At 72.6% G+C, this 57,671-nt stretch carries 43 protein-coding genes and 3 pseudogenes (1 of these 46 cut by a window edge); 24 read left to right on the top strand and 22 right to left on the bottom strand.

What is annotated here, in order from left to right; translation table 11 throughout:
• A protein-coding gene (locus OV079_RS25565) for a porin (protein WP_267771499.1) crosses the window boundary here: on the top strand, positions 1-1,303 show its 3' portion. The gene continues 197 nt to the left of window position 1, outside the view; 1,303 of the gene's 1,500 nt are visible here — the last part of the coding sequence; its start codon lies beyond the left edge, outside the window; its stop codon occupies positions 1,301-1,303.
• Between the two features lie 260 nt (positions 1,304-1,563).
• Entirely contained in the window at positions 1,564-3,048 is a 1,485-nt protein-coding gene (locus tag OV079_RS25560) for a hypothetical protein (RefSeq protein ID WP_267771497.1), read from the top strand.
• 213 nt (positions 3,049-3,261) lie between these two features.
• On the opposite strand, the gene OV079_RS25555 is transcribed toward OV079_RS25560, so the two are convergent.
• Positions 3,262-3,846, bottom strand: a complete 585-nt coding sequence (locus OV079_RS25555; protein ID WP_267771495.1) for a hypothetical protein — start codon at positions 3,844-3,846, stop codon at positions 3,262-3,264.
• 881 nt (positions 3,847-4,727) lie between these two features.
• Between OV079_RS25555 and OV079_RS58550 the strand changes: the two are divergent.
• The 3 genes and pseudogenes from OV079_RS58550 to OV079_RS25545 form a co-directional block, all read left to right on the top strand.
• Positions 4,728-5,219, top strand: a pseudogene (locus tag OV079_RS58550) (AIR synthase related protein); the annotation flags it as partial.
• 22 nt (positions 5,220-5,241) lie between these two features.
• A complete protein-coding gene (locus OV079_RS25550; protein ID WP_267771493.1) occupies positions 5,242-7,224 on the top strand; it encodes an AIR synthase-related protein in 1,983 nt (660 codons plus the stop codon).
• Entirely contained in the window at positions 7,221-8,045 is an 825-nt protein-coding gene (locus OV079_RS25545; protein ID WP_267771492.1) for a phosphoribosylformylglycinamidine synthase subunit PurQ, read from the top strand. Before OV079_RS25550 ends, OV079_RS25545 begins: the two co-directional genes overlap by 4 nt.
• Positions 8,046-8,149: 104 nt before the next feature.
• On the opposite strand, the gene OV079_RS25540 is transcribed toward OV079_RS25545, so the two are convergent.
• The 3 genes from OV079_RS25540 to OV079_RS25530 form a co-directional block, all read right to left on the bottom strand.
• Positions 8,150-10,057, bottom strand: coding sequence for an IgGFc-binding protein (locus tag OV079_RS25540; protein ID WP_267771491.1), 1,908 nt, complete (start codon positions 10,055-10,057; stop codon positions 8,150-8,152).
• A gap of 45 nt (positions 10,058-10,102) precedes the next feature.
• Positions 10,103-10,534, bottom strand: a complete 432-nt coding sequence (locus OV079_RS25535; RefSeq protein WP_267771490.1) for a hypothetical protein — start codon at positions 10,532-10,534, stop codon at positions 10,103-10,105.
• Between the two features lie 385 nt (positions 10,535-10,919).
• The gene (locus OV079_RS25530; protein ID WP_267771488.1) at positions 10,920-12,404 is read right to left on the bottom strand and encodes an FG-GAP repeat domain-containing protein; all 1,485 of its coding nucleotides are present in this window, start codon (positions 12,402-12,404) and stop codon (positions 10,920-10,922) included.
• A 431-nt stretch (positions 12,405-12,835) separates the two neighbouring features.
• Here OV079_RS25530 and OV079_RS25525 point away from each other — a divergent pair, with 431 nt between their 5' ends.
• Both OV079_RS25525 and OV079_RS58545 read left to right on the top strand, forming a co-directional pair.
• Positions 12,836-13,933 (top strand): M15 family metallopeptidase, encoded by a 1,098-nt coding sequence (locus tag OV079_RS25525; protein WP_267771487.1) that lies wholly within the window; start codon positions 12,836-12,838, stop codon positions 13,931-13,933.
• A gap of 88 nt (positions 13,934-14,021) precedes the next feature.
• Positions 14,022-14,108, top strand: a pseudogene (locus OV079_RS58545) (MYXO-CTERM sorting domain-containing protein); the annotation flags it as partial.
• Positions 14,109-14,438: 330 nt separating this feature from the next.
• Here OV079_RS58545 and OV079_RS25520 read toward each other — a convergent pair.
• From OV079_RS25520 to OV079_RS25505, 4 genes are all read right to left on the bottom strand, one after another.
• The gene (locus OV079_RS25520; protein ID WP_267771485.1) at positions 14,439-14,993 is read right to left on the bottom strand and encodes a hypothetical protein; all 555 of its coding nucleotides are present in this window, start codon (positions 14,991-14,993) and stop codon (positions 14,439-14,441) included.
• A gap of 188 nt (positions 14,994-15,181) precedes the next feature.
• The gene (locus OV079_RS25515) at positions 15,182-15,499 is read right to left on the bottom strand and encodes a hypothetical protein (RefSeq protein WP_267771483.1); all 318 of its coding nucleotides are present in this window, start codon (positions 15,497-15,499) and stop codon (positions 15,182-15,184) included.
• A 57-nt stretch (positions 15,500-15,556) separates the two neighbouring features.
• Positions 15,557-17,314 (bottom strand): NAD(P)/FAD-dependent oxidoreductase, encoded by a 1,758-nt coding sequence (locus OV079_RS25510; RefSeq protein ID WP_267771481.1) that lies wholly within the window; start codon positions 17,312-17,314, stop codon positions 15,557-15,559.
• Positions 17,315-17,636: 322 nt separating this feature from the next.
• Positions 17,637-18,875 carry a vWA domain-containing protein gene (locus OV079_RS25505; protein WP_267771479.1) on the bottom strand — a complete coding sequence of 413 codons (1,239 nt, stop codon included), beginning with the start codon at positions 18,873-18,875 and terminating at the stop codon, positions 17,637-17,639.
• A 24-nt stretch (positions 18,876-18,899) separates the two neighbouring features.
• On the opposite strand from OV079_RS25505, the gene OV079_RS25500 reads away from it, so the two are divergent.
• Positions 18,900-19,199 carry a hypothetical protein gene (locus OV079_RS25500; protein ID WP_267771478.1) on the top strand — a complete coding sequence of 100 codons (300 nt, stop codon included), beginning with the start codon at positions 18,900-18,902 and terminating at the stop codon, positions 19,197-19,199.
• A gap of 458 nt (positions 19,200-19,657) precedes the next feature.
• On the opposite strand, the gene OV079_RS25495 is transcribed toward OV079_RS25500, so the two are convergent.
• The gene (locus OV079_RS25495) at positions 19,658-20,836 is read right to left on the bottom strand and encodes a hypothetical protein (RefSeq protein WP_267771477.1); all 1,179 of its coding nucleotides are present in this window, start codon (positions 20,834-20,836) and stop codon (positions 19,658-19,660) included.
• 690 nt (positions 20,837-21,526) lie between these two features.
• On the opposite strand from OV079_RS25495, the gene OV079_RS25490 reads away from it, so the two are divergent.
• Positions 21,527-22,663 (top strand): mechanosensitive ion channel family protein, encoded by a 1,137-nt coding sequence (locus OV079_RS25490; RefSeq protein ID WP_267771476.1) that lies wholly within the window; start codon positions 21,527-21,529, stop codon positions 22,661-22,663.
• Between the two features lie 605 nt (positions 22,664-23,268).
• Here OV079_RS25490 and OV079_RS25485 read toward each other — a convergent pair.
• Together OV079_RS25485 and OV079_RS25480 are read right to left on the bottom strand one after the other, a co-directional pair.
• A complete protein-coding gene (locus OV079_RS25485) occupies positions 23,269-23,394 on the bottom strand; it encodes a hypothetical protein (RefSeq protein WP_267771474.1) in 126 nt (41 codons plus the stop codon).
• The gene (locus OV079_RS25480) at positions 23,391-24,506 is read right to left on the bottom strand and encodes an LNS2 domain-containing protein (protein WP_267771472.1); all 1,116 of its coding nucleotides are present in this window, start codon (positions 24,504-24,506) and stop codon (positions 23,391-23,393) included. The genes OV079_RS25485 and OV079_RS25480 overlap by 4 nt, the downstream gene beginning before the upstream one ends.
• Before the next feature lie 412 nt (positions 24,507-24,918).
• Here OV079_RS25480 and OV079_RS25475 point away from each other — a divergent pair, with 412 nt between their 5' ends.
• Positions 24,919-25,389 (top strand): PDZ domain-containing protein, encoded by a 471-nt coding sequence (locus tag OV079_RS25475; protein ID WP_267771470.1) that lies wholly within the window; start codon positions 24,919-24,921, stop codon positions 25,387-25,389.
• A 73-nt stretch (positions 25,390-25,462) separates the two neighbouring features.
• Here the strand turns inward: OV079_RS25475 and OV079_RS25470 are convergent, their stop codons facing one another.
• Together OV079_RS25470 and OV079_RS25465 are read right to left on the bottom strand one after the other, a co-directional pair.
• Complete coding sequence (locus tag OV079_RS25470; protein ID WP_267771469.1) at positions 25,463-26,224, bottom strand: gamma-glutamyl-gamma-aminobutyrate hydrolase family protein; 762 nt, start codon at positions 26,222-26,224, stop codon at positions 25,463-25,465.
• A 78-nt stretch (positions 26,225-26,302) separates the two neighbouring features.
• On the bottom strand, positions 26,303-28,345 hold the full coding sequence (locus OV079_RS25465) for a M3 family metallopeptidase (RefSeq protein ID WP_267771468.1): 2,043 nt from the start codon (positions 28,343-28,345) through the stop codon (positions 26,303-26,305).
• A 126-nt stretch (positions 28,346-28,471) separates the two neighbouring features.
• On the opposite strand from OV079_RS25465, the gene OV079_RS25460 reads away from it, so the two are divergent.
• From OV079_RS25460 to OV079_RS25440, 5 genes are all read left to right on the top strand, one after another.
• Entirely contained in the window at positions 28,472-28,918 is a 447-nt protein-coding gene (locus OV079_RS25460) for a hypothetical protein (protein WP_267771467.1), read from the top strand.
• Positions 28,919-29,179: 261 nt separating this feature from the next.
• Positions 29,180-29,557, top strand: coding sequence for a hypothetical protein (locus tag OV079_RS25455; protein WP_267771466.1), 378 nt, complete (start codon positions 29,180-29,182; stop codon positions 29,555-29,557).
• Between the two features lie 39 nt (positions 29,558-29,596).
• The gene (locus OV079_RS25450; RefSeq protein ID WP_267771465.1) at positions 29,597-29,923 is read left to right on the top strand and encodes a DEAD/DEAH box helicase family protein; all 327 of its coding nucleotides are present in this window, start codon (positions 29,597-29,599) and stop codon (positions 29,921-29,923) included.
• Between the two features lie 26 nt (positions 29,924-29,949).
• A complete protein-coding gene (locus OV079_RS25445; protein WP_267771464.1) occupies positions 29,950-30,837 on the top strand; it encodes a helicase-related protein in 888 nt (295 codons plus the stop codon).
• Positions 30,738-31,907 carry a hypothetical protein gene (locus OV079_RS25440; RefSeq protein ID WP_267771461.1) on the top strand — a complete coding sequence of 390 codons (1,170 nt, stop codon included), beginning with the start codon at positions 30,738-30,740 and terminating at the stop codon, positions 31,905-31,907. The genes OV079_RS25445 and OV079_RS25440 overlap by 100 nt, the downstream gene beginning before the upstream one ends.
• A 57-nt stretch (positions 31,908-31,964) precedes the next feature.
• Here the strand turns inward: OV079_RS25440 and OV079_RS25435 are convergent, their stop codons facing one another.
• On the bottom strand, positions 31,965-33,119 hold the full coding sequence (locus OV079_RS25435; RefSeq protein ID WP_267771459.1) for a hypothetical protein: 1,155 nt from the start codon (positions 33,117-33,119) through the stop codon (positions 31,965-31,967).
• A gap of 699 nt (positions 33,120-33,818) precedes the next feature.
• Between OV079_RS25435 and OV079_RS25430 the strand changes: the two genes are divergently transcribed.
• The 3 genes from OV079_RS25430 to OV079_RS25420 all read left to right on the top strand — a co-directional run bounded on the left by OV079_RS25430 (position 33,819) and on the right by OV079_RS25420 (position 35,874).
• Entirely contained in the window at positions 33,819-34,580 is a 762-nt protein-coding gene (locus OV079_RS25430) for an alpha/beta hydrolase fold domain-containing protein (protein WP_267771457.1), read from the top strand.
• A complete protein-coding gene (locus OV079_RS54405; RefSeq protein ID WP_276602799.1) occupies positions 34,577-34,864 on the top strand; it encodes an alpha/beta hydrolase in 288 nt (95 codons plus the stop codon). Before OV079_RS25430 ends, OV079_RS54405 begins: the two co-directional genes overlap by 4 nt.
• 254 nt (positions 34,865-35,118) lie before the next feature.
• Complete coding sequence (locus OV079_RS25420; RefSeq protein ID WP_267771456.1) at positions 35,119-35,874, top strand: DUF1295 domain-containing protein; 756 nt, start codon at positions 35,119-35,121, stop codon at positions 35,872-35,874.
• Positions 35,875-36,089: 215 nt separating this feature from the next.
• On the opposite strand, the gene OV079_RS25415 is transcribed toward OV079_RS25420, so the two are convergent.
• The 3 genes and pseudogenes from OV079_RS25415 to OV079_RS25405 all read right to left on the bottom strand — a co-directional run bounded on the left by OV079_RS25415 (position 36,090) and on the right by OV079_RS25405 (position 41,823).
• The gene (locus OV079_RS25415; RefSeq protein WP_267771454.1) at positions 36,090-37,610 is read right to left on the bottom strand and encodes a hypothetical protein; all 1,521 of its coding nucleotides are present in this window, start codon (positions 37,608-37,610) and stop codon (positions 36,090-36,092) included.
• A gap of 679 nt (positions 37,611-38,289) precedes the next feature.
• Positions 38,290-39,546 (bottom strand): annotated as a pseudogene (locus tag OV079_RS58540) (serine/threonine-protein kinase); the annotation flags it as partial.
• A gap of 240 nt (positions 39,547-39,786) precedes the next feature.
• Complete coding sequence (locus tag OV079_RS25405; RefSeq protein ID WP_267771451.1) at positions 39,787-41,823, bottom strand: 4-alpha-glucanotransferase; 2,037 nt, start codon at positions 41,821-41,823, stop codon at positions 39,787-39,789.
• Between the two features lie 81 nt (positions 41,824-41,904).
• Between OV079_RS25405 and OV079_RS25400 the strand changes: the two genes are divergently transcribed.
• Positions 41,905-42,843 (top strand): bestrophin family protein, encoded by a 939-nt coding sequence (locus OV079_RS25400; RefSeq protein ID WP_267771450.1) that lies wholly within the window; start codon positions 41,905-41,907, stop codon positions 42,841-42,843.
• A 30-nt stretch (positions 42,844-42,873) separates the two neighbouring features.
• The gene (locus tag OV079_RS25395; RefSeq protein WP_267771448.1) at positions 42,874-43,662 is read left to right on the top strand and encodes an alpha/beta fold hydrolase; all 789 of its coding nucleotides are present in this window, start codon (positions 42,874-42,876) and stop codon (positions 43,660-43,662) included.
• Between the two features lie 72 nt (positions 43,663-43,734).
• Here the strand turns inward: OV079_RS25395 and OV079_RS25390 are convergent, their stop codons facing one another.
• Together OV079_RS25390 and OV079_RS25385 are read right to left on the bottom strand one after the other, a co-directional pair.
• The gene (locus tag OV079_RS25390; RefSeq protein WP_267771447.1) at positions 43,735-43,902 is read right to left on the bottom strand and encodes a hypothetical protein; all 168 of its coding nucleotides are present in this window, start codon (positions 43,900-43,902) and stop codon (positions 43,735-43,737) included.
• On the bottom strand, positions 43,899-45,155 hold the full coding sequence (locus OV079_RS25385) for a hypothetical protein (protein ID WP_267771445.1): 1,257 nt from the start codon (positions 45,153-45,155) through the stop codon (positions 43,899-43,901). The genes OV079_RS25390 and OV079_RS25385 overlap by 4 nt, the downstream gene beginning before the upstream one ends.
• 249 nt (positions 45,156-45,404) lie before the next feature.
• Here OV079_RS25385 and OV079_RS25380 point away from each other — a divergent pair, with 249 nt between their 5' ends.
• Positions 45,405-45,869, top strand: coding sequence for an MYXO-CTERM sorting domain-containing protein (locus OV079_RS25380; RefSeq protein WP_267771444.1), 465 nt, complete (start codon positions 45,405-45,407; stop codon positions 45,867-45,869).
• 307 nt (positions 45,870-46,176) lie between these two features.
• On the opposite strand, the gene OV079_RS25375 is transcribed toward OV079_RS25380, so the two are convergent.
• The 3 genes from OV079_RS25375 to OV079_RS25365 all read right to left on the bottom strand — a co-directional run bounded on the left by OV079_RS25375 (position 46,177) and on the right by OV079_RS25365 (position 49,720).
• On the bottom strand, positions 46,177-47,469 hold the full coding sequence (locus tag OV079_RS25375; RefSeq protein ID WP_267771443.1) for a DUF4215 domain-containing protein: 1,293 nt from the start codon (positions 47,467-47,469) through the stop codon (positions 46,177-46,179).
• Positions 47,470-47,755: 286 nt separating this feature from the next.
• Entirely contained in the window at positions 47,756-49,063 is a 1,308-nt protein-coding gene (locus tag OV079_RS25370; protein WP_267771442.1) for an NADH:flavin oxidoreductase, read from the bottom strand.
• A gap of 3 nt (positions 49,064-49,066) precedes the next feature.
• Positions 49,067-49,720 (bottom strand): TetR/AcrR family transcriptional regulator, encoded by a 654-nt coding sequence (locus OV079_RS25365; RefSeq protein WP_267709927.1) that lies wholly within the window; start codon positions 49,718-49,720, stop codon positions 49,067-49,069.
• A 116-nt stretch (positions 49,721-49,836) separates the two neighbouring features.
• On the opposite strand from OV079_RS25365, the gene OV079_RS25360 reads away from it, so the two are divergent.
• The 3 genes from OV079_RS25360 (at position 49,837) to OV079_RS25350 (ending at position 57,567) form a co-directional block, all read left to right on the top strand.
• On the top strand, positions 49,837-51,726 hold the full coding sequence (locus OV079_RS25360; protein ID WP_267771441.1) for an IgGFc-binding protein: 1,890 nt from the start codon (positions 49,837-49,839) through the stop codon (positions 51,724-51,726).
• Between the two features lie 856 nt (positions 51,727-52,582).
• Positions 52,583-55,120, top strand: a complete 2,538-nt coding sequence (locus OV079_RS25355) for a DEAD/DEAH box helicase (protein ID WP_267771440.1) — start codon at positions 52,583-52,585, stop codon at positions 55,118-55,120.
• A 1,496-nt stretch (positions 55,121-56,616) separates the two neighbouring features.
• Positions 56,617-57,567: a ribonuclease H-like domain-containing protein gene (locus tag OV079_RS25350; protein ID WP_267771439.1), complete on the top strand. Its 951-nt coding sequence runs from the start codon at positions 56,617-56,619 to the stop codon at positions 57,565-57,567.
• Positions 57,568-57,671 lie beyond the last annotated feature (104 nt).

Raw genomic sequence — 57,671 nt, 5'->3', positions numbered from 1 at the left:
GCCGGCTGCCGCCCCTGTGACGCCTGCCACGCCGCCCCCCGCGGACAAGGCGACCGCGCCTGCGCCTGCTCCTGCTGCGCCCAAGCCGTCGAAGTGGGCGCCGCGGTGGGAGGCCGCGCGGCTGGCCGAGGACCCGATCTCGCAGGACGGCCGCACCAAGTGGCGGCCCGGCGTCGGCGTCGAGGTCGCCAGCGCCAGCGGCCGCTTCTCGCTCGCCTTCAACGCCTTCATGCAGCTGCAAGCGAGCGTGCTGCACGTGCCCGGCCAGCCCGGCACCGACCAGAGCCCCGGCGCCGCCGACCACACCGACTTCACGCTGCAGTTCCGGCGCGCGCGCATGTGGATGAGCGGCAACGTGTTCACCAAGAACATCAAGTACCGCATCACCCTGACGTTCGCGCCGGTCGAGCTCGGGTTCAAGGACGGCGTCCCGCATCGCTCGCCGATCCTCGACTGGTTCTTCACCCTCGACCGCTTCCGCGACTTCACCCTCGTCGTCGGCCAGTACAAGGTCCCCTACAACCACCAGCGCATGAACAAGATCACGAGCCTGCAGTTCGTCGATCGGTCGCTGGCCAACAACGAGTTCACGTTCGATCGCGACATCGGCCTCGACCTGCGCTCGAAGGACATCGCCGGGCTCGGCAAGCTGCGCTACTACCTCGGCGTCTACCTCGGCGACGGCATCGCCAAGTACGGCCCGAGCAACTTCGGCCTGATGTACCTCGGTCGCTTCGAGGTGCTGCCGTTCGGCCAGTACGACGACCTCGAGGAGTCCGACCTCGACCGCAGCATGAAGCCGCGCATGCTCATCGGCGCCGCCTACGGCTTCATCGATCGCGACCCGCACGACACCCACGGCTTCGCCGGCGCCATTCCGGCCGACGGCGGCTTCACCAGCACGCACAACGCGACCGCCGATCTCAGCTTCCGGATCGCCGGCTTCTCGCTCGACAGCGCGTTCTTCTACCGCAATGGTTGGCGGATCCCCGGCAACGCGGTCGATCTCATGGGTCAGCCGATCACCCCCGTCGCCGCGCGCAACGGCATCGGTTACTTCGCGCAGGCGGGCTACCTGATCCCGTACACGCCGCTCGAGCTGGGCGTGCGCTACGGCGGCTCGCGCGGGATGGCGGGGCGTTACGGTACGAGCTTGCCCGATCAGACCGAGGTGGGCGGCGTGATGAACGTGTTCTTCGCCCGCCACTTCCTCAAGCTGCAGCTCGACTATCTGCGCCTTTACAGCTCGGCGATCACCGGGCCGATGGACCAGGTGCGCTTGCAGCTGCAGGCGACCTTCTGAGCACGCGCGTACGCGCGGACGGACGCGCGCTCGGATCCGTGTGAATGGGTCGCGCCGAGGTGGCCGGCGTCGCCGCCGCCCGTGGCGTCATTGCGCCGTAGCGCTACGCATAGCCGTGAGTTCTCTCGCCCATGTTCGCGGGCGTGGGGACGGAATGCCTCACGCAAGGCCGCCACGAATTTCCGTGGCGCTGCGCTGCGTGCATGTGCGATGGTGGCACGAAGGACTGCTCGCGCGGCACGGCCCGCCAGGGAGCTCACATGACCATTCAGCGTTCACACTTACAGCGCCTCACCGTCCTCTCCGCGCTCGGGCTCGCGCTCTCCGGTTGCGGCGACGACAGCAAGGGTGACACCGACAACAACGTCTCGACGAACCCGACGGGCATCGCCAGCGGCCTCACGTTGACCAGCGGCGACGAGACCGAGGGGATGACGACGGTGACGCCGCCGACGACGACGGGCATGAAGTTCGACCTGCCGCCGGACGACTCGTCGGCGGGCGGCTGCGGGACCGACATGGCGTGCAACCTGCTCGACGTGCTGTTCGTGATCGACAACTCGGGGACGATGGGCGAGGAGCAGACCAACCTCGCGGCCAACTTCCCGTACCTGATCGACAAGCTGCGCAATGTCAGGGACGAAAATGACATGCCGGTGAACGCGAACATCAACATCATGGTGACCACGACCGACTTCGGTCACCCGCTGTGTTCGCCGTTCGAGAAGCCCGACTACGACCCGGCCAAGGGCGCGCCGATCAACACCGCGTGCATCGATCGCCTGCCGCGCTTCACCGGCCTCGGCGCCAACCCGGCGAAGATCGAGCAGGCCTGCACCAACGGCTGCAAGGGCTCGGTGGTCCCCTCGGACCCGTTCATCAACTTCCAGCTCGACCAGAACAACATCCTCAACGCGGACCCGAACGGCGGCGACCCGGTCGCGCAGGCGCTGTCGTGCATCGGCCCGCAGGGCATCGACGGCTGCGGCATGGAGGCGCCGCTCGAGACGATGCTGCAGGCGCTCGACCCGAACAAGCCGTGGAACCAGGGCGCCAAGCCGTTCCTCCGCGACGGCGCGGTGCTGGCGATCATCGTCATGACCGACGAGGCCGAGTGCTCGGTCAAGGACTACAAGTACTTCGACCCGCAGCTCGCCAGCGACCCGATGTTCAACCAGTACTGGGAGGACGCGCCGGGCCAGCCGGGCGTCAAGGACGAGCCGACCAGCGCGGTGTGCTTCAACGCCGGCGTGTCGTGCGTCGACGCCAACGCCGACGGCGTCTACGAGAGCTGCATGTCCGAGGACAAGGGCGTGCTGCAGCCGCTGTCGCGCTACATCGGCTACCTCAAGACCAACCTGGTCGAGCAGCAGAAGAAGGACGTCATCATGCTCGGCATCCTCGGCGTGCCGAAGGTGACCGCGCACAACCCGGACCCGCCGTTCGAGCCGACCGCCGGCGGCGTGTTCGACCTCGTCTACCGCGTGTGGAACCAGGGCGACATCCTGCCCGGCGACACCGACAGCCCGGCGCAGAAGGAGTACGACTTCGGCATCGGGCCCGGCTGCACCGACCAGGCGACCGGTCAGGCGATCCCCAACACCCGCGTCATCGACGTGTGCCAGTCGCTCAACGAAGACGACAAGGTCCGCTGCTGCATCGAGTCGATCTGCGACGACGACTTCTCCGACGCGATCAACTGCCTCGCCGGCATCCTCCGCGAGACCCTCGAGCTGCCGGGCTGAGCCCGCGCCGCCGCCCTGTGCGGGCGTGACCAGGAGCCCCGCTCGCGGCGACGCGGCGGGGCTTCGTCGCGACCGGCGCCGGCCGTGCCGAGCGGTCGCGGTGTCCGATTGGGACGCGCCGCGAAAGCGCCAGTGTTTTTCCGAGCGGTGCGTGCCGTGAGACACATGGGAGCACCTGGCGCGGAGGACATGCTCCGCGGGCCAGGCGCCGGCTCAGGCGATCACGGCGGTGGGGTCGAGCTTGCGCAGGTAGCCGGCGCCGTGGCGCGTGATCTTGACGCGACGCTTGACCCCGGTGCCCTCGATGTGGATGTAGCCGCGGGTCCGGAGGTTGCGGAGGATCAGGCGCACCTGGTCGGAGGCGAGGCCGGTGGCCTGCACGAGCTCGGGCTCGCGGCGGCCGGTCTTCTGGCGCACGAGGGCGCGGAGCAGGCGGAGATCGCCGTCGGGCACGTCGGCGCGGCGGCGGATGACGGCCGTGCCGGCGTCGATGTCGAGCAGCGGGTTGCCGTCCTCGTCGTATTGCGGCTCGCTGGCTGCCTTGGCGGCGGCAGCGGCGGCAGCGGCGGCAGCAGCCGCGCCGAGCGGGTCGGCCGAACGCGGGCGGTCCTTGACCAGGTCGATGAGCTCCTGGACGGTGAAGTGGTCGAGCACCGGGGCGAGGGCCGGGTTCTGCCGCGTCACCTCGACCAGCTCGCCGAGCGTGACGGTGCTCGGGAGCTGCTTGATGACATCGACGAATACCTCGCGCAGGGACTCGGCCCACGCGTCACGGAGCGGCTCGTGCCGCTCTTCCACAAGGCCGGAAGGGCCGGGGGGCAGATTGTTCACAGATGAACCTCGGGGCGGTATGCGAAGCCCATAAAGGGCCATGCCGACGCCACACGATCACAACGAGCGAGCGACTCGTCACGGCGACGGTGTCGCCAGACCAGACACTCCAAGCGTCAGCCTTATGAGAACTCTTGCATGACGGGATCGCGGTTGTCAAGGCTCGACCTTGCGGAAACTCCGCTTTAGCCAGCCGAACGCGCGATTGACAGCGGAGTGGTCCTGCGCCAAGCAAGGCCCCGTGGCTTTGCGACCTACGGAGCATCCACGTGAGACGGTCCCCGAGCTCTGCACGTACCGGCTCGAGATCGCCGTGCGGCCGGACCTGAGCGACGCGCTGGCGACGGCGACCGGTGCGCAGCTCGCGGGCCTTTTCCCCAGCGGCCTGCGGACGCGCAAGGTCTACGTCCTCGATCTCGACATCGGTCCGGCCGAGGCCGAACGCGTGCTCGCGGCGCTCACCGATCCGGTCGCCGAGGTCGGTGCCGTCGGCGCCCTGGCCGACGACTTCGGCGCGCCCGCGGGCGCCGCCGGCGAGCCGTGGCTGCTCACGATCGGCTTTCGACCCGGCGTCACCGACAGCGTCGGCACCAGCGTCAAGCGAGCCGCCCGGGACTGCCTCGGCCGTCCGCTGCGCGGACAGGTCTACACGGCGACGACGTACGCGATTTGGGGCCTGGAGGCCGCCGAGGCCGAGCGAGCGGCGCGAGCTGCACAACCCGCTGATCGAGCGGGCCACGCTCGAGCGCTCGCCGCGGCCGCACGCGTTCAGCGTACCGCGGGCCGGCGGGGCCCACGACGCGGTGGTCGCCAGCGTGGCGCTGCGCGCGGCCGACGATCCGACGCTGATGCGGATCAGCACGCAGGGGATGCTCGCGCTGTCGCTCACGGAGATGCGCGCCATCCAGCGCCACTTCACGGCGATGGGCCGCGATCCCACCGACGCCGAGCTCGAGTGCCTGGCGCAGACGTGGAGCGAGCACTGCAAGCACAAGATCTTCGCCGCGCCGATCGAGTACACCGACCCGGACGGGCGCACGCGGACGATCGATCGCGGCCTGTTCCGCACGTACATCCGCGGCGCCACCGAGGCGGTCGCGGCGGCGCGCGCGGCGGACGACGGCGCGGCGCCGTTCCTCGTCTCGGTGTTCCACGACAACGCCGGGGTGGTCCGCTTCAGCGACGCCGATCACCTGGTCTACAAGGTCGAGACGCACAACTCGCCGTCGGCGCTCGACCCTTACGGCGGGGCGATGACCGGGATCGTCGGCGTCAATCGTGACAGCCTCGGCACCGGCCTCGGCGCCGACCTCCTCACCAACGTGTGGGGCTATTGCTTCGGCGAGCCCGACTTCGCCGGCCGTGCCGCCCGGCCTCATGCACCCGCGGAAGATCCGCGACGGCGTCCACCGCGGCGTGATCGACGGCGGCAACCAGTCCGGCATCCCCTACAGCCGCGGCTGGGAGCTGTTCGACGCCCGCTACGCCGGCAAGCCGCTGGTCTACTGCGGCACCGTGGCGGTCATGCCGATCACCTCGGCCGGGCGGCCGACCGCGGAGAAGGTCGTGCGCGCCGGCGACGTCGTCGTCATGCTCGGCGGCCGGATCGGCAAGGACGGCATCCACGGCGCCACGTTCTCGAGCGTCGAGCTCGACGAGTCGTCGCCGGTGCAGGCGGTCCAGATCGGCGACCCGATCACGCAGAAGATGGTCGCCGACTTCCTCACCGAGGCGCGCGAGCTCGGGCTCTACAGCGGCCTGACCGACAACGGCGCCGGCGGCCTGTCGTCGTCGATCGGCGAGATGGCCACGTTCACCGGCGGCGCCGACATCGACCTCGCCCTCGCCCCGCTCAAGTACCCGGGCCTGATGCCGTGGGAGGTCCTGATCTCCGAGGCCCAGGAGCGCATGACCCTGGCTGTCCCGAAGGACAGGCTCGAGGCGCTGCTCGAGCTGGCCCGCCGGCGCGAGGTCGAGGCCACCCCGCTCGGCGAGTTCACCAGCAGCGGCCGCCTGCGCGCCACCTGGGCCGGCAAGCCCGTGGTCGACCTCGAGCTCGAGTTCCTCCACGAGGGCACCCCGCGGGTGCCGCTGCGCGCCCGCTGGAGCCCGCCGGTCCGGCCCGCGAGCTCCGCCGAGGCGGTGGCGGCGGCGCTCGGGGAGCAGCGCCTGGCCGATGCGCCAGGTGCGATCGGACAGGACCTTTTGGACATGCTGGCGCGGCCGAACATGGCCTCGAACGAGCACCTGGCGCGCCGCTACGACCACGAGGTCAAGGGCCTGTCGGTGGTCAAGCCGTGGGTCGGGGCCCGCCAGGACGTGCCGTCGACGGCGACGGTGATGCGCGCGCGTCACCTGCGGCCCGAGGGCGTGGTCCTGGCCGAGGGCGTACACCCGCACTACGGCGACCTCGACACCGACGCGATGGCGCGCGCGTGCGTCGACGAGGCGGTGCGGCGGGCGCTGTGCGCGGGGGCGCGGATCGATCGGCTCGCGGCGCTCGACAACTTCTGCTGGCCCGACCCGGTGCAGAGCGAGAAGACGCCCGACGGCGAGCACAAGCTGGCCCAGCTGGTGCGTTGCTGCGAGGGCCTGCGGGCCGCCTGCGAGGCGTTCGGCGTGCCGCTCATCAGCGGCAAGGACTCGATGAAGAACGACGCCCACCTCGGCGGCGTGAAGATCTCGATCCCGCCGACCCTGCTGGTCTCGGTGATCGGCCAGATGCCCGACGTCCGCCGCGCCCTCGACCTCGCGCCGATCGCCGCCGGCGACCTGGTGTTCGTGCTCGGCCCGACCGGCCGTCACCTCGGCGGCAGCGAGCTGGCGCGCCAGCGCGGGCTCACCCTGCCCGGCGTGCCGACCACCGACCTCGCGGCCGCGGCCGCCCGCTACGCCGCCTTCGCGTCCGCGCGCGACGCAGGCCTCGTGCGCTCGGCCCACGTCGCCGGCCGCGGCGGCCTGGCGGTGGCGCTGGCCCACATGGCGATGGCCGGCGAGCTCGGCCTCGAGGTCGCGCTCGGCGACGCTCTGTTGCGACCTGTCCCGGAGGACATGCCCTTGACGCCAGCCGAGTTCCTGTTCAGCGAGAGCACCGGGCGCGTGGTGTTCACCTGCAAGCCGGCGGCCGCGGCCGAGCTGACGGCCCGCCTCGGCGCGCACGGGCTGCAGGCGCTGGGTCAGGTCGCGGCGGCGGGCCCGGACGGCGGCGGCTGGCTCCGCGTGCGCCGCGGCGAGCGGGCGCTGGTCGACGTGACCGCGGCGGCGCTGCGCGAGCGGTTCCGGCCGGCGGCGCTGCACGGACCGCCGGCGCCGCTTCCGGGGCAGACGCAGGAGGTGGCGCGATGAACCCGCTGGCGATCGAGGGCGCCGCCGAGGTGCGGGCGCTGGTCCTGACCGGCTACGGCCTCAACTGCGAGGCGGAGACCTGCGCGGCGCTGCAGATGGTCGGCGCCCGCGTGACCGCGCGCCACGTCGCCGACGCGATCGCCGACGGCGACGCGCTGGCCGGCCACCAGCTGGTGGTGTTCATCGGCGGCTTCAGCTTCGGCGACCACATCGCCAGCGGCCGGGTGTTCGCCAACCGCCTGCGCTTCAGCATGGGCGAGCGCCTGCTGCGGCACGTCGACGACGGCGGGCTGGTGCTCGGCATCTGCAACGGCTTCCAGACGATCGTCAAGCTGGGCCTTCTGCCCGGCCTCGACCCCGGCCTGGCCCAGCGCGTCTCGCTGGTGATGAACGACCGCCTCGGCTACTGGGACGCGTGGGTCCGCTTGGCGGTCGACCGCGACAGCCCGTGCGTGTTCACCCGCGACCTGCCGCCGACCATCGAGCTGCCGAGCCGCCACGGCGAGGGTAAGCTGGTCTTCGAGCAAGGTCCGTTGCGACAGGTCCTCGAGGACAGGCGGCTCGTCCCGGTGCGCTACGCCGACGAGACCGGGGCGGCGACCGAGCGCTGGCCGGACAACCCCGACGGCTCGCCCGGCGGGATCGCCGGCCTGTGCGACCCCAGCGGCCGCGTGTTCGGCCTGATGCCGCACCCCGAGGCCTACCTGTACCCCGAGAACCACCCGCGCTGGATCGCCCAGCGCGAGGCCGGCACGCTGCCGGAGCACGGCCTCGGCCTGCACCTGCTGGCCGGCGGGGTGCGGGCGATCGCCGCGCGCTGAGGCGGGTGCTGTGGTGACATGCCGTTCGGGACATGTCCCGGGCGGCATGTTCGTTTGGACATGGCGCCAGGGGCATGTCCTTTCGAGCTGCCCAGCGGTCGCGCTCACAGCGGCGCAAGGTTGAGGCCGCCCGGGTACCAGTAGCTGGTGTACTGGCCGTAGCCGTAGACCTGCACGCCGAAGGCGTGGCTGCCGGTCAGGCGGTGGTCGCCGTCGCCCGAGTCGTCGAGCGGGAGGCGGGCCACCGACCAGCCGGTCTTGCCGATCGCGGTCCAGCCGGGGACGGGCACCTGCGCGCCGTCGAGGGTCACCGTGGAGCCGGTGGGGGCGATCACGTTGACGTAGTTGCTCTCGTAGTTGGTAGGGGCGTGGATCGCGTAGGTGGTGCGGAACAGCTCGGGGGGCACCGCGATCGTCATCGCCGGGTCGCCGGTGTCGCCGCCGGCCTTCTGGCCGAGCATGTACTCGGCGACGGCGATGCGGGCGCTGGCGCCGATCCAGAAGTCCTGCGACGAGGTGAACTCGGCGTAGTCGCCTGGCTGTTCGAGCATGGTCGGAGCGCCAGGTTGCGGCGGGTCGTAGGTGAGGCTGGTGGCCGCGGCGGTGGCGACGATCCGGACGATGCGCGCCTTCTTGGCCGCGGGCATCTTCGGCGGCTTGATCAGGGGCGTGGTCAGGAAGTAGCCGCTGGCGAGGTTCTGCAGCGGCAGGTTGCTCTCCTCGAGGTGGTCGCAGGCCTGCTTGTCGAAGGGCACGTTGGTGCAGGCGTGGGCGCCGATCACCTGCACCGGCGCCGAGGCGCTGACGAGCGTGCCGGTCAGGTCGGCCTGGTCCGGGGTGCCGCCGGCCACGCCCGAGATGACCAAAAGGACATCCCCGGCGTTGAGCAGCGCCTTGCCGTGGCCGTCGGCGCCGACGCCTCCGCCGGGCAGCACCGGCGCGCCGGTCTTCGACGGCACGAGCTCGACGACCGTGCCGTCGAGGCGGGCGACGACCACGTAGGCGCCGGGCAGCGCGCCGAAGGTGTTGCGGGCGATCACCCGCGTCGTCGCGCCCCACACGTTGGTCGGCAGCAGCAGGCTGGCGTCGTTCGAGTAAGAGAACTGCTCGCGCTTGTCGTACTCGAGCGGGCTGTACTGATAGACGGAGACCGGCCGGTCGGAGCGCAGGCGATAGGCGCCGGCCTGGACGATCGTGCTCGCCTTGGGCTCCTTGAGCGGGCCGATCCACGGCAGCGGGGCGACCTCGACCTCGCCGGGCCCGACCTCGAAGCTGTCGACGACCACGTCGTCGCGGGTGATCGTGATCTGGGCCGGGTCGCCGGTGGTGTTGGAGACCGCGACCGCGAAGTCGAAGCTGGCGGCCACGATGTTCGGCGTGACCGTCGGGTAATAGTCGCAGCCGATGTAGCTGGCGTCCAGCGCGTCGCTGGCACAGTCGCCGATGCAGCGGCCGCTGCCGGACTCGCACACGAGGCCCTGCAGCGGATCGCACAGGCTCTCCTCGTAACCGAGGCCGTCGGCGCGGCAGTGCTTCGAGACCGGGCCGTCGCACACGTCGGTGCCGGGCACGCACAGCACGCAACCGAGGGTCGGCACGCACACCTCGGGGCACGGGGTCGTCTCGATGATGTTGCCGTCTTCATCGCAGGTGAGCGCGACGTCGCCGTCGCACGCCAGCTCGCCGGCGGGACATTGCGGGCCGGTGGTGCCGGTGGTGCTCGCGTCGGTGGTGCCGTCGGTGGCCTCGGTGGTGCCGCTGACCTCGTCGGTGGTCATCTGTCCGCTCGTGCTGTCCGTGACGGGCTCGCCGGTGGGCGCGTCCGTGGTGGTCGGCGCTGGATCTCCGGACGTCGAAGTGGTCTGCGCGGGCGCCGACGTCGAGCCCATGACCTCGGTCGCGCTCTCGTTCGGCGCCGTGATCGCCGGCGACGAATCGTCGCCGCAAGCGAGCGCCCCGAGGATCGCCACGCCGCCGCCCGCCACGCTCGCCACCAGCCGCCCGAACCGCATCGCAGAAACTGTATCGCCGCGGAGAATCTGGTGGTGATCACGCAACTATGCGCGAAAACCGGTGCTGCGGGCGGTGGCGGCGCGATATGACTCCTTCGCTGCTGCACTCGTCGTCCGCGTTGTTGTGCTCTCGATGTTTGTTGTGTTCGCGGGTTCGCCCTCGCGGTCCACGACGTCGGACGATGCGACAGCGAGCCCGGCTGCAGGGCGCGCGGTCGACCGCGAAGGCACGAACACGAGCCTCGTCGACGTCGCGCCCGCGCAGCGCAGCGAATGGATCGATCCCGCGCCGTGCACGTCGCCGATCGACAGCGATGCGCGAAGCCGACGGTGCGCCGTCGGCGATCTTCGCGACGGTCGAGATCGACCGACGACGCCGCGCTCGCGCTGCTCGGCAGGCGCGAGACCACCGATCGATCGAGCACGCGACGGAGCGAGCGCCCCGCGATCGAGGTGGACACCGGTGTGCGCGTCCACCTCGTCGCAACGACGCAGCCGCCGGCCGAGCGGCTGGCTCGTCGTGTCGCAGGGGCGCCGAGAGGCTTGCGGACCTCGGCGTGCGGGGCGCTGGACGCAGTGCGCCGGGCCGGTCGCCGCGAGGTCGCGCGTCGCACGAGCTCGCCGCGATCGGTTTTGCGCCGCGGGATCTACAGGTCGCGCGCGGCTCGGCGGCCGCCTCGCGCGCGAACAGCCGCGAGGTCCGCGACCGCCGCGCCTGGAGACCGCCGCATGAGCGGTCGCCGCGAGGTCGACTGCGCGGTCCCCGGTCGCCCGCTCGCGCCTCCCGGGCCGCTGCAGGCCGTCGAGCGAGCGACGGCGACGGAGCGCATTTGGATATGCCTTTAAAAGCATGTCCTTATGATCATGTCTGATGGGACATTTTTGAGGAGCAGCCGCGGGCGCGATACTTCAGAGCATGTCGATTCGGACATGTCCGAGAGTGCAGGCTGCGCGGTCTCTTCCTCGCACTGGAGGTGATGGCGGACCGCGCTGCGCGCTGGGAGTCGACCTCCTCGATCGCCCGCGAGCCGATCACCTCCAGATATCGCGACACGGCGTGATCACGATGCCGCCGCCGTCCGGGAGCGGGTGGTCCTGCGCCAGCTGCTGGCGCGCGCGAGCATGTCTTTTCGGACATGCTCGAGAGGGCAGGCGGCGCGGCTTCAGCCGCCGCAGCGGGTGACGGGGAACGCGTGCAGCTGCTGCGAGCCGGGGCCGAAGCTGAGGACCGTGGGGCGGGCGCCGTCGAGCACCACGACCGAGGCGCCGAGACCTGCGGCGCGGCGGGACTGGGCCTGGCCGAAGCCGCCGCGGCCGTCGCCGGGGACGACGTGGACGGCGCTGCCGTCGGCCGCGGCGCCGACGAGGTCGAGGTCCCCGTCGAGATCGAGGTCGGCGAGGGTGGCGTCGGCGAGGGGGCCGGGGACGAAGTAACCGACGGCGGAGTAGTCGCGCGGGCCGTTGTTGATGAGCACCGCCGCCACCGGGCTGCCGGCGCCGGCGCCCGCGGAGTCGAGCAGGGCGAGCAGGTCGTGGCCTTCGTCGCCGGCCAGCGGCGCGCCGAGCAGCGCTCGCGCCCCGCTGCCGACCACCCGCCGCTGGATCGTCTTTTAAAGGAGCCGTGGCCGTCGCCGCGGATCAGGGTGATCGCGGCCTCGCGCCGGCTGTCCCCGAGGACAGCCAGGTCGAGGATCTGATCGCGGTCGGCGTCGACGAGGGTCAGCGCGGCCGGCTGCGCCGCGGTCGGCAGGCCGTTGCGCTTGCCCTCGAGGAACTCGCCGTGACCGTCGCCGAGCAGGGCGCGGACCGCCTTGCCGCCCTGGTCGAGCGCGAGCAGGTCGACGCTGTCGTTGCCGTCGAGCTTCGCCACCCACAGAGCCGCCGGGGCGGTGCGCAGCGGCGTCGCGCCGGCGATGAACTCGCCGCGGCCGCGGGCCAGCAGCACGTGCAGCGCAGGTGGATCGGCGGCCCCGATCGCCAGGTCGTCGAGGCCGTCGTTATTGAAGTCGTCCGCGGCGATCGCCGTGGGGGTCTGCGGGATCGGCACGCGCATCGACTGCTTGAGGCCGCCCTGGCCGTCGTGGAGGAGGAACACCGCCGCGCCGCCGCCGGGGCCCGCGACCGCGAGCGCGACGTCCTTGACGCCGTTGCCGTCGAGGTCGGCCAGGGCGCCGCCGACGACCGGGCCGCCGAGATCGATGCGCGCGGGCTCACCGAGGCATGGGCCGGCAGCGACCGCGGTGTCGCCGGTGACGGAGGGGAGGGCCTGCTTGAGCGGGGTCCGGATCGTCGGAGCGCAGGCGAGGAGGTCGCACAGGAGGAGACTGAGGCCGAGGGCGCGAGACACCGGGCGAGAGGCGGGCATCGGCCTGCGAAACGCCGGCTCCGCGGGGACGCTTACGCGGCGGTCCGCGAGGGTGGGCGAGGGCGGAGGCGCGAGGGCGACGTCGAGTGTGTCCATCACGGGCCCCGACGTTACGCCTGCGGTGCGCGAGCGAGAAGGCAGGGGCGCGAGCGAGGAGGTTGGGACGAGCGCAGGGCGGGATGCGCGAGGCGGCAGGTTTGCCGGGGCAGGGGCGAGCGCGGAGGTTGGATGCGCGAGGAGGCAGGGCTTGCGCGAGTGCGGAGGCAGGGGCGCGAGCGAGGAGGTGCGCGAGCGAGGGCAGGGCTTGCGCGCCCGCGAGGGCGGGGCTAATAGCGGTATGAGGGGGCGGAAATGCACGAAGCACCACGGATGGTCGGCGTCGCGCTCGGATCGATCCTGTTCGCATCACCGGCGTGGGCCGGCCTGCACGAGGAGGGGCCCGTGAGCTGGCCGACTCGTCGGGGCCGCCGCACGCGGGGCCGCACGAGCCGGAGCCGGACGACCCGGTCTACTTCGACGGCTCGCTGATGCCGACGTACGCGATCGACTGCGACGAGCACGAGGACGTCGGCTACGTCCAGGGCAACTCGTTCACGATCACCGTCGTCACCGTCGACGGCAAGCCGGTCGAGGTCGAGACCGCCAACGCCTATTACGCCATGCAGCAGGCGGCGGCCGCCGACGGCGTCGGCATCAAGGTCGTCAGCGGCTTCCGCACGATGGCGGAGCAGCAGTACCTCTACAACTGCTACATCAACTGCAATTGCAACAACTGCAACCTGGCCGCGAAGCCAGGTTACAGCAATCACCAGAGCGGCCACGCGCTCGACCTCAACACCGCGGCGGCCGGGGTGCTCTCGTGGCTCGAGGCGCACGGCGACGAGTTCGGATTCGAGGCGACGGTGCCGAGCGAGGACTGGCACTGGGAGTGGTGGGGCGGCGGGCCGCCGACGAGCGGGCCGTGCGGGACGCCGGACTACCGGGCCGAGTACGTCGGGCAGTCGTTCCCGCTGGCCTCGAAGCCGCCGGTGCTGCTGATCGTCGGCGAGTGCGTCGACGCGTGGATCGATCTGCGCAACACCGGCGACGCGACCTGGAACGGCGACACGCGCCTGGCACCGACCCCGCGCGATCAGCCGTCGCCGCTGCACGACCCGAACACGTGGCTGTCGCCGACGCGGGTGGCGACCGCCGGCGAGGTCGCCCCGGAGCGGTCGGCCGGTTCGAGTTTCGCCTGTGCGCGTCGGCCCCGGGCGAGGTGTTCCAGACGCTCTCGCTGGTCCAGGAGGGGACGACGTGGTTCGCCGACAAGCCGCTCGGCGGCGGTCCCCCGGACGACCAGCTCGAGGTCCGCGTGCTGGCGGTCAACCCGGCCCCGCCGCTGCCGCCGCCCGAGCCGCCCCCACTGCCGCCGCCGCCCGGGCCGAGCACCACCGGGACGCCGACCACCGGCGAGAGCGGGGCGAGTCGGACAGCGGCGAGTCGAGCTGGAGCTCGTCGTCCGGCGATGATTCGGGCGCGGGCGAGGCGGACGCGAGCGCGGGCACGTCCGGCAGCGCGAGCGGGACGGCGGGCGCCGCCGCGGACGAGGGCTGCGGTTGCCGCGGCTCGGGGCAGTCGGGGGCGTGGGGGCTGATCGCGCTCGGCTTGCTCGCGCGCCGACGCCGACGTGCGCGCTTCAGCTAGCGTCCGGACGTGCCCTCGCGAGGTGCTCGCCCGCCGGACCTCGCGCGAGCATCTGGCTTTCAGGACATGTCTCTACAACATTCTCGCGCGCCGGCGCGGGCGTCGGCTGGCGTTCGGGACATGTCCTTGCGACGTGCTCGCGCACCGGTGCGGGTAGCGTTCGAACATGTCCTTGCGACGCGCTCACGCGCCGGCGCGGGTAGCGTTCGGGACATGTCCTTGCGACGTGCTCGCCGGCGCGGGCTCGTGGCCGGGACATGTTCTCCAGGGCATGCTCTCAAGAGCCTGTCGTGAAGCGCATGTCCTTCAGAGCATTACCGATCGCGCATGTCAGCTCGGCATCGGCATCGGCTGGGGCGCGGCGTCCTGCAGCGCCGCGACGTCGATGGCGAGCTCCATCGGCTGGCCCTTGCGCTCGATGCTCATGCGGATGATCGGCTGGTCGCGATCGCCGATGATCCGGACCACCGCCTCGGCGATGCTCGGGCCGCCCTCGCGGTCGATCGGGACGCCGTTGAGGCGGGTCAGCAGGTCGCCGTTCTTGAGCCCGAGCAGGCCGGGCAGGCTGCCGGGCCGGATCCCGTAGAACTTGAGGCCGCGCGGCTGGCCGTCCTTGATCGACGGCAGGATGTGGGCCTCGTTCGCCAGCAGCGACGGGTTGTAGCGGAGGGTCTGGTAGAAGCCGAGGTCGACGACGCAGCGGCCGGGCTCGGCGCAGCGCACCGCGCCGTCGGGGATCGCCAGCCGGGGCTTGTGCGGGCCCGGACGCGCGCGGGCGCGGCGACCGGCGGGTGGACGATGGCGATCGGCGCGACCATCGGCCGGGGCGGCGGCGCGAGCGGGGCCATCTCGTGCTTGATGTGGATCGTCGGCGCCGTGGGGCACGCGGGCGCCGGGGCCTGGTTCACCGCGACGACGAAGAGGGCCGCGGCGGCGCCGGTGAAGGCGCAGGCGATCGGGAAGGCGAGGGTGCGGAGGAAGCTGCGCATGGGGACATGTCCTTTGGGTCGGGTCAATTTCGGGGCGCGGGCCGCCGGGGCGGCCGGAGAGGGTATACGAGCCGGCTGCCGAGCTCAGGGAGCGCCGGCGACGAGGTCGGCGAGGACGCGGCGGACGTCGGCGTGGCCCGCCGGGGTGGCGAACACGACGAGGGTGGCGTCGCGCGTGTCGTCGAGGATCGCGCGCACCTCACCGCGGTCGGGCTGGACGGCGAAGATGTCCTTCAGGACACGCGCGAGGGCGCGGACGTCGTGGTACTCGACGGCGATCCGCGCGGCCACGACGGCGTCGGCGCGGGCGTCCGGGGGCGGCCGCTTGGCCGCGGGGGCGGCGGCGTGGGCGAGCGAGCCGGAGAGCAGAGTGACGGCGAGGGCGGTGCGCGCGAGGACCATGCCGAGCCCTTGAGCAAGGGCGATGCCAGCGGCTGCTCGCGCCAGAGGACGGCGAATTCAGGCCGGCGGCGCGGTCGGGGCGGCCGGCGCTTGTTGGGTTGGCACGTGGGCGGGCGGAGGCGCTGACAATCCGTCAGGCACGCCGTCCTGCGGGCGGGGGCGCGCCGCGAGTGGGGCGTTGTCGGCGAACTTGTTGCCGGAGAAGTCCTGCCGGTCGGCGGCGATCTGGGAGATCGATCGCTCGACGATGAGGTCGAGGGTCCAGTCGAGGACGACGCGGACCTTGTTGCCGAAGCCGACCAGCTTGGCCAAGTAGAGCGTGCGCCACACCCACCAGGCGATGAAGCCCGAGATCCGCACGCCGAACAGGTCGACGGCCGCGAACTTGTCGCCGACCGAGACCAGCGCGCCGTAGTTGAAGTACTTGAACGGCCTGGTGGGCTGCTTGCGGATCAGCAGGTCGATGTTGGTCGCGGCGTGCTGGCCCTGCTGGAACGCGACCTGGCCGAGCGGCGGCAAGGGGCTGCCCTCGTGGAGCAGGAAGGCGGCGTCACCGAGGACGAACACGTCGTCGCGGCCCTTGACCCGCAGGTCGTCGCCGATCTCGACGCGGCCGGACTTGTGCAGCGGAAGGTTGCACGCGGCCAGCAGCGGCGCGGGCTTGACCCCGGCGCACCACACACAGGTGCGGGTGGCGATCTTGGTGCCGTCGTCGAGGGTGACCGCGAACGGGGTGACGTGGACGACGCGGCGGCCCAGCCGGAGGTCGACCCGCAGCTTGCGCAGACGACCCTCGGCGCTGCCGACGACCTCCTTGTGCCAGCCGGGCAAGATCTGGTTACCGGACTGGATCATGACCACGCTGACCTCGGCCGGATCGATCTCGGGGTAGCGGCTCATCAGGATGTGGTCGATGAGGTCGCGGGTCTCGGCCGCCAGTTCGACGCCGGTCGGTCCGGCGCCGACGACGACGAAGGTCAGCTGCTCGCGCCGCCGGTCGGCGTCGGTCTCACGCGCGGCCCGCTCGAAGTTGTCGATGATGTGGTTGCGGACGGCGATCGCGTCGCCGAGCTCGCGCATGAAGAAGGCGTACTCCTTGACCCCCGGCGTGTTGAAGGTGTTGGTGTCGGAGCCGGGGCAGAGGACGAGGATGTCGTAGTGCGTCTCGCACCAGATGGTCTCGGGCTCGCCGGTGACCGGGTTGTCGTCGACGTCGACGCGGGCGCGGATGACCTTGTTGTCGAGGTCGATGGCCTCGACGCTCTCCTTCTTGAAGCTGACGTTGGCGGCCTCGAAGATCCGGCGGAAGGGGTAGGTGACCTGGCGGGTCTCGATCGAGCCGGCGGCGACGCTCGGCAGGAGCGGCGGGAACAGGAAGTAGTTGCGGCGATCGATGACGGTGATCTGCAGGTCCTTGTGGTAGCCGAGCCGGCGGTCGAGGTGCAGCGCGGTGTAGAGGCCGGCGAAGCCGCCGCCGACGATGGCGACGCGCACCGGCGGGCCGCCCGTGCCGGTCCAGCGGCGGTAGATCCACATGTCCCGCAGCGGGTGCAGGGCGACGTAGAGCAGCAGGATCGACTCGAGGATGATGGCGCCGCCGAGCAGCACCGAGGCGTTGCCCCACATCGGCAGCAGCAGCCAGCACACGAGGTCGAGGGTGCCGAGGATGACGAGGCCGCCGATCAGCGCCTTGCGAGCGCCGCGGGCCAGCGCGACCTTCCGCAGCAAGAAAGCGGAGACGGAGGTGACGAGCGCCAGCGAGGCGGCGTGGCCGAGGAACAGGACCCAGAACACGTCGGCGCGGCGCGAGCGCAAGATCCGAGCCGCTCGCCCCACTGGAACAGCGCGACCGTCGAGGTCTCCCAGCGCGTGAGGTGGACGCTGGCGATCCAGCCGCCGAAGAACAGACCGAGGCCCAGGAGCAGGGCGGCCGAGAACATCAATTTGCGCCCGAAGGCGAGATTGGTCAGTCGGTGGCGATCGAAGGGGACCATGGGCGCGAGGCCAGAGTGTCGCCGGATCGCGGGCCGCGTGTCACCTCGCGCGCCAGCGCCCGCCGAATCGCGCGACTACGCCCGCGCCTGCCGCGTGGGGGCGCGGCGGCGGCGGATGCACATTCCCTCGAGGACAGGTCGGCTCAGTCTTGCGGCCAGGGCTCGGGCTGGGGCGCGTCGGGGTCGGCGGTCGCTCCGGCCTGCTCGAGGTTGTCGGCGAACATGCGGATGTACTTGAGATCGTCTTCGATGTCGAAGTCGGGGTTGTCGGCGAGCCAGCCGTCGACGGCGGCGTCGAGGCCGTCGAGGATGTTGAGCGCGCCGGCGAGGTCGCCCTGGGCGGCGCGGGTGGCGGCCATGTCGAAGCCGACGTAGATGTTGAGCATGACGAACCCCTTCTCGCTGCTGGGGTTGTCGAACACGCCCTGCTCGAGGTCGATCTGGTCGGGGGCGACGGTGGTCTGGATGGCGGCGACCTCCTCGACGTACTGCTTGTCGACCGGGTGGCGGTAACGCAGCTTGAGCTCGCCGACGTCGGCGACGCGCGGCTGGCCGCTGCGCGGGAGCAGCTCGAGGAGGATCGCCCCGCCGCCGCCGCGCCGGCCGTCCTCGTTGTCGTCGACGGTCTCGCGGTGGGCGAGCTGGAGGTTGGGGATCTCGATGGCGCCGTGGTTGCCCTCGACGGTGGCCAGCTTGGTGCCGCGGATCGCCCGCAAGATGTAGTTGTCGACGATGTCGGCGGTGATCGTGACGTCCTCGGCGAGCGGCACGAGGAAGGCGGTGACCTCCTCGACGAACACCTCCTGGACGGCGGCGGGGTCCTCGAGGAAGTAGAAGGCGCCGCTGCCCTGCTCGGACAGGGTGCGCATGAGGGCGACGTCGAAGTCGGCGCCGACGCCGATGGTGGTCAGGCCGTAGCCCTGCTCGCTGTAGCCCTTGGCCATGGCGAGGATCTTGGCGTCGTTGGTGATGCCCTCGGTGGCCATGCCGTCGGACAGGAAGACGACGCGGTTCTGCCGGCCCGGGTCGGCGTGGGCGGCCATGAGCTCGAAGCCGGTGCGCAGGCCGTCGTAGATGTTGGTGCCGCCGTCGGCCTCGAGGTTGTTGATCGCCTGGACCAGCGCCGGGTCGGCGCCGGTGATGTACTCGACCTTGACCTCGGCGTCGCTGTCGAAGTCGACGAGGGTGATGCGGTCGCTGGGGTCGAGGGCGTCGACCATGCGCAGCAGGCCCTCGCGCACGTACTGCATCGGCTCGCCCTCCATCGAGCCGCTGCTGTCGATGACGAGGGCGAGGTTGAGCGGCGGGCGCTCGAGCTTGGTGACGTCGATCGCGGTGTTGAGGCCGACGAGCACCGTGATGCAGTTGGTGCCGGAGATCATGTTGCCCATCTCGCCGTAGAGGCCGTGCAGACAGACGTCGCCGGTGCAGGTCGGCTTGGGCAGGTCGATCTTGTGCTCGTTGAAGAAGCCGACGTCGTCGAGGGTCTCGGGGCCGGGGATGCCGCCCTGCTCGAGGATCTGCTTGAACTGGCCGAAGTCCTGGGCGCCGCCCTGGCCGGCGCCGAGGCTGCCGCCGTCTTCGGCGCCGGTGCCGCCGCCCGCGTCTTGGGCGGCGCCGCTGTCGCCGCAGGCGGGGGCGAGGAGCAGGAGAGAGGCCGAGGCGGAGGTCGAGTCGTGACATGGCTCTTGGTTCCTGTGGATTAAGACATGTAAGAAAGGTCAGGGCTGCTGCTGCGAGGCGGTCCACACGTAGACCAGCTCGAGGTCGTCCCCGAGAGTGTCGGGGCCCTCGGCGCACTCGGGCACGAGGATGACGCGCCGCTCGGCGTGGACGCCGTGGATGGTGAGGTGGTGGTCGCCGTCGTCGAGCTCGACCTTGTCGCCGGGCGCGAAGCGGACGATCTCGCCGCCGAACTCGGCGCTGAACTCCTGCGGCTGGGCCACGGTGCCGCAGCCGAGCTCGGGGCCGAGCTCGGCGTCGAACACCGGCTTGGCGGCGATGGTGGCGCCGCTGATGCTCGGCAGGTTGTTGCCGCGCGAGGCGGCCACCTGCACCTGGCTGACGGGGGTCGGATCGTTGGGGTCGGGGGCGCGCGAGAGCACGAGAAGGTCGCCCTGATCCTCGACCGAGAGGTACTGGCCGGCTTCGAACGGCAGCTCGGTCAGCGGGGTGCAGAAGTAGAAGCGCGGCAGCAGGCCGTCGTCGAGGTCGAAGGCGGCGCAGCCGTCGCTGCCCAGCTCGAGCTCGGTGATCCGGTGGAGGCCGCTCGGAGGGGCGCTCCAGGCCACGCGCGCGGCGTCGGAGCCGGGGAGGTAGGCGTCCTCGCCGGGGTCGCGCTGCGGGAAGACGATCTCTCGCTGCGAGTCGGCGATCGCGGCCCGGCCGTCGTCGTCGGCGACGAGCTCGACTGCGCCGGAGAGGTACTCGCCCGGGCTTTCGTGCTGGCCGGGGATCCACTCGAGCGAGATGTCGCCGGCGTTCCAGAACAGCACGGTGGGCGCGATGCTGTCGCTGGAGACGAGGACCGCGTAACACTCGCGGGTGACGGCGTGGACGTCGCCGCGGGCGGGGACGTTGGCGCCGGGGGGATCGACCAGGTCTGACCCTCGCCGAACAGGGCCTCGGAGAACAGCACGCCGGGCTTGCTCTGGACGTTGAAGCAGTCGATCTCGACGTCGGGCAGGAGGTCGCGCACGCGCACGACGATGTCCTGCTCGGCGTGGCTGTTGTGCAGGTACACGTCGGCCTCGAAGTCCTGGTAGAGCAGGCCGCCCTCGTCGCCCCAGGTGCCCTCGCCGCCGTCGTCGGTGTCGCTGGTGGCGACGCACAGCAGGGAGCCGAGCGCGGCGACCCCGAACTCGGGGCGGGTGGGCCAGCGCGAGAGGCTGACCGAAGAGACAGGTGCGGCGGCGGGCCGCATGGCCGGGACGAGGACGCGCCAGCCGAGGGCGAGGGCGGGGAGGGCGAGCAGGTCGGTCGGGTCGACGGTGATCGTCCACGGGAAGCCGACGAGGCCCATCAGCCAGCTCCAGGCGTCGGCGCAGGCCGGCGAGAGGTTGATGAGGGCGAACACCAGGCCGACGGCGATGTGACAGTGGAGCAGGCCGCGGCGGCTGGTGACGCCGAGCAAGGCGGCGAGCAGGGCGGGGGCGACGAGCATGCCGGCGAAGTCGCTCAGCTTGCCGGTGAGGACGCCCGGCAGCAGGCCGGCGCCCTTCAGCAGGTGATCGTTGACGGCCAGGACGCCGAGAGCGACGAGCCAGGTCGGCGAGAGCAGGGCGCGAGCCGGGCGCAGCTCGCGGCGTGAGGAGAACACTACGTCGAGCCAGCGTCGGGTCATGGCGTGATTCCTATGCAAGGGCCGGCCGTGGGCCGGCGTTTCGATGATAGGGCGGTCCCAGGGTCCGGTCGAGGGGGCCCGCGCCGCACGTCGCAAGCGCCACCATGGCAGGCGTGTCACGGGGCGAGGCGGTCGCAGGGGTGTTCGCAGGGCCGGACATGATGGGCGTCACCGTCCTGGCGTGGAGTCGCCGCAGCCGCGAGAAAAATTGCGAGGCGGAGAAACTTTCGCGGCGGGCGCCGGCGCGCGGCGCTGGACCCAGGCTTCGGGGTCGCGCGGGCTGCTGCGAACAACGCTGTTCACCCGGCGCGCTCGAACGCTGCGAGGTCGCCGACCTCGACGCTGCCGCCGCGGTAGAGGATGAACAGGCGGGCCGTCGGGGGCGAGGGCGAGCGCGTCGACGGCGGCGAGGTCGCGGCCGGTGAAGCGGCCGGGGTCGCGGACGGCGAGGTCGGTGATCGTGCGGAAGCCGGCGACGCCGCGGAGATCGAGGACGACCGCCTCGCCGGCCTCCAGGACGACGAGGTCGCACAGGTCCGGCCAGGGGCGGGGCGGGCTCGGTCAGGGCGCGGCCGACGTCGCACGAGGCGACGACCGGCCGCGCCGCGCCAGAATGTATGTGTATGTTTGGACATGTCCAAAAGAGCATGTTGAAGGGCGCGGCGCGCAGGAGCGCCGACGGCCCGGGAGTTGACGGGCCGCGGCGCGCGGGTGATGCTCGCCCGGCGCGTGGAGGAGCTCGACCTCAACAAGCTGCTGGCGAGCCCGGAGCTGCAGGCCGCGGGCGGGCTGATCCTGGCGCTGGTGATAGGCTACGCGATCAGCACCGCGCTCGCGGGGGCGCTGGCGCGGGCGGCCGCGCGCCGGCAGGGCGACCTCGGCGAGCACCTGCTGGCGCTGATGCGCCGGCCGGTGTGGACGACCGTGGTGGTGGTCGCGCTCGAGTGGGCCGGCGACCGCCTGAAGCTGGTCGAGCAGACGGCGTTCGACGCGGTGCTCGGGACCGTGGTCGTGGTGGTGTGGGTGACCACGCTGGTGCGCGCGGCCGACGAGGTGCTGCTGGCGCTGGTGCGGGGGGCGAGCGCGGGGCAGACCGGGCCGGCGGCGGGGCGCGCGACGGGGCTGGTCCACTTCCTCGTGCGCGGGGTGGTGCTGCTGGCCGGCCTGTACCTGGTGATGGTGCTGTGGGGCCTCGACGTGCGCGCGTGGCAGGTGTCGGCCGGGGTGGCCGGGGCGGTGCTCGGGTTCGCGGCCCAGGACTCGCTCGGCAACCTGGTGTCGGCGGTGCTGCTGTACGGCGACGCGCCGCTGCGGATCGGCGACGTGATCGTGGTCGAGGAGCGGCTGCGCGGGCGGGTCACCGACATCGGCTGGCGCTCGACGCGGGTGCTCACGAACGACGGCGTCGAGGTCAACCTGCCCAACGCGCTGCTCGGGACCTGGCGGATCGTCAACGAGTCGGCCGGGCCGCACCAGGCCGTCCGGCTGGCCTGCGAGTTCACGGTCGAGTTCGGGCGCACCGCGGAGGAGCTGCGGGCGATCGTGCTGCCCGGGGTGACGGCGCTGCCGGAGCTGCGGCCGGACCTGCCGGCCGAGCTGCAGTTCCGCGGGCCGACCGCGGCGGGCCTGCGCTTCGCGCTGCTGGTCTACCTGGCCGACCCGTCCCGCCGCAGCCAGGGGCTCGACGTCGCCAACACGCACATCCTCCGCTCGCTGCGCGCGGCCGGGGTGGCGCTGGCGCACCAGGGCCACGACGTCCACCTGGGCGGGCCGCTGGCGGCCGGGCTGCGGGCGGCGCTGGTGCCTGGCCCGAAGGGCATGTCGTAAGCGACAGGGCGAAGGGGCATGTCGCGGAGGACATGCCCCTTCATTCAGGAGCCGGGCCGGCGGACGTGGGCCTGCGCGGCGAGGCGGGCGGGGCTCAGGAGCCGGGGGGCCGGCGTCGATCTCGCGCAGCATGACCTTGAGGCGGACGTGGGCCTGCTCGAGCGCGGCGAGGTCGTGCGGGTTCTGGCCGTCGAGCTGGTTGGAGAGGGCGGCGAAGGCGTCGTTGGCGGCGCGGTAGAGCCGCTTGCGCCGGCCCTTCGACAGGTTGTCGCCCTTGTCGGCCAGGCCCTCGATCTTGTCCATGACGACCTCGAAGGCGGTCTCGGCCTCGAGGCGGTCGTTGGGCTGCGGCAGCGGCGGCAGCTCCTCGGGGGCCTCGAGCGCGCGCTCGAGGCGGCTGCGCAGGGCGACGGCGAGGGCGTCGCGGGCCTCGCGTTCGTCGCGGAGGTCGCGGCGGCCCGGCGCGTCGCTCGCCGTCCTGGTGGCCTTCTTGCGGGCCACCTCGGACGCTCGCTCGCTCGCGGGCGTGGGACCGGCGAGCTGGCAGAGGGTGTAGCCGAACAGGCCGAGGCTGACGGCCGCGAGGGCGATGAAGGTGCTGGCTCTCATCGGTCACACAGGTCGGGCAGGGCCTCGAACTCGGCCAGGAGCTCCTGGTAGCTGTCGATCCGCCGGGCGCCGTGGACGGCGTCGGTGAACTGGAACAGCACGCGGTGGTCGGTCGGGATCATGGTCGACTCGAAGGCCTCGGCGTCGCTGTCCTTGTTGCCGAACAGCCAGGTCGGGACGAGGCCCTTGTCCTTGAGTAGCTGAAATCTCCCGACTTGTAGGCCGCGGCAGCATCGCCCATGCCGCCGGTGTACGTGAGCGTGGTGTGGATGATCCCGGCGGGGAAGCCGCGCAGCTCGACGAACTCGCGCGTGCGCCGATCGAGCCACTCGGGCCGCGCGGTCAGGTACATGGGGCGATAGCCCTTCGAGGCGAGCAGGCTCAGCGCCTCGGGCGCGAACGGGTTGGCCTCGGGGATGTCGCCGAGCAGGAAGTCCCACGCCTCCTCGTTCTCGCTGGTGGTGAGGGTGCCGTCGACGTCGCTGACGAAGATCGGCGCGCCGGCGGGGACGACGTCGATGATGATGTCGACGGTGTTCCAGAACTCCTCGACGACGCCGTATACGCGGTGCCGCCCCGGCTCCAGCTGGTCGGACTGCGAGATCTTGTAGTAGACGCGGCCGCCGGAGTCGTCGACGCCCTGGACCGGGGCGTGCTCGCCCTCGACGGTGGTGATGGCGACGCCGAGCTCCTCCCAGACGCCGCCGCAGCCGCGGTCGAGGAACAGGTGCACGGCGCTGCCCTCGATGTCCTTGTCGGCCGGGAAGCCCCACTTGGTGAACTTGGCGAGGACCCACTGCTCCTCGCCCTCGACGTAGAACATGTCGCGGCCGCGCGAGAGGTCGCTCTCCGGCGCGCCCTGGCCGGGGATCGTCGGCGGCGCGGCGTCACACTTCGGGATCGGCTCGCACAGGGCGCCGGGGACGGGGTCGCCGCCGCCGGTGGTGCCGGGCGGGTCCTCGGTGGTGGTGCCCGGCGGGTCGGCGGTGGTGATGTCGGCGGATGTCTCGGAGGACATGCCCGTAGGGTCCTGTCCCGTGGTACCTGTCCCGGAGTTCCCGTCGCCGGTGGTCGGGGCGCTCGTGGCGTCGTCGCCGTCGGAGCCGGGGGTGAGGCCGGAGTCGATCGTGGTCTGCGCGCCGGTGTCGGTGTCGGCGCCCGGACGCGGGTCCTCGCCGCAGCCGAGGGACAGGAGGAAGCAGGACGAGAGCAGGGCGATCGGCCGCGCGCGCATGATCGCGCAGGCTATCGGAAAGGCGGCGGCAGATCTAGCGACCCGGCGATCGGGCAGACGAGCGGCGCGGGCCGAGAGGGCCGCGAAGCGGCTGCTGGGCGCAGGCAGGGCCAAAGGCGCGGGTCGGACGTCGGTGAGACGAGGGGACGCGTTTGCGCGCGGTCGGCGTGCATGGGCGAGCGGAGGACGTCGACACGGTCCGAGCGAGGCACCGCGAGCGACGGCCGCGAGGAGGGCGACGCGAGCCGGGAGCAGTTCGACGCCGGGCGTGCCTTCGCCACGCGCGGTGACGCGGGCTCTCGTCTCGGGCGAGACGGCTGACAAAATGTCGGCCTCCCATGGCGTTCGCTGGCGATTCTCTCGGCAGACCATCCTCGCGAGGGTGGCATCAGCCTTGCTAGGCCTCGCCTGCATGCGCTCGTCCGTCCACCTCGCTCTCGACTCGTTCGTCGCCGGCCTCACCTGCGCCGGCGTGCTGTTCCTCTTCACCTTCAACGCTCACCCGCCCGCTGACACGGCTGCCGCCCGGCGTGACGAGGCGTCGCCGTTCGTGCGCTGCCACGACCTTCGGTGCACCCTCGAGCAACGGTTCGTCGACACCCTTGCCGTCAACGCCGCGCCCTTGCGTGAGCAGGCCCGCCTGATCCCCTTCCTCGAAGACGGCGTCCCTCGCGGCGTCTTCGTCTACGCCCTGCGCGCCGACAGCCTGCCCAAGCTCGTCGGCCTCAAGAACGGCGATTTGCTCACGGCCTTCGATGGCGCTCCCGTGGTCGATGTCGCCGGTGTCGATGCGGCCTTCGAGCACCTCCGGACCGTGGGCACCAGCCGCTTCGCCATCGAGCGCGACGGCCAGCCGACGGTCCTGCAAATCGATATCGAGTGATGGTCGCGCCGCGGCAGCTTCGCGCGCTCTGGCGAGAGACTGCTTGTCGAGCGGGACCTCCGTGGCCCCGCGATCACGCGAGGCCGGCGCGGACGCGGACGCGGGCGATGAAGGCGGCGAAGATCGGGTCGCCGGTGGCCCTGCGGTCGTAATGGGGGCTGCCCGGGTCGAGCCACTCGGGGTGCCACTGCACGCCGTAGATGTCGCGGCGCTCGTCGGCGGCGGCCTCGACGATGCCGTCGGGGCCCAGGCGCACGCGCAGGCCGGGCGCGAGCGCCTTGATCGCCTGGTGGTGCACCGAGTTGACGAGGATCTCCCGCTCGCCGTAGAGCGGGGCCAGCCACGACTCGTCGTGCAGGCGCACGGTGTGCTCGTTGTCGTCGTAGCGGGCGGCGTCGCGGTGGACCAGCGCGCCCGGGACCTGGAAGCCGATGTCCTGGTAGAGGCTGCCGCCGAGGGCGGCGTTGAGCAGCTGGACGCCGCGGCAGACGCCGAGCACCGGCTTGCCCTGGGCCAGCGCCGCGCCCAGCAGCGCCTGCTCGTAGGCGTCGCGCGCCGGGTCGCCGGCCCACTCGGGGCGCAGCGGGGCCTCGCCGTAGACCCCGGGGGCGACGTCGCTGCCGCCGCTCAGCACCAGAGCGTCGACCCGCTCGACCAGCGCGACCAGGAGCGAGGTGTCCGGAAGGACAGGCAACAGGAACGGCAGCGCGCCGGCGCGCGCCAGCGCGGCCGACAACCGCTGCTCGCCGTAGTCGAGCGACTTGCCGAGGAACAGCAGGCGGGAGGGGTCGGGGTAGGATGTCCCGCAGGACATGCCGATGATGACGGGTCGCATGAGGGTCGGGTCGGGTGAGATCAGGTGTCCCGGGGGACATGCGCGATCGGGCATGTCCTGGCGGGCATGTCGTGAAGGTCAGGCGGCGGCCAGGCCGGCGCGGCGCAGCAGGGCCTCGGGGTCGGGGTCGCGGCCCATGAAGGCGCGGAACAGGGCTGCGGGGTCGTCGCTGTCGCCGCGCTCGAGGATCGCGCGGCGGAAGGCGAGGCCGACGTCGCGGCTGAACAGGCCCTCGCGCTGGAAGCGGGTGAAGGCGTCGGCGTCGAGCACCTCGGCCCACTTGTACGAGTAGTAGCCGGCGGCGTAGGCGACCGGGCTCGAGAACAGGTGGCCGAAGCGGCACACCATCGCGTAGTCGGCCGGCAGCGGGACAGGGGTGAAGCGCGCCATGACCTCGCGGGCGCGCGCGAGGATCTCGGCCGGGGTGGCCGGCAGCGCGCCGCGGTGCAGCTCGAGGTCGACGGTGGCGAAGCTGAGCTGGCGCATCATCGCCGAGGCGGCGCGGAAGTTGCGGGCGCTGAGCATGCGCTGCACGAGGTCGTCGGGCACGGGCGCGCCGGTGTCGACGTGGCGGGCGAAGCGGTCGAGCGCGGCCCGCTCCCAGCACCAGTTCTCCATGATCTGCGACGGCAGCTCGACGAAGTCCCAGGCGACGTTGGTGCCGGCGAGGCTGCGCAGCTCGACCCGCGTCAGCAGGTGGTGCAGCAGGTGGCCGAACTCGTGGAAGATCGTCTCGACCTCGTCGTGGGTGAGCAGCGCCGGGCGGTCGCCGAGCGGCGGGGTCAGGTTGCCGCAGATGAGCCCGAGGTGCGGGCCGAGGCCGCCGCGGCCGTCGGGGCGGCCGGTCACCAGGGCGTTCATCCACGCGCCGGAGCGCTTCTGCTCGCGCGGGAACAGGTCGGCGTAGAACACCCCGAGCAGGGCGTCGCCGTCGCGGACCGCGTAGGTGCGCACGTCGGGGTGCCAGGTCTCGACGTCGTCGGCCGGCTCGACGCGCACGCCGTAGAGGTCGTGGACGAGCTCGAACAGGCCGCTCAGCACCGACTCGACCGGGAAGTACGGGCGCAGCGCCTCGTCGTCGAAGTCGTACAGGGCGCGCCGCTGCTTCTCTGCATAATAGGCCAGGTCCCAAGGGGCAGGTTCGGGCGCGTCGGGGCCCTCGAGCCGCTGGCGGAAGGCGTGGAGGTCGCGCGCCTCGGCGGCGAAGGCGGCCTCGGTGCGGGCGGACAGGCGGTCGACGAAGGCGCGGGCGCTGGCGCCGTCCTTGGCCATGCGCGGCTTGAGGACGAAGTCGGCGAAGTCGCGGAAGCCGAGCAGCTCGGCCTGCTCGCGGCGCAGCAGCAAGATCTTGCGCAGCAGCTCGCGGTTGTCGTGCGGGCCGTCGTCGGCGCAGATGTTGGCGGCGCGCCAGATCTCCTCGCGCAGCTTCGGGCTGTCGGCGTAGGTCAAGAACGGGACGAAGCTCGGCTGCTGCAGGGTGAAGCGCCACGCGCTCGGGCGGCCCTTGGCCTCGGCGCTGGCCCGCGCGGCGTCGATCGCCGACTGCGGCAGGCCTGCGAGGTCGGCCGGGTCGGTGAGCCACAGCTCGTAGGCGTTGGTGCCGTCGAGGACGTGCTCGGAGAACTGAGTGGTGATCTGGGCCAGCTCGGCGCTGAGCTCGGCGAGGCGGGCCTTGCCGGCGGGATCGAGCTCGGCGCCCTGGCGGCGGAAGTCGTCGAGGGTGCGCTCGAGCAGGCGCTTGCGGGCGCCGGTCAGCGCGGCGGCCTCGGGCGTGCGACTGAACTCCTGTAGCGCTCGCCACAGCCCGGCGTCGAGCGGGATCTGGGCGAAGAACTCGGCCACCGGGCCCTGGACCGCGTTGTGAGCGGCGCGCAGCTCCGGCGTGGTGGCGACGCTCTCGAGGTGGCCGACGACGGTCATGGCGAACTCGAGCCGTTCGGTCGCGGCCTCGAGCGCGCCGAGAGTGTTGTCGAAGGTGCGCGGCCCGGGGGCGTCGACGATCGCCTGAATGTCGGTGCGGGCGTCGGCGAGGAGCTCGGCGATGGCCGGCTCGACGTGCTCGGGCTCGATCTGGTCGAAGGGGACGCGGAACTGCACGCGCAGGAGCGGATTGGCGGTCACGCGCGGACGATAGCACGAGCGCGGAGATCCCGCCGCGAACGATGATTGGACGGCTTGCGGCGCGAGCCTTGCTGCGGGCTCTCGGCGCGAGTTGCCGGGGCGCAGGGGGCGGCGTATCGTGCGAGGGTGATCACGTCCGCGGCGCTGGTGATGTGGCTCGTGCAGGCGCCGCCGATCGTCGCGCCGCCGATCGGGGCGCCGCCGCTGACCGCACCGCCGCGCGAGTGGAACCTCGCGGGCGTGTTCGTGCTGAAGCAGGAGAGGTTCCTGACCTGGGTGCCGCGGATCGATCTGAACCGGCCGTTTCGCGGCTGGGAGTACGAGCTGCGCCCGGTGTGGGCGCTCGAGCTGACGCCGACGCACCGGCGCCTGTCGAGCTTCTCGCTGGCGGCCCTGTCGGCGCCGGGGTCGGACCCCGGGATCGGGCTGGTGCAGCCGAAGCTGCAGTACCGCGTGCCGGGCACCGAGGTGCGCGTCGGGGTGCAGACGACGATCCTGTCGTTCTTCTCCTCGGCGATGGCCGGCGGCGGGAAGGTGATGCGGCCGATGGGGTTCGTGTCCGGGCGGTTCTGAGGTCGCCGGGCGAGATGTCCTCGGGGGCATGCTCTCGAGGACATGAGTGAAAGGACATGCGCTTGAGAGCATGTCCTTGCGGCCATGGCAGCCGGGCGGCGCCGGTGCGCGGGTCGCCCGACCTCCGGGGCTGCCGGGTCGGGTGCGGCGATCCCGCCGGGAACGGCGTCCACGGGGCTCGCCGGGGCGCTCGCCGGGCGGTCGGGTGGCGGGCGTGCGCGAGTTGCCGCGGCGGCGGGCGCGGCGTATCGTCCGAGAGTGATGTCGTCCGCGATGCTCGCGCTGTGGCTGATGCAGGCGCCGCCGTGGCCGTCCCTGCCGGCGACCACGCCGCCGCGCGAGTGGAACCTCGCGGGGCGGTTCACGCTCAAGCACGAGAAGCACCTGCGCTGGCAGGCGGTGATCGATCCGACCCATCCTTACAAGGGGCTGTACAGCGATGCGCGGCCGACCTGGCTGCTCGAGCTGCGGCCGACGCAGCGCAGGTTCAGGGACGTCGCGCTGGTGGTCGAGTCGCTCCCGGCGTTCGGCGGCGGGGTCGGCGTCGTGCGGCCCCGGCTGACGTTCCGCTTGCCGGGGACGCAGATCCACCTCGGCCTCGGGGTCCAGCTCCGCGCCTTCCGCAGCTCGGGCCGCTGACCTCACCACGCGGGGCCGTCGCCCCGGAGAGACCACGCCATGTCGACCATCACGGCGCTGCTCGGGCCGACCAATACCGGCAAGACGCACCGCGCGGTCACGCAGCTGCTGTCGCACCGCACCGGGGTGATCGGGCTGCCGCTGCGGCTGCTGGCGCGCGAGGTCTACGACCGTCTGACTGCCGAGGTCGGCGAGGCGGCGGTGGCCCTGGTGACCGGCGAGGAGAAGCGGGTGCCGGCGCGGCCGCGCTACTGGGTGTGCACGGTCGAGTCGATGCCGGAGGGCAAGGACGTCGAGTTCCTGGCGGTCGACGAGATCCAGCGGCGGGCCACCGCGAGCGCGGACATGTCTTCACGGACAGGTTGATGCGGGCGCGAGGTGTCTCCGAGACCATGTTCCTCGGGTCAGACACGATGACCGCCGCGGTCGAGGCGCTGGTGCCGACGGCGCGGATCGAGCGGCACCCGCGGTTCTCGCGGCTGCGCGGGGTGGCGCCGCTCGAGCTGACGCAGCTGCCGCCGCGCTCGGCGGTGGTGGCGTTCTCGGCCGACCAGGTGTACGCGCTGGCGGAGCAGCTGCGGCGACGTCGCGGCGGGGCGGCGGTGGTGCTGGGGGCGTTGTCGCCGCGGACGCGCAACGCCCAGGTGGCGATGTACCAGGCGGGCGAGGTCGACTACATCGTGGCCACCGACGCGATCGGGATGGGGCTCAACATGGACGTCGACCACGTCGCGTTCGCGGCGCTGGGCAAGTTCGACGGGCGCACGAACCGGCCGCTCGAGGCGGCCGAGCTGGCGCAGATCGCCGGGCGAGCCGGGCGGTACACGAAGGACGGGACGTTCGGGCCGCTGGCGACGCTGGGGCCGCTGCCGCAGGGGCTGGTGATCTCGATCGAGCGCCACCATTCCCGCCGGTGGAGCGGCTGGTGTGGCGAAGTCCGGACCTCGACTTCTCGAGCATCGAGGCGCTGGCGCGCTCGCTGCGGCAGCGGCCGCCGCGGCCGGGGCTGCAGCTGCTCGAGCGCAGCGACGACGAGGAGGTGCTCGTCGAGCTGGCGAGCATGTCCGAGGTGCGGGCCCTCGCGCAGCAGTCCGGCGCCGTCGAGCTGCTGTGGGAGGTGTGCCGGATCCCCGACTTTCGCAAGCTGCTCGAGGGCTCGCACGCCAGGTTGCTCGCGGCGGTGTACCTGCAGCTGGCCAAGCACGGCCGCCTCGACCCGGGGTGGATCGAGCGGCGCGTGCGTCGGCTCGACGACACCGAGGGCGACATCGAGGCGCTGATGAGCCGGATCGCGGCGGTCCGGACGTGGACGTACATCAGCCACCGGCCGGGGTGGATCGAGGCGCCGGGGCGCTGGCAGGAGTGGACGCGGGCGATCGAGGATCGGCTGTCCGACGCGCTGCACGACCGGCTGACGCAGGCGTTCGTCGACCCGCGGGCGACGGCGCGGGCGCGCAAGAAACCTGGCCCGAAGGACAGCCCGTTCGGCCGCCTGCGGGCGCTGCAGCTGCCCGACGCCGACGAGCCGGCGCCGCCGAGCGCGGCCGAGGCGATCGTGGCGGCGCCGCACGGGGCGTTCGCCGTCGACGCGCGCGGGCGGGTCTCGCTGGCCGGCCGGCCGGCCGCGCAGATGACCCGCGGGCCCGACCTGCTGCGGCCCGAAGTACAGGTCCTCGCGGACATGTCCATGGGGACAGGCTCGATCGCGCAGGTCCGCCGGCGCATGGTCGCGTGGACGCGCGACCTGGTGGCCGAGCTGCTGGCGCCGCTGCGGGCGCTGCCGGAGGGGCCGCCGCCGAGTCCGGCGGCGCGCGGGCTGCTCTACCAGCTCGAGCAGGGGCTGGGGTCGGTGCTGCGGGCCCGCGCCGAGCCGCAGGTGCGCCACCTGACCGGCGACGACCGCCGGCTGCTCGGGCGGCTGGGGCTGAAGATCGGCGAGCTGGTGGTGTTCTCGCCGGAGCTGCTGACGACCTGGTCGGTGGAGCGGCGCGCGGCCCTGTGGGCGGCGCGCTCGGGCTCGCGGGTGACGCCGCCCGGCGAGGCGCGGTCGATCGCGCTGCCGGACGACGCCGACCCGGCGGCGTTCCACGCGATCGGCTTCCCGCCGTTCGGGCCGCGGGCGATCCGCGCCGACGTCGCCGAGCGCGTGTTTAACAAGGTCATGGCGGCGACGCGCGCGGGGCCGGTAGAGCTGCCCGAGGAGCTGGCGGCGTGGATCGGCTGCGCGGCCGACGAGCTGCCGGCGATCGTCGCGGCGATGGGGTTCGACGAAGTGGCGGAGGACCGCTGGCTGCTGGCGCCGCGCCGGCCCGAGCGGCGCGGGCGACGGCGGACGCGCCGGGCGGGGTGAGGTGTGGTCTTTGGAGCATGTCCTCGGGGACATGCCTTGAAGCACATGGCCTGAGGGTCAGCCGGGCGGGTTGAAGTCGTCGCAGGTCTGGTCGATGGCGTTCACGGCCTGGAGGAAGAAGGGGGCGTAGTCGGCCTCGCAGACCGAGCCGGACACGCCGTGCTTGTCCCACAGCTCGATGAACTCCTGCCAGTGGGAGCCCTGGGTGAGGTTGGGGTCGTTGCCGGTGATGCAACCGAGCTCGGGGTGGGGGATGAGGCCGAGGATGACCGCGGCGTTCTCGTCGCCGTTCTTGGCCTCGACGACCGAGGCCTTCCACTCCGCGGGCGTGCCCTTGTCGACGTAGTTGGGGTCGTCGCTGATGAAGGTGATGACGAGGATCGCGTCGTCGCGGACGAAGCCGCCGTTGCAGCCCATGGGGAAGTTGAGCGCCTCGCCGATGGCGGCCTGCATGGCGTTCATCGGCTTCTCGGCCGGGGAGCCGGCGGTGCCGACCTGGGCCACGCAGGCGAAGGTGCCCTCGAGGTCGGGCTGGTCGGGCAGCATGTAGCGGTTGCCGCCGGTCACCGGGCACGGCTTGTTGCTGGCGAACGAGCCGACCGGGTGCAGCATGCCGGCGCCGATGGTGGTGTCGCAGGGCTCGAGCATCGCGGAGCAGGCGTAGTAGTTGGCGGCCGAACAGAACTTGACGTAGTCGGGGTCGGCCTCGTCGCAGGGCTGGGGACAGCGGCCGTTGGCGTCGGTGTCGACGACCATGATGTGGTAGTCGGTGACGTCGACCAGGGTGTTCTTGATCGCGTCGATGAAGCCCGGGAAGCTCTGGATCAGCGCGGCCTGGTTGTTCTCCATGCTGGTCGAGTTGTCGATCACGAACAGGAAGTCGACCTTCTTGCAGCCCTTCTCGGCGGTGCCGGTGGTGCCGCCGCCGAGGTCGGACGCGCCGAGGTCGAACTTGGCCGGGTTGGTGTCGCTCGCAGGGCTCGTGGTCGACGTGGTCGTCGTCGAGGTCGTCGAGGTCGGCTCGCCGGGGTCGGTGCTCGTGCCGGTGGGCGGGGCGTCGGTGGTGGCGCCGGACGGGTCGGTCGCCGGCGCGGTGGTGATGCCGGTCGGCTGCGAGGCGGTCGCCGACACTTCGCGGCCGGTGTCGCTGCAGGCGGTGGAGAGGGCGAGCGCGAGCGCTGGCGCGGTCTGTAAGGCTGCGTTACGGAGCATGGCCGCACGACCATAACATCGGCCGCGCGCGCGGCTGAAGGGCGCCGGAGCGGCGACGCGGACGTGTGATATACAAAGCGGAGATGGAGCGGAGCACGATCGAGGCGCGGCTCGCCGACCTCCGGCGCGAATTCGAAGGCGGGCAAGCTGCTGCGCGAGCTGGAGAGCAAACAGATGGAAGTGCGTGACACGCTGTTACGCATCGGCGGGGCGATGCAGGTGCTCGAGGAGCTGCTGGCGAGCGAGTCGGGGAGCTCCGGGCCGTCGTAGGCCGACCCTGGGGACGAGGGGCCGCAACGATCGCTCGCGGATGACACTCCGGGCGCGTCGTTCCGGGGCTCGCGGCCGGCGAGCTCGACCGTGTCGGCGGCGGGTGCTCGAGTCACGCATCGCCGCTTCGGGTCGCCTTGAATGAACGATCCCCGCCGCGTCTCTTCTTGTCGTCGCCGCCGTCGTCGCGGGGCTGCCTTCCGCGAAGGTCACGCCCGGATCCGGTGCGCGTCGACGGGTCGTTCATCGGCGCGGAGGGCCGACTCGACCTCGCCGGTTCCCGGCGACTCGCTGCGTGCGGGGGCCTGGGATGCTGCTCCGAAGGACATGTGGGAAGGGACATGTGGCTGGGCGGGCGCGGCGGTGCGCGAGGGCCAGCGGCCGGGGTCGCGCTGTTCGGCGGGGCGGCTTTCGGCTATGGTCGCGGCGATGCAGGCGTTGTCCGTGTCCCACCGGTTCCAGGCCTTCGCCGCGCGGCTGTTGCTGGCGTTGCCCGACTCGCTGCAGCGGCGGCTCGCCGGCGGCGCGCCGGTCGAGCGCGACGGTTACACCCTCGATCCGCAGGTGCAGCACATGCTGGCGATGCAGCGGCGGATGCGTCGGCCTCGCTTCCAGGACGTGACCGTCGAGCGGGCCCGGCGCGAGATGGACGTCAACACCTGGCTGCTGGCGCCGTCGACCCCGGCGCTGGAGTCTGTCCGTGACGACATGTTCCCGGGGCCAGGTGGCCCGATCCCGGTGCGGATCTACCGACCCCGCGGGCTGGCCGCGCCGGCGCCGGCGACGGTGTATTTCCACGGCGGCGGGTTCGTGGTCGGCGGCCTCGACTCGCACGATCCGGTGTGCCGGATCCTGGCCCACGAGGCGCGATGCGTGGTGATCGCCGTCGACTACCGCCTGGCGCCCGAGCACCGGTTCCCGGCGGCGGCCGACGACGCGGTGGCGGCGTTCCGGCACGTGGCCGCCAGCGCCGGCGCGCTCGGGATCGATCCCCGGCGGATCGCGGTGGCGGGCGACAGCGCGGGCGGCAACCTGTCGGCGGTGGTGTCGCTCGAGACCCGCGGCGACGCAGTGCGGCCGGCGTTCCAGTTGCTCATCTATCCGGCGGTCGACCTGACGATGTCGTTCCCGTCGATCCGTAGTTTGGGTAGGGGTTCTTTCTCGAGAAGGCGACGATCGAGTGGTTCATGAGCCACTACCTGCGCGGCCCTGAAGACGGGCGCGACCTGCGGGCGTCGCCGTGGTTCGCGGACGTCGCCGGGGCGCCGCCGGCCGCGGTGTTCACGGCGGGGTTCGACCCGCTGCGCGACGAGGGCGAGGCGTACGCGCGCAAGCTCGAGGCCGCAGGGGTGCCGGTGACGTACACGTGCCACGGCGGGATGTTCCACGGGCACATCAGCGCGTCCGGCGGGCTGTCGAACGCGCGGCCGGCGTTGGCCGACATGACGGCCGCGCTGCGGCGGGCGCTGACGTGAGGTTGACGCGGCGAGCCGGCCTTTTCCGCTTCGGAAGGGCCGGCGCGACACGGACGGGGCGCGGACGTGAAGGCGGCGCTAGCTGGCCTTCGGGACATGGACTGAAGGCCAGGCAGCTCGGCGGGCTCGACGGGCGCGGCCGGGGAGATCGCCCGGAGCCGGCGGGTGAACGCTCGGGCGGGGGCTGAGGCGCGTCCCATAGCGCACGCGGCGAGGGCGGCGCCGGCGCGGCCTGCTGTGGTCTACTCGCGGGGATGTCCGAGCTCGAGCTTCACACGCTGCTGGTCCAGGGAGTGTTCCTCGTCGCCGCGCTGACGGTGCCGGCCCTGCTGTTCATCTCGGCGCCGTACGGTCGCCACGCGCGCGGCGGCTGGGGGCCGCAGATGGACACGCGGCTGGCGTGGATGGTGATGGAGTCGCCGTCGGTGCTGTGGTTTTTGGCGGTGTTCTTCGCCGGCGCGCACGCGTGGAGCCTGGTGCCGCTGCTGCTGCTGGTGCTGTGGCAGTCGCACTACGTGCAGCGGGCGTTCATCTTCCCGCTGAAGATCCGCCCGGGCGGCCACACGCCGGTCAGCGTGGTGGCGATGGGCTTCATGTTCAACCTCGTCAACGCCTACGTGAACGCCCGCTGGGTCAGCGAGTTCGGCCGCTACGAGCTGTCGTGGCTGCTCGACCCGCGGCTGTGGCTCGGCGTCGGGCTGTTCGTGCTCGGCTACCGCATCAACCGCCGCGCCGACGCGGCCCTGGCGGCCCTGCGCAAGCCCGGCGAGACCGGCTACAAGATCCCCCGCGGCGGGCTCTACGAGCTGATCTCGTGCCCCAACTACTTCGGCGAGCTGCTCGAATGGACAGGTTGGGCGATCGCCACCTGGTCGGTCGCCGGGCTGTCGTTCGCGGTGTTCACCGCGGCCAACCTGGTGCCGCGGGCGCTGTCGCACCACAAGTGGTACAAGCAGAAGTTCCCCGACTATCCGGCGGGGCGCAAGGCGGTGATCCCGTTCCTGCTGTGAGCGGGGTGGCCCGGGGGACATGTCGGAATGGACATGTCCTGCGGGCGCTCGGCGCGGTCATGTGTCGCTGTCCCGGGGGACATGGCGTTTAGGCCATGGCTCCGGGGACAGGAGGCGCGGTCAGAGCGGCGGGGACAGGCCGGGGGTGCTGGTGATGACCCACCGGGCGGGGCAGGCGATCGCCTGCAGGCGCATGAAGGCCTCGCTGCGGGCGATCATCTGCTCGCCCTCGGAGCCGCCGAGCCAGGTGCCGAGGCGGAGGCGGGCGGCGGCGGCGGCGAGGGGCATGTCGGCGGCGTCGAAGGCGTCGGCGGCCTCGCTGAGGGCCGGGACGACGACGTCGGCGGCGGCGTCGCGCAGGGCCAGGCCGGCGGCGTCGAGGAGGGCGGCGGAGGCGAGCGCGCCGGCGTTGCCGATCTGGCGCAGGGCGTCGGCGTCGGCGGCGGCGGCCGCGAGGAAGGGCTCGCGGGCGGCGTCGACGCCTGACCTTCGGCCATGGCCAATGCGACCTGTCCGTGGAGACTGATGAAGTTGGCGCGCTGGTTCTTGGTGAACGCGGCCCCGCCGGCGCCGAGGGTGGCGGAGACGCGCTCGACCTCGGCCCAGGCGACGGCGATCTCGCCGGCGTACTGGGCGCAGAGGGCCTCGATCATCGAGGCGCGCAGGCCGGCGGCCGAGCCGGCGGCGACGTTGCCGAGACGGACGGCGCGGGCGATCACGTCGCGGGCGTCGGACGGGGCGTCGGCGGCGAGGAGGACGAGGGCGCTGTAGTAGGCGGCGACGAACTCGACCATCGAGTCGCCGGTCTGCTGGGCCTGCTCGCTCATGACGGCGCTGCGCAGGGCGATCGCCCGCAGCTCGCCGCGCGACTCGAGCAGGCTCATGAGCATGACGGCGCCGAAGTTGCACTCCCACGCGATGTTGCTGCAGCGCTGGCGCAGGTGGGTGATGCCGAACTCGAGGTCGCGCATGGCGTCGGCCCAGCGGCCGCGGCTGACCGCGGAGATGCCGTCGAAGAGGACGGACAGGCCGACGATGTACGGGTCGTCGCGGCGGCCGAGGTACTCGTCGATGATGGCGCGCAGGCGGGTCAGGACGGCCGAGTCGCCGGCGACCGACCACACCGCGCGGACGATGACCATGCCGCGGACGTGGCGGGCCTCGTCGCGGATGGCGCGGGCGATCGCGGCGCTGCGGGCGGCGAAGTAGGCCGAGCGTACCGGGCTGTGGATGAACAGGCCCTTGGCGGCGGCCCACAGCGCGTCCGACAGCGCGGCGCTCTCGGAGCCGGCCGACTCGGAGGTGTCGGGCTCGCCGTTGCGGAGCAGCGCGCCGACCTCGTTCTGGAACGCGACCGCCAGCGCCTGGCCGCTGCCGGGGTCGCAGAAGCCTGTCCCTTGGAGCAGGTCCTTGAGGACACCCTCGCCCTTGGCCGTCTCGCCGACGGCGAAGTACTGCTCGCAGGCGCGGACGCGCAGCTCGGCGCGCTGGGTGATCGGGGCCTTCTCGGCGGCGCGCAGGAAGATCGGCGCGGCCTCGAGGCCGAGGCCGGCGTCGACCTTGGCGCGGGCGCAGGCGACCATGCGCAGCCAGGCCTCGGGGGTGCAGCGCAGCGCGAGCTCGTGCAGCTCGGCGGCGCGGGCGAAGGCGAGGGCGTCGGCGGCGGCCTTGCCGGCCCGCTCGGCGTAGGTCGCGGCCCGCTCGCGCTCGCCGGCGGCGAACAGGTGGCGGGCCATGAACTCGGCGTCGGGCCGGCCGAGCTGCAGGGCGGTGTCGGCGAGCAGGCGGTGGAGCTGGCGCGCGCTCGGGCGTCAGGGCGCGGACGACCAGGGCGCGGCCGCGGTCGTGCAGCGGCTCGACGCTGGGCGCGTGGTTGCGGCGGCCGAGCTGGACCAGCCGCGCGGCGTGCAGGCGGGCCAGGCGGGCGTGGATGTCGGACGGGTCGCCGAGGGCCCGCGCGAGCAGGCCGGTCGGCAGCGGGGCGCCGGCGGCGGCCACCAGGTCGAGCGCGGCGCGGTCGCCCGAGGCGAGGTTGTCGACCCGCGCCTGGAGACATGTCTCGAAGGACAGGGACTCGGGGGTGAGCTTGGCGAGGTCGGCGTGGGTGAGCTCGTGGACCAGCGCCTCGAGCACGTACGAGTCGCCGCGGGCCTCGTCGGCGATCGCCGCGGCCCACGGCTCGGGCGGCAGGCCGGCGGCGACCAGGAGGGCGCGCGCGGCCGCGTGGGCGTCGCGCTCGTCGAGGCGGCCGACGTCGAGGCGGGCGACGTGGAGCTCGGGCAGCACGCGCAGCTGCAGGCGCTCGAACTCGTGGCGGACCAGCGGCGAGCCGGGCCACTCGGTGTGGTAGGCGACGACCAGCAGCAGCGCCGGGGCGTCGGGCGGGGCCAGCAGCTCGGACAGCAGGCGCACGCTGTCGGCGTCGCTCCAGTGGAAGTCGTCGAGGAACAGGACCAGGCGGCGGCGCGCGGCCAGGGCGGCGAGCAGGCGCTTGAGCGCGGCGAAGGCCTTGCGCCGCGACTCCTGGTCGGACACGCCGGCGCGGGCGCTCTGGGCCAGCTCGCGCACCGCCGAGACCCGCTGCAGCACCGGGAACACGCGCGCGAGCTCGCCGGTGTGGGTGCCGAGCAGCGGCGTGAGCTCGAACGGCTCGAGCGCGCCGAGGTGGTCGGCGAGGGCGTCGACCAAACTGTCGAACGCCTTGAACGGGACGGTCTCGTGCTGGTAGCAGCGGGCCGTGAGGGCGACGACGTCGCCGCGCGGCTGGAGGGCGCCGAGGAAGCCGTGGACGAGGCCCGTCTTGCCGACGCCGGGCTGGCCGCGCAGGTAGACGCAGGCGGTGCGGCCGCGGGCGGCGGCGGCGAGGCCCTCGTCGAGCGCGTCGAGCTCGGCCTTGCGACCGAACAGCACCGAGCTGCTGGCCATCGCCGGCGCCGGCGACAGCGCCGCGCCGCCGCACCACGCCAGCAGCTTGGCCCCGGAGGCCCGCTTCTCGGGGTCGCGGCGCAGCAGCTCGCCGATCAGCGCCGCCAGGTCCTCCGGCAGGCCGGGGCCGCGCGGCGGGGCCGGCTCCTCGCACTGCTTGGCGAGGAAGATCTGCGCGTAGCCGCCGGTGAACGGCAGCTTGCCGGTGAGCGCCTCGTAGAGCATCACGCCGACGGCGTACCAGTCGCTGGCCGGGGTCGCGAGCTGGCCGGCGCACTGCTCCGGCGACATGTAAAGAGGAGTGCCCGCGGGCGTCTCGTTGTTGTTGCTGCGGGTGATCGCGGCGACCAGGCCGAAGTCGAGGATGACGACGCGGCCGCCCGAGGTGACGAGCACGTTCGACGGCTTGAGGTCGCGGTGGAGCAGGCCCTGCTCGTGCAGCGCGGTGACGCCGAGCACGAGCTGGCGGATCAGCGCGCGCAGGCGGCGGTCGCTGTCGGGCGCGCGCACGAGGGCGCGGAGCGCCGTGCACAGGTCGACGCCGCCGACGTACTCCATCGTGATGAGCCACAGGTCGCTCTGCGAGTGCAGCTCGTACAGCGTGACGAGGTTCGGGTGGCCGACCTCGGCCATGCTGCGGAACTCGTACTTGAAGCGGTGCAGCTCCGAGGGGCCCATGCGGAGCAGCGACTTCACGGCGACGCGCTGGCCCGTGCGCGTGTCGGTCGCCTCGTATACGGCGCCCATGCCGCCGGCGCCGAGCGGGCGCAAGATCCGGTACGGGCCGACCTGGCCGGCCAGTGCGGTCGCCGGCGGCGGCTGCGGGCCGGTTCGCTCCATGACGCCCTCTTCGGGCGGGGTGCTCATCGTCGGCGACAGCGCGAGGTCCGGCAGGATCGCCGTGTTCGCGACTGGATCGCCACCGCCATCGTTTCGCGAAGACGTTCGCCGGCCGCGCGTGGCAGACCGACTTCGGTGCGCGGCTGCTCAGGCGGCGCTTGCACCTGCACGGGGAGCTTCATGGCGGGGGAGCCGCTTGCAGGCTAGCACGGCCGCCCGAGGCCGCGCTCGAGCCTGGTGATCAGATCGGCGTGCTCGGACGCGCAAGCGGGGCCGCGCGACCGCAGCGCGATGGCCAGGGCCCACCCGAGGTCGAGCGCCGCGCCGCGGGCCGCCGCCGGCCAGTAAGCGGCCTCGCAGCCGGGTCGCAGGCGGAGCGTCCAGTTGGCCGGATCGACCACGCCAGGGGCGTTGTAGATGTCGTGGGCGCCGAACAGGTCGCTCATGAAGACGGCCACCTGGCGCGCCGGGCACACCAGCAGGTCGGCGAACTTGGCGTGCACCAGCGCGGCGGGGTCGGCGAGCATGCGCGCGCGCAGCGGGTCGGCGTCGCTGCGCGACCCCAGACGTCCGCACAAATACGCCGTCTGCGCGGCAGCGAGCGGGGTGCCCTGCCACGAGGCCGCGAGCCGCCAGATCGGCGGGGTGTCGTGGTTGCCGAGCATCACCCAGTCCTCGGGGCGGGCGTTCTCGCTGCGGTAAACGTCGTTCGGATTGGTCAGGTCGGCCTTCTGCGTGACCCGGAAGCGCCCCAGGCCGTGGCCCTCCAACACCCGCTGCAGCGGGTAGGGCTGGGTGCTGAGGACTTCGCACAACACGTCCTCGAGCGCGCGGCCGTGCGCGCGCGGCCGCGAGGACGACGTCGAGCTGGGCGCCGTAGCGGGCCACCTGCGCGTCGTCGAGCGCGTGGACCCACCGGTCGGCGTGGCGCGGCAGGGTCAGGTCGAGCTGGTCGGCGCGCGCGATCGCGTAGGCCGCCAGGCGCGGATGGTCCGAGAGACATGGCGATTCGAACAGGCGCGCGCCGCCCTGGACGGCGCGGTAGGGGTCGGCCTCGTCGGTGCGGTAGACCCACGGGCACACCAGGCCGTGCGGGTGGTCGACGCGCAGGCCGTCGTAGTCGCGCAGCATCGCGTCGGTGCGCGCCGCCACCAGACGCAGGGCCGGGCCGAGCTCGCCGCCCCCGCCGCCGTACAGCCGCGGGTCGAGCACCGGGTAGCCCCACGGCTGGCCGTCCGGGTTGGTGCGGCTCGGCGGCGCGCCCATCGCGTAGCCGGGCAGGAACAGGTCGTGCAGCGCCCAGGTGTCGCCGACGGAGATCCCCACCTGGAGATCGCCGAACAGCCGCAGGGCCGGCAGGCCCGGCCGCGCGGCCAGCTCGGCGCGCAGCGCGGCGTGCTGGCGGGCCGCGAGCAGCTGGCAGAACGCCAGGAACTCGAGCTCGCGCGCGTAGGTCCGCGAGAGCCCGGCCCGCCGCGCCGCCGCGGCCGGGCTCTTGCTGACCCAAAGTTCCTGGTCTCTCGGCCATGTCCTCCAGTGCGATCCGTCGAAGCTGACCCTCAGGCCATGTGCTCCGGACCATGTCCCTCCGGTCCGGTAGGCGGTCGACAGGATCTCGTACAGCCCGGCCGGCACCAGCCAGCCGGCGTGCTCGCGGGCGAACCCGTCGAAGGCCTCGGCGAGGTCGGCGACCGACGGGTCGGCGGCGGCGCGGCGGCGGGCGAAGCCGTGCCAGGCGCTGGCGAGGGCGGCGAGTTGGCGCGGCCACACGGCGGCGTAGTCGGCCCGCTCGGTCACGCCCTGGCGCTGACGCGCAGGCCTGCCGCGCAGGAGGTCGTCGAGGTCGGCGCGCGGGAGGACGTTGCCGTAGTAGGGATCGTCGGCGAGCGAGCGCAGGGCGATCGAGAGGATGTCGCGGGCGAACAGGGCGCCGTCGTACGGCGAGGGGTTGTAGCGCGAGGTCTGTCCCTGCGGACCGAGCTGCACGCCGGTGAAGCCGAGCTGGCGCACGAAGCCGAGGAAGGCCCGGCCGCCGCCGCTGTACGGCGAGCCGCGGCCGAGGTCCTCGTCGTCGCGTCCGGGGAACGAGACGTCGTGGATCGCAAGCACGAGGTGCCGCTTGCCGAGGATGTCGAGGGCTGCCGCGAGGTCGGCGCGGGCGACGGGGCGATCGTGGGCCGGCATGCGGCGGAAGGGTAGCGAGGGCGCGGCCGCGCGTCACGCGGCGTGGACCGCTCGACCCCCGAACGGCTACCTTCGCCGCGGATGATCGTCACGACCAGGGCCTCCTGGCTGTATTTCATGTTCGCGGCGCGTGGGACGACGCTGTCGCGGATCTGGCGGCGACTGACGGTCAACGTCGTGTTCGCCCTGGTGATGACGCTGGGCCACATGCAGTACGGCTGGCTCGACGGCCGTGACGTGACGCCGCTGCCGTTTACCCTGATCGGCTTCGTCCTCAGCATCTTCCTCGGCTTCCGCATCAACACCGCCTACGACCGCTACTGGGAGGGCCGGCGGCTGTGGGGGCAGCTCGTCAACACCAGCCGTTCGCTGGCGCGGCAGATCCAGACGCTGGTCGGCGCAGGGCCCGGCGACCCGGCGGTGGCAGAGCGGCGCCGGCGCCTGATCTACCTGGTGATGGCGTTCCCGCACGCGCTGCGGATCCGCCTGCGCGGCGAGGAGGCGATGGTCGCCGACCTCGGGCCGTTCGTGACCGCCAGCGAGCTCGACCAATTGCAGCGCGAGCGCAACCGGCCCAACGCGCTGGTCCAGCGGATGGCCGAGCTGCTCGACGAGGCCTACCGCGAGGGGCTCGTACACCCGATGCACCTGAGCCTGCTGCATCAATCGCTGACCTCGCTGACCGACATCCAGGGCGGCTGCGAGCGGATCGCCAACACGCCGATCCCGTTCGCCTACCAGGTGCTGCTGCGCCACATCGTCGGCGCCTACTGCTACGCGCTGCCGTTCGGGGTGCTGCTGCCGCTGGGCCTGCTGACGCCGGTGGTGGTGCTGATGATGTCGTACGCGTTCTACGGGCTCGACGCGCTCGGCGAGGAGATCCAGGAGCCGTTCGGCAGCGACCCCAACGACTTGCCGCTGTCGGCGCTGTGCCGCACCATCGAGATCGATCTGCGCCAGCGCCTCGGCGAGCTCGAGCTGCCCGACCCGGCTCAGCCGCACCACGGCCAGCTGCTCTGAAGGACATCTTTATCTTTATAAAGAAAAGACATGTCGCAAGAGACAGCTTATGTGACGGCGGCGGGGCTGCGGCTCGAGTACCGGTGGGTCGGGCCGGGGCCGCAGGCGGCGCCGACGCTGGTGCTGCTGCACGAGGGGCTCGGCTGCGTGAGCCTGTGGCGCGACTTCCCCGACAGGCTGGCGGCCGCGACCGGCTGCGGGGCGCTGGTGTACAGCCGCGCGGGCTACGGCCGCTCGCAGACGATCGCGCTGCCGCGGCCGCTCGACTACATGCAGCGCGAGGGCGAGGACGTGGTCGGGGCGGTGCTCGACGCGCTGGGCGTGGAGTCGGCGATCCTGGTCGGACACAGCGACGGCGGGTCGATCGCGCTGGTACACGCGGCGACCGAGAAGCGCCGGCGCGTGGCCGGGCTGGTGCTGCTGGCGCCGCACGTGTTCTGCGAGGCGGTGTCGGTGCGCAGCATCGCCGCGGCCAGGCGCGAGTTCGAGGTCGGGGAGCTGCGCGCCCGCCTGCAGCGACACCACGGCGAGAACGTCGACGCGGCGTTCCGCGGCTGGTGCGAGGCGTGGCTCGACCCGGCGTTCATGCAGTGGAACATCGAGGGTCATCTGCCGCGGGTGACGGCGCCGATCCTGCTGATCCAGGGCGAGGACGACGTCTACGGGACGACGGCGCAGCTCGAGGCGATCGCCCGCGGAGCCGCGGGGCCGGTCGAGACGCTGCTGCTGCCGGGCTGCGGGCACAGCCCGTACCGCGAGCAGCCGGACGAGACGCTGGCGGCCGCGGCGAGGTTCGTGCGCGCGCTCGTCGGGCGGTAGAGAGGATATGGTTCATGGGGCATGTCTCATCGGACATGCCCTAGAGGGCATGCTTTAAAGACATGTCCGAGATCACTCGCCCATGCGGATGCGGTGCGCGGGGCAGCGGAGCGACCACTCGCGGCGATTCGCGGGTGGCATGAGGGCGCAGCCGTTGGCGGCGACGGCGGCGGGTTGTTCGTCGAGGACGATGTGCCGGCCGGCGTCGAAGTCGAGGGCGCGCCAGGTGTCGCCGATCACGAGCTCGCCGGCGGGGCCGAGCTCGGCCCCGTCGATCTGCCAGGCGCGGCCGGTGGTGAGGTCGTAGGCGAGGACGCTCGGCGCTTCGGAGCCGGCGTCGCGGAGGTACCAGCCGGAAGGGCCCGGCTCGTCCGGCCGCCGGTCGGCAGGACGGGGCCGAACGCCATGGTGCCGTCGTCGAGCGAGACGCGGGCGATCCGCAGGCCCTCCGGGCTGGCGACTTCGGCCGCGCGCCACAGGCCGCCGCGGCGATCGGCGACGGGGTCGGCGAGCCAGCCGTGGAAGTAGCGGAGCGGCGCGAGGCCGGTCGAGGCCCAGAGGAACGAGCCGCGCTCGCCGCAGTCCAGGAGGGACGGACCGATCCAGTCGATGCTGCGGGGGCGGAGGGCGCAGCCGCGGGGCAGCGCGTGCTCGCAGCCGTCGGCGGACAGCCAGTGCTGCGCGGCGACGTCGTGCGGCCGAACTGCCTCCCAGGCCCAGGCGTCGCGCACCTGCAGCATCGGCTGTGCGTCGTCCAGCTCCTCCACGAGGAAGATCTGGGCGCCGTCGCGGTGGAGGAGCGCGTTGACCGGACCGAGGTCGTTGTCCGAGAGGCAGGCGATGTCGTCGCGGCAGCGGGCGTCGCTCTCGAGCGGGCAGCGGTGCGGGCCGCGAGGTGGGGCGGGCTCGTCGGCGACGACGCCCTGGAAGTGGACCCAGCCGGACTCGGCGACGGTATCGGCGCTGCCGAGCAGGTTCGACGGGACGTAGACATCGCGCTCGTCGCCGCTGGCGAGGTCGTGGACGGTGACGCGGTCCGGGCGGGCGCGGGTGTACGCCAGCGTGCCGCCGTGGCGAGCGAAGCGGAATGCGGGCAGCGGATCGTCTTCGAGGAGGTCTCTGGCGAGCTCGACGCGGCGGTCGGACTCGCTGTCGAGGAGCCACCAGCGCTGACCGATCTGGACGATCACGCGGCGATCGCGACGGTCGTGCTCGACGAGCTCGTCGATCGGCTCGCGCGTGCCGAGGACGGTGTCGTGGAGGACGTGGCGCGGGACGACGCTGGCCACGAGCTCGTCTTCGCGGTCTGCGGAGCGATCCTCGAGGACGACGAAGCGGGCGTTGGCGCTCATCCAGATCGGCTGGTGGCCTTCGCTGCCGGCCAGGGGGATGGTGACGCTCGGCACTTCGACGGGTTCGGGCGGGGGGCGCTCGATGCAGGCGGCGAGCAGGAGCGTCGTGGCGAGGGCGAGACCCGGGCGAGGCGTCGACATCCTCGGCCGGCAACGTGTGAGCGGGGGCGACGATTCCTGCGGGCGCGGTGGGGATCGGCGATCCGCGAGAAGGTTCCGCGTGACGATGGCGAGCGTGGAGCTGTCGCGGCGCGTGGTCTGGGTCCGCGAGCGGGATGTGATCCGAGTCGGGTTGCGAGCTCGTGGACGCGGCGGGTGAGGGGATCTCCCGAGGCGAAGGCGCGTGAGTGCCCGTCTCGGGGCGGCCGAACTTCAGTTATGTTGCCCCGCATGCGCAGAGTCCTTGTCTTGTTGTTCGCGTCGCCGCTGTGCCTCCTCGGATCCACGGCCCGCGCTGACGCCTTGCCGCCCGAGCCCGATCCGTACATGGCCTGCGAGGCGCAGGCGCTGGGCACGGCCTGTGTGTCGGAGCTCGGCGAGGGCCTCTGCGTCGAGGCCGACTGCCCGAGCGACCCGGGGAAGAAGTGCGGCTACTGCGACCCCAAGGCGACGGCGACGACCAGCGCCGGCACCGACACCGGCACGGGGACCACGGGCGCCGACACCACCAGCGCGACCGCCGATACCTCCGGCAGCGGGAGCGAGACGGCCGGCGGGAGCTCGAGCGACGGGGGGACCTCCGACGGGACGTCGCCGAAGAAGGAAGAGGGCTGCAGTTGCCGCAGCGACGCGTCGCCCGGGGCCGCCCTCGGGCTGCTCGGGCTCGTCGGGCTGATGCGCCGGCGCCGGCGCTGAATCGCGGATGTCCGAAAGGACATGCTCGCTGGGCCATGTCCCTCGGGACGGTTGTGAGGGCCGGAGCGCCGGCGCGCCGCCGGACATAGAAGGCATGTCGTTCTGGACATGCTCGCTGGGGCATGTCCTTCGGGACGACCGTGAGAGCCGGAGCGCCGGCGCTCCGCCGGGAAGGCATGGCATTCTAGACATGGTCGCCAGGTCATGTCCTTCAAGACATCTGTGAAGGCCGGAGCGCCGGTGCTCCGCCGGACATGGAAGGCATGTCCTTCGGGACATGCTCTCAACAGGATGTCCGAACGAGGGATCAGTCGACGGTGAAGCTGCGGAGCCACCACTCCAAGTCCAGGTGGCCGCCTTCACCCTCGATCCGGATCGTCCCGCCGACGACGAGGTGGTCGGCGGCGAAGGCCACGCCGACGGCGCCGTCGCGCTCGTCGTCCTGCGGGCTGGCGAACCGCGACGACCATAGCGTCGCGCCCTCGCCGTCGAGCAGGCGGACCATGGCGGAGTCGTTGTCGCCGGCGTCGTAGCCGACGACCGCGATGTGCCCTTGCGGACTCGCGGCCACCCTTTCGGGCCGAGGTATCGTGCCGGCGCTGTCGGGCGTGAAGTCGCTCCACGCCTCGGCGAAGTCGGCGGTCAAGCGGCGGACGAGCAGGCCGTCCGGGTCGAGGCCGCGGCCGGCGAGGACGACGTCGCTGTTACCGAGCGCGGCGGCCGAGTCCCAGGCCGGAGCGGCGGGGTCGTCGAGCTCCAGCGAGAGTAGCGCCCCGGACGTGGCGTCGAAGGCGGCCAGCATCGACCCGCGCGCGTCCGAGAACACCACGCCGGGGACGAGGATCCGATCGCCCGCCGCCACGACTTGCCTGGGTGTCACGATGAGCCCCTCCGGCGTGCGCCCCTCCCACATGGGCTCGCCCGTGGCAGAGTCGAGGCCGTGCATGACGAGCTGCCCCTCGATCTCGGGGTCGCCGGTGCCGACGTAGACCCCGTCGTCGGTGGCGGCGACGCCGACGATGCCGACGTCCGAGAACAGGTCCCACGTCGCCACCAGCGCGCCCTCCGGCGTGAACACGTGGATGCCGGTCCCAGGGCTCGCCAGGAAGATCGAGCCCGCGGGGCTCACGGCGAGCTCGCCGGGGCCCGGCGCCGAGGTGCTCCACAGCTCGTCGCCGGCAGGCGTGAACGCCCTGACGAAGGCCGGCTCGTTCACCACGCCGAAGGTGCAGAGGTAGATCGTGCCGTCCGGCCCGGCGGCGAAGCCCTCGATCCAGCCGGCTCCCTCGACGCTCCACACGACCTCGCCGGTGCGCGTGCAGTTGAGGCCGCAGCCGTCGTTGGGCTCGTCGTTGCCGTCGTCGCAAGCTTCACTGTCGGCGACGACGCCGTCGCCGCAGACCGCCTCGGACGGCGCGCCGGTGCCGGGGTCGCCGCTGGTCGGGGCGCCGGTCGAGGGCTCGGGGCCGGAGGAAGACTCGGGGCCGGTCGAATACTCGGGGCTGTCGGTGCCCTGCGAGTTTTCGCCGACGACGATCGAGGGCAAACAGGCGGATAAGGCGAGGCCGGTGAGGGCCAGGATGCGAGCGGGGATGGACAAGCGTTCGATACCTCCCAGGAGGCTCGTCCCCGGTCGCCGCGAGTTCCGTCAACGCTGTCGCGAATCCTGGCGCTGCGACTCGACGGCCTTGCGATCGCAGAGGTGGCGGCGCCCGCTCCGCGCTCGCGCGAGGCGTCCCACTAAAGTAGATCGGGGGCGCCGCCGATCGCGGAGTTCCGACGCGAGCGGCGGCGCGTCGGACGTCGGTCGGACCCGACGCGATCGGACTGCCCCTGCAGGTCAAGGCGCGCGCGTGACGGCTGCGCGAAGGGGCATGTCCGAAAAGTCAGGCGACTTTCTTGGCCGCGGGGCTCGGGCCGCTGGCGTGGCGGCGCAGCTTGTGGATCCCCGGGTTGTAGCAGACGCCCGGCATGCCCAGCATCTGCGGGACGATGCAGCGGTTGCAGCTCTCGCACGCGGTCGCGGCGGTGTCGGACGGGCCGGCGGCGGCGAGGAAGCGGCGGGCGAGGTCGGGCTCGGCGTAGAAGGGGCGGCCGACGCCGATCATGTCGGCCTCGCCGCGGGCGAGGATCTCGGCGGCCTCGGCGGGGGTGCGGATGCCTCCGACCGCGAACACCGGCAGCTTCACGGCGGCCTTGACGGCGCGGAAGACGTCGCGGTTCCACACCGCCGCGAACGGGTACTTGCGCGCGGCCAGGAACATGCCGACGTGGACCAGCGCCGCGCGCACGCGGCTGCCGGTGGCCTCGAGCAGGCGGCGGCGCAGGCCGGCGTTGTCGAACGAGGCGCGCGGGAACTCGCCGCGGGCGATCGAGGTGTTGGGCAGGGCGTCGGCGATCACCGGGGTGAGCGCGGCGAAGTCGGCGGCCTCGGCCATTCGCGCGATCTCGACGCCCTCGCCGAGGTCGATGCCGCGGCCGATCGGGGTCAGCTCGATCGCGGTGTACTTGAGGAGGACCGGGAAGTCGGCCCCGGCCTCGCGGGCGATGGCCTCGCGGATCTCGCGGACGAAGGTCATGCGCCCGTGGATGTCGCCGCCGTAACGATCGCGGCGGCGGTTGAAGATCGGGCTGAGGAATTGATGCAGCAGCTTGGCGTTGCTGGCGGCCAGCTGGACGCCGTCGTAGCCGGCTTCGCGCGCCCACGCGGCGACCAGGCCGAAGCGGGCGACGAGCTGCTGGACCTCGCTCGTGCTGAGGACGTGGGTCTGGCTGCGGTGCAGCGCGCGCAACCACAGCGGCAGCGGGCTCGGGGCGTACGGCGGCGAGCTGCGCACCGGCGCGAACTTGGTGTGCCACGCCTCGAGCGCGAACAAGCCGCCGTGGCCGAGCTGGGTGACGATCTTGCCGCCGGCCTCGTGGACCGCGCGGGTCAGCGGGGCGAGGGCGAGCATGCGCTCGCGTTCGCCGATCGCCGACATGCCCGGCGAGGTGCGACCCTCGGGACAGACGATCGTGTTGCCCTGAATGATGAGTCCGACCCCGGCGGCGGCGTTCGGCACGAAGTGGCGCGCGTAGATGGCGGCCGGGTCTTCGGCGCCGCCCGCACCCTCGAGCACCGGTGCGCGATAGAGGCGGTTTTTGAGGTGGAGCGTGCCGAGGTCGATGGGGTCGGTGAGGCGGACGGTGGGCATGAATCAGACCGTTTCCGGGAGCAACTGGGCCAGGGTGATTTCGACGAGGGCCTCGATGTGCCGGCGCCGCCGCTTGAGCGCGGCCGGCGACAGCACGTCGCGGCGGAACAGGTCGTTGAGCAGCGGCTCGTAGAGGAAGGGGGCGATGATGGCCCCGAACACCGAGACGATGACCTCTTCGAGGCTGCCGAGTGTGCCAGCGACCCGCCGGCCGACGAACGGCTTGAGCGTGTCGACCAGCGGGTGCAGATATTCGTGGGCGACGCGGCGCAGGTGCGGGTCGTTGTTGAGGAGCGCGCGCTGGATCAGCCGCGGGAAGTCGCGCTCCTGCGCGAGGTGGTCGAGGTAGGCGCCGATGACCCGATGGATCCGCTCGCGCGGCGCCCCGGCCTGGTGAAACGCCGCGAGCAGCCGCGTCCGCAGGCCGCTCATCGCCTCGTCGATGACCTTGCGATAGAGGCCCTCTTTGCTGCCGAAGTGATAGCGGACGAGCGCCGGGTTGACGCCGGCGGCGCGCGCGATGTCCCGCACCGAAGCGGCCGCGTAGCCGCCGCGCGAGAACGCCGAGCGCGCCGCTGCGAGCAGCGCCTGCGCGGTTCGGTCGCCCCGCTCCTCGCGACCGTCTGGGGTGGTTTTCGCCTCGCCCGAGCTCGCCATGCGCACTCCAGATACTTTGCACACCTGTGTAAGCAAGTCGAGCGGAATTTGTACGCGCGTACAAATGCAAACGCCGTGATACAGTGGCCGCTATGCTGCGGTCTGGGCTGATTATCGTGGGGTTGGGTGCGGTGGTGTCGGGGTGTGGTTCGTCGGAGGGGATGATGGCCTCGGCGACGACGACCGGCGTGACGACGGTCGAGCTGACGGCGGCGACGACGGACACGGGCACCGCCACGGGCACCAGCGAGGCGCCGCCGACGACCACCGAGACCGGCGCCGAGACCATCACGACGATGGGGATGACCGGGACGAGCGCGCCGACGTCGACGACGACCGAGAGCTCGACCGAGAGCACGACGACGATGGGCGTCGAGACGATGTCGGGCAGCGAGACGGCGACCGACAGCGAGAGCGGAACCGAGCCGCCGCCGCCGTGCATGCAGGGCGAGGTCGTGTGCGAGGGCGGCGAGGCCAAGGTGTGCGACGGGATGGGCGGGTTCGAGAGCAGCGAGCCGTGCGAGGCCGCCTGCGAACCCGGCGTCGGCTGTCTGGCGTGCGTGCCCGACGCGCCGTTCTGCGAGGGCGACGTGGCCATGAAGTGCGCTTCGGACGGCCTGTCGAGCGAGGTGGTCGAGGACTGCGACGAGCTCCAGGGGATCTCCTGCAACCCGGACATCGGGCTGTGCGACGGCGCCTGCGTCATCGAGAACCTGCAGCTCAACTACATCGGTTGTGACTACTACCCGACCATCACGCTACAGCACGACTCGTACAACAGCGGCACGAAGGTGTTCGCGGCGGTGGTCGCCAACACCGCCGACGTGCCCGCGGCGATCACGGTCACGCGCGGGGCGATGCTGATCAAGGAGGAGACGGTCGCCGCCAAGAGCGTCAAGGCGATCACGCTGCCGTGGATCCCGGCGCTCACGAAGGGGTCCGGGCCCTCGGCGGTGGTGGCCGAAGGAGCCTACCGCCTGCGCAGCGACCGCCCGGTCACGGTCTACCAGTACAATCTTCTTTATGCGTCGGCGACCAACGACGCGTCGCTGCTGCTGCCGGTCAACGCGTGGACCGGCGACTACGTGGTCGCCTCGTACCCGCACTTCCCCCAGCTGAACTACCCCGGCTTCTACGCCGTGACCGCGCGCGAGGACGGGACCACGGTGACGCTGGCGCCGTCGGCGACGGGCAACAAGGTGCAGGCGGGCGGGGGTGTCGCGGCCGACGGCACCGGGGTGGTGGTGCTGAACGCCGGCGATGTCCTGCAGGTGGCCACCGCCGCCGGCGGCGACCTCACCGGCACCGGGGTCAGCGCCGACAAGCCGGTCCAGGTCATCGCCGGGCACAAGTGCACCAACGTGCCCACGGGCGTCGACGCCTGCGATCACCTCGAGGAGGCGATGTTCCCCTACGAGGCGCTGGCGAAGGAGTACATCGTCGTGCCGCCGGGCCAGTCCCCCGACGGGACGCCCGACCACGGCCAGGTCGTGCGGTTTATCGCGGCCGAGCCGAACACCACGCTGACCTTCGTGCCCGACCAGGGGGTGCCGAAGGTCCTCGCCAAGGCCGGCGACTTCGTCGAGCTGGTGTCGACGACCGCCCGCTTCAAGGTGTCGGCCGACAAGCGGTTCATGGTCGCGCAGTACATGGTCGGCCAGGGCGGCGGCTTCGGCGAGGCCGACCCGTCGATGCTGCTGGCCACCGCCACCGAGCAGTACCGCAAGGACTACCTGTTCCACGCCCCCCCGACCTGGGAGAGCAACTTCGTCGACATCATCCTCAAGAACGGCACGACGGTGTCGGTCGACGGCCAGCCGGTGCTCGCGCCGGTGCAGATCGGGATGACCGGCTACTCGCTGGCCCGCGTGAAGCTGGACGCCGGCCCGCTCAGCGACGGCAACCACACCATCGTCGGCAGCGACCGCGTCGGCATCGGCGTCTACGGCCTGCAGGACTTCGGCAGCTACTGGGTGGTCGGCGGCCTCGACCTCGACCACCTGTAGCGAGCTTCTCGGAAACTCCGGGCGACGTTCGCGATGTGTCGTCGCCCGACTGACGGCGTCGCGAGATTCGACGCCGGAATTTTCCCCGCGCCTTGACGAAGTGCGGGAGGTGATCGATGCTCTGAAGGCGCGGTCGTCTTTCGGCGCGCGCACCGATCGTCGTCACCTCGAGCTTCCGAAGCGGAAGCGGTTCCGAAGAGGAAGCGAACGAGACGAACGGCGGGACGCACTCGAAGCTCGTAAAGCTCGGAGAAGATCTCGAAGGAGTCGCGGAAGCAGGACGGCAGAAGCTCGCGCAAGACGTCGGAAGAACCCGCGTCAGTCTCGGTCCCCGGTCCATCGCTTCGCGGACACCGGACGAGACGATGCGAATCAGCCAGTGACTCCCAATGGGAGCGCCCCCATCGAGGGCCCATCGGCATGGTGCAGAATCACCGCGCTGTTTGCGGCGTCGCGTCCGATGCGGGAGAGATCTGCTCGATTCGCCCGCATGTTGTGCTCTGCGGCCTCTGCGCCAGAGAGGCCGGATCGGCCTGCGTGAGCGCCGCACGCGCCCAAAAGCTGTTTCTGCTCGGCATAGCGGCCGCTCTGCGGGCCGGCAAAGTGCTTGACGGGGATCCTGAACGGATGTAGCTACCCAGCAAGTGTTCAGTGCAACGCTTCCTGGGCAACGATGCTAGAGCACTCTTCAGGCTTTCCCCGCGCGCGCTCCCTCCTTCAGACAGAGGCACGTTCGAGCGGTCTAGAACGTACCTCAACCGCCGCGGGGGAGCCTGATGTTTTACCGATTGGGTTGGATGGCGCCCGGCTGAACGCGATTCGCGAGCAGCTCTGTCAGGGTCGCCACGCCGACGTCGTGGCCCAGCACGAGGTCGCCGCGCGCGCCGGCAGCTACGCGGATTGGCCGGCGGGCTTCGACGACCGGCTGCTGTCCGCGCTGGCGAAGCGAGGCGTGACGCGGCCGTACACGCACCAGGCCGAGGCCATCGCGGCGGCCCGCGGCGGGCAAGACGTGGTGCTGGCGACCTCGACGGCGTCGGGCAAGTCGCTGTGCTTCCACGCGCCGATCGTCCAGGCGGCGCTCGACGACTCGCGGGCGCGAGCGCTGCTGCTGTTCCCGACCAAGGCGCTGGCGCGCGACCAGGTCCGGAGCCTGCGCGCGCTGGCGGCCGAGGTGGGGCCGGGGCTCATCGGCGCCGGCGCCTACGACGGTGACACACCGCCGGAGGAGCGCAAGGCGGCCCGCACCCGGGCCCACGTGGTGGCGACCAACCCGGACATGCTGCACCGCGGGATCCTGCCGCACCACGACCGCTGGGCGCCGCTCCTGGCCGAGCTGCGCTACGTCGTGCTCGACGAGCTGCACATGTACCGCGGGGTGTTCGGCAGCCACGTGGCCAACGTGCTGCGCCGGCTGTGGCGGGTGTGCGCGTACCACGGGGCGCGGCCGACCGTCATCTGCTGCTCGGCGACGATCCACAACCCGCGCGAGCTGGCGGCCGCGGTCACCGGCCGGCCCGACTTCGTGCTGGTCGACCGCGACGGGGCGCCCACCGGGCCGCGCACGTTCGTGGTCCTGAACCCCAAGGTCGTCGACCCGGCGACCGGCGTGCGCCGCGACTACCTCAAGGTCACCCGCGCGGTCACGTCGGTGTTCCGCGAGGCGGGCGTGGCGACGCTGGCGTTCTGCCGCACGCGCAAGGCGGTCGAGCTGCTGACCCGCTACCTCCGCGAGGACGAGGCCGGGGTGACGCCCGGCGAGCCGGTCGGGATGGACGCGGCGGCGCAGGCCCGCGCCGAGCTGGCGAAGAAGAAGATCCGCGGCTACCGCGGCGGCTACCTGCCGGAGCGCCGGCGCGAGGTCGAACAGGCGCTGCAGGACGGCGAGGCCCAGGTGGTGGCGACCACCCACGCGCTCGAGCTGGGGATGGACATCGGCGGGCTCGACGCGGTGGTGCTGGCGGGTTACCCGGGCACGCGGGCGGCGACGCTGCAGCGCTCGGGTCGCGCGGGCCGGCGGCTGTCGCCGTCGCTGACGGCGCTGGTGCTGTCGTCCGACCCGCTCGACCAGTTCATCGCGGCGACGCCGTCGTTCCTGTTCGACGAGCCGCCGGAGCGGGCGCAGGTCGACCCCGACAACCCGGAGATCCTGATCCCGCACCTGCGCTGCGCGGCCTACGAGCTGCCGATCACGCTGCCGCCCGGCGAGGCGCCGGAGACGGTGGTGTACCCGGGCATCGCGGCGGGGGAGATCGGGCCGGCGCTGGCGTACCTGGCCGAGCGCGGGGCGCTGCACGGGGAGCGCGGAGCCGACGGGGCGGCGCGCTACTTCACGATCGGCGACGCGTTCCCGGCCGACAAGGTCGACCTCCGCGGCGGGCTCGAGGAGAACTTCACGGTGCTCGAGGTGGCCCCCGGGCTGGCGAGCGACGGGCGGCTGCTGGCCGAGGTCGACTTCGAGGACGGGCCGCTCTACCTCCATCCGGGCGCGATCTACTCGGTAGAGGGCACGACCTACGAGGTGCTGCGCCTCGACTGGCAGCCGCGCAAGGCGTACGTCCGCGAGGTCAAGGCGACCTACTACACCGAGGCGATCTCCCAGGTGAAGGTGCGCCTGGTCGAGCCGATCGCGTCGGACCCGCCGCGCGGCCGCGGGCTCGGCTACGCCCACCTGGTCCGCACGGTGCCGGGCTTCAAGAAGCTGCGCTTCCGCACCCACGAGAACGTGGGCGCCGGGCCGGTCCACCTGCCCGACCTCGAGCTGCACACGCTGGCGGTGCACTTCACGTTCGGGGAGTGGGCGCTGTCGCTGGTGCCCGACCCGGGCCGGCGCGCGGCAGCAGCGCTGGCGATCGGCCACGCGGTCCACCACTGCGCGGCGATGCTGCTGATGTGCGACGTCCACGACCTCGGCCACGCGGTGGTGGCGGGCACGGCCGAGGCCGGCTCGTGGGCGCCGGTGATCGCGGGCCGCGGCGGCCGGGTGTCGACCGACTCGGTGATGCAGGCCGGGGCGGCGCCGTGCCTGCTGGTCTACGACAACCTGCCGGGCGGGGCGGGGCTGGCGTCGCAGGCGTACGCGCTCGGGGCCGAGCTGTTCGAGCGGGTGATCGCGGCGGTGTCGGGCTGCCGCTGCGCGCGGGGCTGTCCGACCTGCCTGGGGGTGCAAGGCGTGGGCGAGCCGCTGGGGAGCCACGGCGGTGAGGCGGTGCGGTCGGTGCCGGCGGAGTCGCCGGGGCTCAAGGGGCTGGCGAGCCGGATCGCGGCGATGCAGTCGCTCCCGGGGGCCAACCACACGCCGCCGCGCCCGACCCCGCAGCCGCGCGAGAGCCTCCGCGCCGATGCGATGGCGCTGTTGATGGCGCTGCGCGACCGCCTGCGAGGCGCGGCGTGAGCTCACTGCTGCGGCGGTTCGAGCGGGCGCTCGGCGGTCGCGGGCTGGGTGAGGACGGCGAGAAGAGCTCCGCTGAGAGCGGCGGGCCGAACGAGGCTGCGGCGCTGCCGAGCTCGTCGGGGACGCCGGGCTCGGGCGAGGGGCGGCTGCCCGAGCGGACAGAGATGGGGCGGAGTGGTCCGCGCGGGGCAGCTTCGGCGGAGGGCCCCGGTTCTGCTGCACGGAGCCGGGAGGCAAACCTGACTCGAGAGGCAGGTGGACGTGCGCTGGCGCCGCGAGAGCATCGGGTCAGTGGTTCGCCTGGACCGGAGCGCTCGTCGCTGGCGGCGCGCTCGGCGGGGCTGACCGAGCGGAGTGGTTTGCGAGCGGGCGGGTCTTCGGAGGATGTCCCGACGAGCGCTGCTGCGAGTCGGGGATCGGTCTTGCCTCAAGCAGGGCAGGCTCCGCGAGAGACGCCCCGCGGTGAGGCGCGGCGGATCGATCCGTGGGTCTCGGGGGTCTACGTCCTGTGGTCGCATCGCTCGCGGCCGACCCGACCGAAGGCGTCCGCGAGTGACTGGCAGATCCTCTCGGAGTCGACGGTGACGTACCCCGAGCCGCGAGCGAACCCGGCGGGGCGGGGCTCCGTGGGGGGCGTCTCACGCGCCGAGAGCGAGCGTGGCCGGCGTCCGGAGCTCCCGGCCGGTGCGGGAGGGCGGGGCGAGGCCGGGCCGCGAGGCGCGAGCGAGGTCGCGGTGAGCGGCGAGTCTCAGCCTCACGTGCGGGGCGAGGTCGGGCCGCGAGGTGCGAGCAGGGCGGCGGGGAGCGGTGAGGCGTGGGGCGGGCCGCAAGGTGCGGGCAGCGTCGCGGTGAGCGGCGAGTCGCAGCCCCACGTGCGGGGCGAGGTCGTGCCGCGAGGGGTGAGCAGGGCAGCGGCCAGCGGTGAGCTGCGGGGCGGAGCGGACGTGCGGGGCGAGGTCGGGCCGCGAGGGGCGGGCAGGGCAGCGGCCAGCGGTGTAGTGCGGGGCGGAGCGGACGTGCGGGGCGAGGTCGGGCCGCGAGGGGTGAGCAGGGCAGCGGCCAGCGGTGAGCTGCGGGGCGGAGCGGACGTGCGGGGCGAGGTCGGGCCGCGAGGGGCGAGCAGGGCAGCGGCCAGCGGTGAGCTGCGGGGCGGAGCGGACGTGCGGGGCGAGGTCGGGCCGCGAGGGGCGGGCGAGGTTGCGGCGAGCGGCGAGCTGAGGGCCAGCGCGGACGTGCGGAGCGAGGTCGGGCCGCGAGGGGCGGGCGAGGTTGCGGCGAGCGGCGACCTGAGGGTCGACGCTGGCTCGCGGGGCGAGCTGAAGGGGCGAGGTGCGAGCGGACCAGCGCTGCAGCGGGGCGAGGGGGCGGCTGAGATGCGGTGCGATGGAGCAGCGAGGCGGCCGGCGGGCACGCTCGGCCACTGGCCTGGCGACGAGGTCGGGTCAGGGCAGTCGGGGCCGGCCTCCGTCTGCGAGCGGCCGGCGCTGTGGCGGCGGATGGTGCGGTTTCAGGACGAGCGGGCGGCGCCGACGCTGCCGCGGGGCGAGGCGGGGATGGGGTTCGTGCACGAGGTGACGCGGTGGCCGTGTCGCGGCGCCCGGCCGCCGCTGCTCGGCGGGCGCGGGCTCGAGCTGCCGGGGCCGGCGGAGTGGCAGGCGGCGTTCACGTGTTTGTATGGACATGTTGAAAGGGACATGTCCGAGCGGGCACGTTTCCTCGACCTCGAGTCGACCGGGCTCGGGCACGGAGCGGGCACGGTGGCGTTCGTGGTCGGGCTGGCGACGCTGGACGGCGACCACTGGCAGATCGAGCAGTGGCTGCTGACGCAGCTGTCGGGCGAGGTGGCGCTGCTGGCCGACCTCGAGGCGCGGGTGCGGGCGCTCGGCGGGCCGCTGGTGACGTTCAACGGCGCCAGCTTCGACCTGCCGCTGCTGCGCGGGCGGCTGCGGCGGTGCGGGCTCGCGACCGACGCGTTCGCGGGGACGCACCTCGACCTGCTGCCGGTCGCGCGCCGGCTGTGGCGCGGGCGCGGGCCCGACTGCCGCCTGACGACGCTCGAGCAGACGCAGCTCGGCGTGCAGCGGTACGGCGACATCGCGGGGCGGGCGATCCCGGAGGTGTTCTGGACGGCGCTCCGCGAGCCGCACGAGGCCCGGGCCCGCGAGGCGGTGCGCCGCGTGGTCGGCCACAACCTCGTCGACGTGCTGACGATGCCGGCGCTGGCCGGAGCGATGGCGCGGACGCTGGCAGCGCCCGGGGACCCGGAGCTGGTCCAGCGGGCGGTCGATCACCGGAACGCCATCGGACGTCGGGCCCGCAAGGCAGCAGCGCTGCATGGGGCCGGCCGAGCCGCGACGCCCGCTCGGGAGCCGGTGGTCGATGCGTCGCCCGCCGCCAGGACGGCCCAGGACGCGGATCTGCGGCGGGTTGCGCACCTGGGGTCGTGACACCCGCAGGCCTCGCCGAGACCCGAAGTTCGCGTCGCGGCGGCGGTGCGTGGGTGCAGCGAACGGACCCCCGGGCAGGCTCGCGCGGCTTGCGGGCTCTTAGC

The sequence above is a fragment of the Nannocystis pusilla genome (assembly GCF_026626665.1).
Lineage (GTDB): Bacteria > Myxococcota_A > Polyangia > Nannocystales > Nannocystaceae > Nannocystis > Nannocystis pusilla.
The sequence above is the reverse complement of the archived record's forward strand: the minus strand, read 5'-3'. Positions and strand labels throughout refer to the sequence as shown.

Bases quoted from the DNA above. Each gene is read 5' to 3' on its own strand.
- OV079_RS25560 (WP_267771497.1), top strand. From the start codon at position 1,564: ATGACCATTCAGCGTTCACACTTACAGCGCCTCACCGTCCTCTCCGCG.
- OV079_RS25545 (WP_267771492.1), top strand. From the start codon at position 7,221: ATGAACCCGCTGGCGATCGAGGGCGCCGCCGAGGTGCGGGCGCTGGTC.
- OV079_RS25540 (WP_267771491.1), bottom strand. From the start codon at position 10,057: ATGCGGTTCGGGCGGCTGGTGGCGAGCGTGGCGGGCGGCGGCGTGGCG.
- OV079_RS25515 (WP_267771483.1), bottom strand. From the start codon at position 15,499: ATGGTCCTCGCGCGCACCGCCCTCGCCGTCACTCTGCTCTCCGGCTCG.
- OV079_RS25505 (WP_267771479.1), bottom strand. From the start codon at position 18,875: ATGATCTCCGGCACCAACTGCATCACGGTGCTCGTCGGCCTCAACACC.
- OV079_RS25495 (WP_267771477.1), bottom strand. From the start codon at position 20,836: ATGACCCGACGCTGGCTCGACGTAGTGTTCTCCTCACGCCGCGAGCTG.
- OV079_RS25485 (WP_267771474.1), bottom strand. From the start codon at position 23,394: ATGATCCCGACCGACCACCGCGTGCTGTTCCAGTTCACCGACGCCGTC.
- OV079_RS25480 (WP_267771472.1), bottom strand. From the start codon at position 24,506: ATGCGCGCGCGGCCGATCGCCCTGCTCTCGTCCTGCTTCCTCCTGTCC.
- OV079_RS25475 (WP_267771470.1), top strand. From the start codon at position 24,919: ATGCGCTCGTCCGTCCACCTCGCTCTCGACTCGTTCGTCGCCGGCCTC.
- OV079_RS25470 (WP_267771469.1), bottom strand. From the start codon at position 26,224: ATGCGACCCGTCATCATCGGCATGTCCTGCGGGACATCCTACCCCGAC.
- OV079_RS25455 (WP_267771466.1), top strand. From the start codon at position 29,180: ATGTCGTCCGCGATGCTCGCGCTGTGGCTGATGCAGGCGCCGCCGTGG.
- OV079_RS25450 (WP_267771465.1), top strand. From the start codon at position 29,597: ATGTCGACCATCACGGCGCTGCTCGGGCCGACCAATACCGGCAAGACG.
- OV079_RS25445 (WP_267771464.1), top strand. From the start codon at position 29,950: ATGTTCCTCGGGTCAGACACGATGACCGCCGCGGTCGAGGCGCTGGTG.
- OV079_RS25435 (WP_267771459.1), bottom strand. From the start codon at position 33,119: ATGCTCCGTAACGCAGCCTTACAGACCGCGCCAGCGCTCGCGCTCGCC.
- OV079_RS25430 (WP_267771457.1), top strand. From the start codon at position 33,819: ATGCAGGCGTTGTCCGTGTCCCACCGGTTCCAGGCCTTCGCCGCGCGG.
- OV079_RS54405 (WP_276602799.1), top strand. From the start codon at position 34,577: ATGAGCCACTACCTGCGCGGCCCTGAAGACGGGCGCGACCTGCGGGCG.
- OV079_RS25420 (WP_267771456.1), top strand. From the start codon at position 35,119: ATGTCCGAGCTCGAGCTTCACACGCTGCTGGTCCAGGGAGTGTTCCTC.
- OV079_RS25415 (WP_267771454.1), bottom strand. From the start codon at position 37,610: ATGGCCCGCCACCTGTTCGCCGCCGGCGAGCGCGAGCGGGCCGCGACC.
- OV079_RS25405 (WP_267771451.1), bottom strand. From the start codon at position 41,823: ATGCCGGCCCACGATCGCCCCGTCGCCCGCGCCGACCTCGCGGCAGCC.
- OV079_RS25400 (WP_267771450.1), top strand. From the start codon at position 41,905: ATGATCGTCACGACCAGGGCCTCCTGGCTGTATTTCATGTTCGCGGCG.
- OV079_RS25395 (WP_267771448.1), top strand. From the start codon at position 42,874: ATGTCGCAAGAGACAGCTTATGTGACGGCGGCGGGGCTGCGGCTCGAG.
- OV079_RS25385 (WP_267771445.1), bottom strand. From the start codon at position 45,155: ATGTCGACGCCTCGCCCGGGTCTCGCCCTCGCCACGACGCTCCTGCTC.
- OV079_RS25380 (WP_267771444.1), top strand. From the start codon at position 45,405: ATGCGCAGAGTCCTTGTCTTGTTGTTCGCGTCGCCGCTGTGCCTCCTC.
- OV079_RS25370 (WP_267771442.1), bottom strand. From the start codon at position 49,063: ATGCCCACCGTCCGCCTCACCGACCCCATCGACCTCGGCACGCTCCAC.
- OV079_RS25365 (WP_267709927.1), bottom strand. From the start codon at position 49,720: ATGGCGAGCTCGGGCGAGGCGAAAACCACCCCAGACGGTCGCGAGGAG.
- OV079_RS25350 (WP_267771439.1), top strand. From the start codon at position 56,617: ATGGTGCGGTTTCAGGACGAGCGGGCGGCGCCGACGCTGCCGCGGGGC.